The 57,491-nt window shown below is 70.1% G+C and carries 51 protein-coding genes (1 of these 51 running past the window's edge); 28 read left to right on the forward strand and 23 right to left on the reverse strand.

What is annotated here, in order from left to right; genetic code table 11:
• Positions 1–1,103: RNA-guided endonuclease IscB (iscB, locus tag AB0L53_RS13810; protein WP_363993211.1), on the reverse strand; the 1,103-nt coding region annotated here is incomplete at its 3' end.
• 333 nt (positions 1,104–1,436) lie between these two features.
• Positions 1,437–2,411, reverse strand: a complete 975-nt coding sequence (locus AB0L53_RS13815) for an ATP-binding cassette domain-containing protein (protein WP_363993212.1) — start codon at positions 2,409–2,411, stop codon at positions 1,437–1,439.
• A 127-nt stretch (positions 2,412–2,538) separates the two neighbouring features.
• Here AB0L53_RS13815 and AB0L53_RS13820 point away from each other — a divergent pair, with 127 nt between their 5' ends.
• Both AB0L53_RS13820 and AB0L53_RS13825 read left to right on the forward strand, forming a co-directional pair.
• On the forward strand, positions 2,539–3,060 hold the full coding sequence (locus AB0L53_RS13820; protein WP_363993213.1) for a PH domain-containing protein: 522 nt from the start codon (positions 2,539–2,541) through the stop codon (positions 3,058–3,060).
• Between the two features lie 200 nt (positions 3,061–3,260).
• A complete protein-coding gene (locus AB0L53_RS13825) occupies positions 3,261–4,781 on the forward strand; it encodes a PH domain-containing protein (protein ID WP_363993648.1) in 1,521 nt (506 codons plus the stop codon).
• 276 nt (positions 4,782–5,057) lie between these two features.
• On the opposite strand, the gene sepH is transcribed toward AB0L53_RS13825, so the two are convergent.
• Complete coding sequence (gene sepH / locus AB0L53_RS13830; RefSeq protein ID WP_363993214.1) at positions 5,058–7,967, reverse strand: septation protein SepH; 2,910 nt, start codon at positions 7,965–7,967, stop codon at positions 5,058–5,060.
• 164 nt (positions 7,968–8,131) lie between these two features.
• Positions 8,132–9,196 carry a S8 family serine peptidase gene (locus AB0L53_RS13835; RefSeq protein WP_363993215.1) on the reverse strand — a complete coding sequence of 355 codons (1,065 nt, stop codon included), beginning with the start codon at positions 9,194–9,196 and terminating at the stop codon, positions 8,132–8,134.
• Positions 9,197–9,308: 112 nt separating this feature from the next.
• Between AB0L53_RS13835 and AB0L53_RS13840 the strand changes: the two genes are divergently transcribed.
• Positions 9,309–10,169: a hypothetical protein gene (locus AB0L53_RS13840; RefSeq protein ID WP_363993216.1), complete on the forward strand. Its 861-nt coding sequence runs from the start codon at positions 9,309–9,311 to the stop codon at positions 10,167–10,169.
• A gap of 14 nt (positions 10,170–10,183) precedes the next feature.
• Here AB0L53_RS13840 and AB0L53_RS13845 read toward each other — a convergent pair whose 3' ends face one another.
• The 3 genes from AB0L53_RS13845 to AB0L53_RS13855 are packed head-to-tail and all read right to left on the reverse strand — an operon-like array spanning position 10,184 to position 13,534.
• Entirely contained in the window at positions 10,184–11,461 is a 1,278-nt protein-coding gene (locus tag AB0L53_RS13845; RefSeq protein ID WP_363993217.1) for a D-arabinono-1,4-lactone oxidase, read from the reverse strand.
• Between the two features lie 49 nt (positions 11,462–11,510).
• Entirely contained in the window at positions 11,511–12,278 is a 768-nt protein-coding gene (locus tag AB0L53_RS13850; protein WP_363993218.1) for a polysaccharide deacetylase family protein, read from the reverse strand.
• A gap of 53 nt (positions 12,279–12,331) precedes the next feature.
• Positions 12,332–13,534, reverse strand: a complete 1,203-nt coding sequence (locus tag AB0L53_RS13855) for an MFS transporter (protein ID WP_363993219.1) — start codon at positions 13,532–13,534, stop codon at positions 12,332–12,334.
• A 93-nt stretch (positions 13,535–13,627) separates the two neighbouring features.
• Between AB0L53_RS13855 and AB0L53_RS13860 the strand changes: the two genes are divergently transcribed.
• On the forward strand, positions 13,628–14,824 hold the full coding sequence (locus AB0L53_RS13860; protein ID WP_363993220.1) for a lytic transglycosylase domain-containing protein: 1,197 nt from the start codon (positions 13,628–13,630) through the stop codon (positions 14,822–14,824).
• Between the two features lie 13 nt (positions 14,825–14,837).
• Here AB0L53_RS13860 and AB0L53_RS13865 read toward each other — a convergent pair whose 3' ends face one another.
• On the reverse strand, positions 14,838–15,785 hold the full coding sequence (locus AB0L53_RS13865; RefSeq protein ID WP_363993221.1) for a ferrochelatase: 948 nt from the start codon (positions 15,783–15,785) through the stop codon (positions 14,838–14,840).
• 92 nt (positions 15,786–15,877) lie between these two features.
• Between AB0L53_RS13865 and AB0L53_RS13870 the strand changes: the two genes are divergently transcribed.
• A complete protein-coding gene (locus AB0L53_RS13870) occupies positions 15,878–17,854 on the forward strand; it encodes a prolyl oligopeptidase family serine peptidase (RefSeq protein WP_363993222.1) in 1,977 nt (658 codons plus the stop codon).
• Positions 17,854–18,651, forward strand: coding sequence for an inositol monophosphatase family protein (locus AB0L53_RS13875; RefSeq protein WP_363993223.1), 798 nt, complete (start codon positions 17,854–17,856; stop codon positions 18,649–18,651). The genes AB0L53_RS13870 and AB0L53_RS13875 overlap by 1 nt, the downstream gene beginning before the upstream one ends.
• Positions 18,652–18,757: 106 nt before the next feature.
• Here AB0L53_RS13875 and AB0L53_RS13880 read toward each other — a convergent pair whose 3' ends face one another.
• Positions 18,758–18,922: a hypothetical protein gene (locus AB0L53_RS13880; protein ID WP_358549256.1), complete on the reverse strand. Its 165-nt coding sequence runs from the start codon at positions 18,920–18,922 to the stop codon at positions 18,758–18,760.
• A 227-nt stretch (positions 18,923–19,149) separates the two neighbouring features.
• Here AB0L53_RS13880 and AB0L53_RS13885 point away from each other — a divergent pair, with 227 nt between their 5' ends.
• The 4 genes from AB0L53_RS13885 to AB0L53_RS13900 all read left to right on the forward strand — a co-directional run bounded on the left by AB0L53_RS13885 (position 19,150) and on the right by AB0L53_RS13900 (position 22,512).
• Positions 19,150–19,803 carry a response regulator transcription factor gene (locus AB0L53_RS13885; protein WP_225289202.1) on the forward strand — a complete coding sequence of 218 codons (654 nt, stop codon included), beginning with the start codon at positions 19,150–19,152 and terminating at the stop codon, positions 19,801–19,803.
• 65 nt (positions 19,804–19,868) lie between these two features.
• Entirely contained in the window at positions 19,869–21,110 is a 1,242-nt protein-coding gene (locus tag AB0L53_RS13890) for a HAMP domain-containing sensor histidine kinase (protein ID WP_363993224.1), read from the forward strand.
• A gap of 286 nt (positions 21,111–21,396) precedes the next feature.
• The gene (locus tag AB0L53_RS13895) at positions 21,397–21,696 is read left to right on the forward strand and encodes a DUF4193 domain-containing protein (RefSeq protein WP_020542847.1); all 300 of its coding nucleotides are present in this window, start codon (positions 21,397–21,399) and stop codon (positions 21,694–21,696) included.
• 18 nt (positions 21,697–21,714) lie between these two features.
• Positions 21,715–22,512, forward strand: coding sequence for a hypothetical protein (locus tag AB0L53_RS13900; protein ID WP_363993225.1), 798 nt, complete (start codon positions 21,715–21,717; stop codon positions 22,510–22,512).
• 24 nt (positions 22,513–22,536) lie between these two features.
• Here AB0L53_RS13900 and paaK read toward each other — a convergent pair whose 3' ends face one another.
• Positions 22,537–23,844 carry a phenylacetate--CoA ligase PaaK gene (gene paaK / locus AB0L53_RS13905; RefSeq protein WP_363993226.1) on the reverse strand — a complete coding sequence of 436 codons (1,308 nt, stop codon included), beginning with the start codon at positions 23,842–23,844 and terminating at the stop codon, positions 22,537–22,539.
• Positions 23,841–24,209 (reverse strand): hydroxyphenylacetyl-CoA thioesterase PaaI, encoded by a 369-nt coding sequence (paaI, locus tag AB0L53_RS13910; protein WP_225289841.1) that lies wholly within the window; start codon positions 24,207–24,209, stop codon positions 23,841–23,843. The genes paaK and paaI overlap by 4 nt, the downstream gene beginning before the upstream one ends.
• A 549-nt stretch (positions 24,210–24,758) precedes the next feature.
• On the opposite strand from paaI, the gene AB0L53_RS13915 reads away from it, so the two are divergent.
• The gene (locus tag AB0L53_RS13915; RefSeq protein WP_363993227.1) at positions 24,759–26,192 is read left to right on the forward strand and encodes a trehalose-6-phosphate synthase; all 1,434 of its coding nucleotides are present in this window, start codon (positions 24,759–24,761) and stop codon (positions 26,190–26,192) included.
• Here the strand turns inward: AB0L53_RS13915 and AB0L53_RS13920 are convergent.
• Complete coding sequence (locus AB0L53_RS13920; protein ID WP_357940820.1) at positions 26,125–26,409, reverse strand: DUF4235 domain-containing protein; 285 nt, start codon at positions 26,407–26,409, stop codon at positions 26,125–26,127. The genes AB0L53_RS13915 and AB0L53_RS13920 overlap by 68 nt on opposite strands.
• Positions 26,410–26,488: 79 nt before the next feature.
• Here AB0L53_RS13920 and valS point away from each other — a divergent pair, with 79 nt between their 5' ends.
• Entirely contained in the window at positions 26,489–29,023 is a 2,535-nt protein-coding gene (valS, locus tag AB0L53_RS13925) for a valine--tRNA ligase (RefSeq protein ID WP_363993228.1), read from the forward strand.
• A 17-nt stretch (positions 29,024–29,040) separates the two neighbouring features.
• On the opposite strand, the gene AB0L53_RS13930 is transcribed toward valS, so the two are convergent.
• Positions 29,041–31,218: a DUF6351 family protein gene (locus AB0L53_RS13930; RefSeq protein ID WP_363993229.1), complete on the reverse strand. Its 2,178-nt coding sequence runs from the start codon at positions 31,216–31,218 to the stop codon at positions 29,041–29,043.
• A gap of 91 nt (positions 31,219–31,309) precedes the next feature.
• Between AB0L53_RS13930 and AB0L53_RS13935 the strand changes: the two genes are divergently transcribed.
• The 5 genes from AB0L53_RS13935 (at position 31,310) to AB0L53_RS13955 (ending at position 34,854) form a co-directional block, all read left to right on the forward strand.
• Positions 31,310–32,473, forward strand: a complete 1,164-nt coding sequence (locus AB0L53_RS13935; protein ID WP_363993230.1) for an AI-2E family transporter — start codon at positions 31,310–31,312, stop codon at positions 32,471–32,473.
• Positions 32,474–32,662: 189 nt separating this feature from the next.
• Positions 32,663–33,103: a dUTP diphosphatase gene (gene dut, locus AB0L53_RS13940; protein ID WP_357940828.1), complete on the forward strand. Its 441-nt coding sequence runs from the start codon at positions 32,663–32,665 to the stop codon at positions 33,101–33,103.
• Between the two features lie 9 nt (positions 33,104–33,112).
• On the forward strand, positions 33,113–33,763 hold the full coding sequence (locus AB0L53_RS13945) for a DUF3710 domain-containing protein (RefSeq protein WP_363993231.1): 651 nt from the start codon (positions 33,113–33,115) through the stop codon (positions 33,761–33,763).
• Positions 33,764–33,791: 28 nt separating this feature from the next.
• Positions 33,792–34,178: an OB-fold nucleic acid binding domain-containing protein gene (locus AB0L53_RS13950; protein WP_214635894.1), complete on the forward strand. Its 387-nt coding sequence runs from the start codon at positions 33,792–33,794 to the stop codon at positions 34,176–34,178.
• A gap of 4 nt (positions 34,179–34,182) precedes the next feature.
• Positions 34,183–34,854, forward strand: coding sequence for a DUF3159 domain-containing protein (locus AB0L53_RS13955; RefSeq protein ID WP_363993232.1), 672 nt, complete (start codon positions 34,183–34,185; stop codon positions 34,852–34,854).
• A gap of 4 nt (positions 34,855–34,858) precedes the next feature.
• On the opposite strand, the gene AB0L53_RS13960 is transcribed toward AB0L53_RS13955, so the two are convergent.
• Positions 34,859–35,518: a TrkA family potassium uptake protein gene (locus tag AB0L53_RS13960; RefSeq protein ID WP_357642476.1), complete on the reverse strand. Its 660-nt coding sequence runs from the start codon at positions 35,516–35,518 to the stop codon at positions 34,859–34,861.
• A complete protein-coding gene (locus AB0L53_RS13965) occupies positions 35,518–36,183 on the reverse strand; it encodes a TrkA family potassium uptake protein (protein ID WP_363993233.1) in 666 nt (221 codons plus the stop codon). The genes AB0L53_RS13960 and AB0L53_RS13965 overlap by 1 nt, the downstream gene beginning before the upstream one ends.
• Before the next feature lie 103 nt (positions 36,184–36,286).
• Between AB0L53_RS13965 and AB0L53_RS13970 the strand changes: the two genes are divergently transcribed.
• From AB0L53_RS13970 to AB0L53_RS13980, 3 genes are read left to right on the forward strand one after another with little or no spacing between them, the layout of a single operon-like run.
• Positions 36,287–38,338 carry an APC family permease gene (locus tag AB0L53_RS13970; RefSeq protein ID WP_363993234.1) on the forward strand — a complete coding sequence of 684 codons (2,052 nt, stop codon included), beginning with the start codon at positions 36,287–36,289 and terminating at the stop codon, positions 38,336–38,338.
• A 50-nt stretch (positions 38,339–38,388) separates the two neighbouring features.
• Positions 38,389–39,639, forward strand: a complete 1,251-nt coding sequence (locus tag AB0L53_RS13975) for a class I SAM-dependent RNA methyltransferase (RefSeq protein ID WP_363993235.1) — start codon at positions 38,389–38,391, stop codon at positions 39,637–39,639.
• Positions 39,640–39,646: 7 nt separating this feature from the next.
• Positions 39,647–40,528, forward strand: coding sequence for an aminoglycoside phosphotransferase family protein (locus AB0L53_RS13980; RefSeq protein WP_363993236.1), 882 nt, complete (start codon positions 39,647–39,649; stop codon positions 40,526–40,528).
• A 102-nt stretch (positions 40,529–40,630) separates the two neighbouring features.
• On the opposite strand, the gene AB0L53_RS13985 is transcribed toward AB0L53_RS13980, so the two are convergent.
• Positions 40,631–41,152: a hypothetical protein gene (locus AB0L53_RS13985; protein WP_363993237.1), complete on the reverse strand. Its 522-nt coding sequence runs from the start codon at positions 41,150–41,152 to the stop codon at positions 40,631–40,633.
• Positions 41,153–41,222: 70 nt separating this feature from the next.
• Entirely contained in the window at positions 41,223–41,999 is a 777-nt protein-coding gene (locus AB0L53_RS13990) for a GntR family transcriptional regulator (RefSeq protein ID WP_363993238.1), read from the reverse strand.
• Between the two features lie 39 nt (positions 42,000–42,038).
• Between AB0L53_RS13990 and AB0L53_RS13995 the strand changes: the two genes are divergently transcribed.
• The gene (locus tag AB0L53_RS13995; protein WP_363993239.1) at positions 42,039–42,170 is read left to right on the forward strand and encodes a hypothetical protein; all 132 of its coding nucleotides are present in this window, start codon (positions 42,039–42,041) and stop codon (positions 42,168–42,170) included.
• Here the strand turns inward: AB0L53_RS13995 and AB0L53_RS14000 are convergent.
• Together AB0L53_RS14000 and AB0L53_RS14005 are read right to left on the reverse strand one after the other, a co-directional pair.
• A complete protein-coding gene (locus AB0L53_RS14000; protein ID WP_363993650.1) occupies positions 42,167–43,303 on the reverse strand; it encodes an aminotransferase class I/II-fold pyridoxal phosphate-dependent enzyme in 1,137 nt (378 codons plus the stop codon). The genes AB0L53_RS13995 and AB0L53_RS14000 overlap by 4 nt on opposite strands.
• A 5-nt stretch (positions 43,304–43,308) precedes the next feature.
• Positions 43,309–44,820 (reverse strand): APC family permease, encoded by a 1,512-nt coding sequence (locus tag AB0L53_RS14005; protein WP_363993240.1) that lies wholly within the window; start codon positions 44,818–44,820, stop codon positions 43,309–43,311.
• 140 nt (positions 44,821–44,960) lie between these two features.
• On the opposite strand from AB0L53_RS14005, the gene AB0L53_RS14010 reads away from it, so the two are divergent.
• Complete coding sequence (locus AB0L53_RS14010) at positions 44,961–45,881, forward strand: LysR family transcriptional regulator (protein WP_363993241.1); 921 nt, start codon at positions 44,961–44,963, stop codon at positions 45,879–45,881.
• A gap of 108 nt (positions 45,882–45,989) precedes the next feature.
• Here AB0L53_RS14010 and AB0L53_RS14015 read toward each other — a convergent pair whose 3' ends face one another.
• The 4 genes from AB0L53_RS14015 to AB0L53_RS14030 all read right to left on the reverse strand — a co-directional run bounded on the left by AB0L53_RS14015 (position 45,990) and on the right by AB0L53_RS14030 (position 49,750).
• Entirely contained in the window at positions 45,990–46,703 is a 714-nt protein-coding gene (locus AB0L53_RS14015) for a hypothetical protein (protein ID WP_363993242.1), read from the reverse strand.
• A 148-nt stretch (positions 46,704–46,851) separates the two neighbouring features.
• Entirely contained in the window at positions 46,852–47,451 is a 600-nt protein-coding gene (locus AB0L53_RS14020; protein ID WP_358549200.1) for a response regulator transcription factor, read from the reverse strand.
• Positions 47,448–48,626 carry a histidine kinase gene (locus AB0L53_RS14025; protein WP_363993243.1) on the reverse strand — a complete coding sequence of 393 codons (1,179 nt, stop codon included), beginning with the start codon at positions 48,624–48,626 and terminating at the stop codon, positions 47,448–47,450. Before AB0L53_RS14025 ends, AB0L53_RS14020 begins: the two co-directional genes overlap by 4 nt.
• Complete coding sequence (locus AB0L53_RS14030) at positions 48,623–49,750, reverse strand: histidine kinase (RefSeq protein ID WP_363993244.1); 1,128 nt, start codon at positions 49,748–49,750, stop codon at positions 48,623–48,625. Before AB0L53_RS14030 ends, AB0L53_RS14025 begins: the two co-directional genes overlap by 4 nt.
• 135 nt (positions 49,751–49,885) lie before the next feature.
• Between AB0L53_RS14030 and AB0L53_RS14035 the strand changes: the two genes are divergently transcribed.
• The 6 genes from AB0L53_RS14035 to AB0L53_RS14060 all read left to right on the forward strand — a co-directional run.
• Positions 49,886–50,800: a TIGR03560 family F420-dependent LLM class oxidoreductase gene (locus AB0L53_RS14035; RefSeq protein ID WP_363993245.1), complete on the forward strand. Its 915-nt coding sequence runs from the start codon at positions 49,886–49,888 to the stop codon at positions 50,798–50,800.
• A gap of 45 nt (positions 50,801–50,845) precedes the next feature.
• Positions 50,846–52,297, forward strand: a complete 1,452-nt coding sequence (locus tag AB0L53_RS14040) for a 3' terminal RNA ribose 2'-O-methyltransferase Hen1 (RefSeq protein ID WP_363993246.1) — start codon at positions 50,846–50,848, stop codon at positions 52,295–52,297.
• Positions 52,294–54,789, forward strand: a complete 2,496-nt coding sequence (locus AB0L53_RS14045) for a polynucleotide kinase-phosphatase (protein WP_363993247.1) — start codon at positions 52,294–52,296, stop codon at positions 54,787–54,789. The genes AB0L53_RS14040 and AB0L53_RS14045 overlap by 4 nt, the downstream gene beginning before the upstream one ends.
• A 68-nt stretch (positions 54,790–54,857) precedes the next feature.
• Positions 54,858–56,246, forward strand: coding sequence for a sugar porter family MFS transporter (locus AB0L53_RS14050; RefSeq protein WP_358549185.1), 1,389 nt, complete (start codon positions 54,858–54,860; stop codon positions 56,244–56,246).
• Between the two features lie 10 nt (positions 56,247–56,256).
• Positions 56,257–56,772, forward strand: coding sequence for a G/U mismatch-specific DNA glycosylase (gene mug, locus AB0L53_RS14055; protein ID WP_363993248.1), 516 nt, complete (start codon positions 56,257–56,259; stop codon positions 56,770–56,772).
• Positions 56,773–56,898: 126 nt separating this feature from the next.
• Positions 56,899–57,491 carry the beginning of an NAD(P)/FAD-dependent oxidoreductase gene (locus AB0L53_RS14060; RefSeq protein ID WP_363993249.1) on the forward strand. It continues 658 nt past the right edge of the window, so 593 of the gene's 1,251 nt are visible here — the first part of the coding sequence; its start codon is at positions 56,899–56,901; its stop codon lies off the right edge, out of view.

Genomic DNA, 57,491 nt, shown 5'->3' on the forward strand with positions numbered 1-57,491 from the left:
TCGCCGGTGGCGAACCCGTGGACGTGCTTGATTCGGGGAAGTCGCAGGCGGGGGAACCCGTACCGATCGGTGCGGGTTCGGCTGTAGCGGCCGCGTCCGGTGGCCTTGACGACCAGGATGCGGTCTGGCCATCCGGTCACCTGCTCGAGTTCGCCGACGTGCAGGGCGTCCAGGGTGTGGGACTTCGGCGCGTTTGTGCGGGAGCGGTTCCACTTGGTACGTCCACCCGATCCGGTGGCCACGGGCAGAGTTGTCGCGGTGAGTGCCCGCCACAGTGCCCAGCGGGTGGCGTTGACCGCCGCGGCGTCTCGGAGCGGGGCCTTGGCCTGCTTGAGGACGCGCGCCAGCAGTGCGGGCTTGCTGCGCAGGAACTCTTCGACGGGCGTGGTGTTCTTCGCCTGGTTGCAGGGCCCACACGCCAAGGTCAGGTTGGCGATTCGGTCGGAGCCGCCGCGCGCTTTGGGGTGGATGTGCTCGACCTGCAACGGCGTACCCGCCTTGCCGCAGTAGGCGCAGGTCCGGCCCCATTTCTCCAGCAGGTACTGGCGGATTTCGTATCCGGCCAGGGTGCCCTGCTGATATTCGATGCCTTCCAGCGGCTTACCCGCCGAGATGGCGTGGGTGTCGAAGGCGACGCGTTCGAGGTGGATGGCGCGCACGGGTGCCCACCGCCTCAGCCGGGCCACCCACGACATGGTGGTGTCCACGCGGTGCCGCAGGGACGGCGCGAGCCAGCCCTTGGGTTCGGTGCGGTTGCGGAATCGAGGAGCGCGATAGCGCAGCTTGCGCGACCTCCTGCCGCGCCGGTAGGCCGAGCGGGCGGTGAGCTTGTCACGGATCGCCGCGCCCCGGTGGTCGAGTTGAACGCTGTACGTCCCGGCACGGCTGCCGCCACGTTCGGTGAAGACGGCGATGCCGGTGTGCCTGGAGCCGGGGTCGAGGCCGACCTCGACGCCGGCGACCGTGGAGTCGGCCGCTGTGCGGTCGGTCAGGCGGATGACGAACGGGGTGTGCCGGACCACCACCGCCCGGCCCGCTTGGAGGAAGTGCCGGGCCCGGCCGGGCCGGCAGGGCTGCAACGGTTTCCCGTGGCGATCGAGCACGAAAACGTGTGGGTCTGTAAGAACCCGTCCGCCCTTCCCGGACTGTTCCGGGTCGGGGTGACGCCCGCCGTCGGGTGCGGTACGGCGGGTCTCCCCTCGCCCAACTTCCACGCCGGGTGCGCGGCCTGCCGCGCGTCCGTGAGCCGTTTCGTGCCCACCCTCGGGCGTGTCTGCTCCCACGGATTCCAGAGCAGCGAACTGAGGAAGCATTCGCTGGTGGGTCTGCGGTCCTGCGTGAAAGGTAGCCATCTGGATTTGCACCTCCAACGGCGATGACTAGGGCTGGTCAACGCGGGGCTTCAAAGCACCTGACGGCACCTCAAGCCCCCTCCATCAGGAGGGGGTCGTTGACGCGAGGGCTTCCTCCGTCTGCTCGTCCTCCGCGCGGTGCCCGGTCAGGGCCAGGAACACCTCGTCGAGGCTGGACTTGCGCAGTGCCAGCTCGGAGGCGACGATGCCGAGGTCGTCGAGGCGGCGGACGATGGCGGGCACCACGGCCGGGTCGCGCACGGCGGCCGTGACCATCGCGCCGGACAGGTCGGGCGCCACGTCGAGGACGTCGGTGACCACCTTGGCGACCAGGTCGAGCTGGTCCTCCCTGAGCGGCCGCACCTCCAGCACCTGTGCGCCGGTGGTGGCCTTGAGCTCGTCGGACGTGCCCGACGCGATGACCTTGCCGTGGTCGAACACCACGATGTCGTCGGCCAACTGGTCGGCTTCCTCCAGGTATTGGGTGGTCAGCAGCACGGTCACGCCATCGGCCATCAGACCGCGCACGACGCCCCACAGCTCGGTGCGGCTACGCGGGTCGAGACCGGTCGTCGGCTCGTCCAGGAACAGCACCTGCGGCCTGCCCACCAGGCTCGCCGCCAGGTCGAGCCGCCTGCGCATCCCACCCGAATAGGTCTTCGTAGCCCGGCCCCCCGCATCGGCCAGGTCGAACCGGCCGAGCAACGCCTTCGCCCGATCCCTCGCCTCACCTCGCGACAAGCCCAGCAGACGGCCGATCATCATCAGGTTTTCGACACCGGTCAGCATCTCGTCGACCGCGGCGTACTGTCCGGTCAGCCCGATCAGCGACCGCACCTGATGCGCCTGCCGGCGCACGTCGAACCCCAGCACCGTGGCCGTGCCCGAGTCAGGGGTGAGCAGCGTCGCCAGAATGCGCACGGCGGTCGTCTTGCCCGCGCCGTTGGGTCCCAGCACGCCGAGCAGCCTGCCGGTCGGCACGGCGAGGTCCACACCGTCGAGTGCCTTGGTCTCGCCATAGTGCTTCACCAGGCCGTCTGCCTGAATCGCGTACTGCATGACCCGCCCCTCCTCCTCGGTGCCTCCACTTTGGACTACGGCACCGACAGTTTCCGGCCGGCGTTCCGGCCGGCATCCGGCGCCTCTGGCCGATCACCGACGCGGGCGGGAGCCATAAGCTGGCCTCGTGACGTCTTCTGGCCCGTTGCGTGACCCCCAACACCGTGTCTCGCCCAAGGCCATCCGGCTCTGGCTCGCTGAGGCGTTGTTCGGGTTCGTGCTGCTCGTGGGGTGCTCGATCCTGGTCGCGCAGTGGGTCGGGGGGAGCGGGTGGTCGTGGGTGCCCGGCTGGTTCGCGGACGACCCGTGGCTGCTGCCGGTGGGGGTGGGCGTGCTGACCACGCCGTTCCTGGCGGCCGAGCCGTTCGTACGCTATGCCGTACATCGTTGGGAGCTGTCGGGTGATGTGGTCTACACCCGGTCGGGATTCCTGACCCGGGAGTGGGTCTTCGTGCCGGTCAGCCGGATCCAGACGGTCGACAAGGCGCAGGGGTGGGTCGAACGGCTGCTCGGGCTGGCGACCCTGGAGATCCGTACGGCCTCTCACGCGGGCTCGTCGACGATCAAGGGCCTTGACTACACGGTGGCGGCCGGGCTGGCGGAGGAACTGGCGCACCGCGCGGAGCAGCTCAGGGACGATGCCACGTGACCGAACCCCGCCCCGGCCCTCCCGCGCACCCGTCGGCGCCCGAACCTCGCCCTGGGCCCTCCTCGCACCCGTCCACCCCCGAAGCTGATCCCGGGCCTCCCATGCACCAGTCGGCGCCCGAACCAGCTGATCCTGCTCGTGAGGGCTCGTTCCCGCCGGTGACCGTTCCCGCTGGGCCTGTGGAGCCCGCTGGGGTGCCGATGCGGCTGAGCCCCAAGGTGCTGCTCATCCACCCGGTACGGATGATCCCGTCGCTGATCGTCCCCCTCGTCGGGCTGCTGTTCGTGGGTGGGTTCTCCGGCATGTCGTACACCTGGGCGGCGGTCGGGGTCGGCGTCACGCTGGTCTTCGCCGTCGTCCGGTGGGCGATATTCAGCTACGAGATCGTGGGCGATCGTCTGGAGATCAAGCGTTCACTGATCAGCCGGTCGGTCCGTACCATCCCCTTGGAGCGGATCCGCGGCGTGGACGTCTCCACCCCGCCTATGCACCGGCTGCTCGGTCTGGCCGTACTCAAGATCGACACTGGGGCGAGCGGCGGCGAGGAGGAGGGCAAGCTCGACGGCGTCACCCGCGAGGAGGCCGAACGCCTGAAGTCGGTCCTGCTCCGACGCACCCGCGCCACCCGCCCCGCCCGAGCCGCGACGCCCGATGAGACCTTCGCTGCCGTCTCCGCCACGGATCCCGCCGCGGTCACGGTGTCCGCTGCGGTTCGTGGGGAGACGGTGGAGGCCGAGCAGGAGATCATCCGCGTGCCGTGGACCTGGCTGCTGTACGGCCCGCTGTCCGGCGCGTACCTGCTGACGCCGTTCGCCCTGGCGGGCGGCGCCGTGGGACTGGCGTTCCAGTGGGGCGACGATCTCGGCTACGGCCGGGACGCCGCGCTCACCGTCGGGGAGTGGCTCTGGGAGCATCCCTACCTGCTGCTCGCCGTGGTGCTGCTGCTCGTGGTGGCGATGCCGTTCGTGGGCGGTGTGATGTACGCGGTGTTCAACTGGAACTTCCGCCTCATCAGCCGCGATGGCTACCTGGTGGCCGAACGCGGGCTGATCAACCGGCGCAGCGTGTCCCTGGAGGCGGAGCGCGTACGGGGCTACGAGATCATCGAGGGACTCGCCGAGCGCTGGGCGAGCGTCGCCCGGGTCTGGGCCATCGTGACGGGCCTCGGCGACTCCCAGACCCGCGGGCAACTCCTGCCGGACGTCCCGCGCGCGGTCGCCTTCCGGGTCACCGGGGAGGCCATCGGCACCTACCAGGCCGAACTACGTCCCCACCCGCCCATCGCCCGCAACCGCCGCCTCTTCCGCGCCGTCGCCCCGTGGCTCGCGCTGGCCCTCGCCACCGCGCTGACGGCCCTGCTGACCGCCCAGCCGATCTGGTGGATCGGGACCGTGGTCGCCCTCCTCCTGGCGGGCTTGGGGATCCCCCTCGGCCTCGACCGGTACAGGTCTCTGGGACACGGATACGACGGCGTACGCCTGGCGGTCCGCTCAGGCTCCCTCCGCCGCTCGCAAGCGATGGTGGAACGCCGCGCGGTGGTGGGCTGGCACCTCAGGCAGACGTGGTTCCAGCGGCGAGCCGGGGTGTACACGCTCACCGCCGGGGTGGGAGCGGGCAAGGGCGGCTACTCGGCGATCGACGTCTCACAGGCCCAGGCGATCGGCTTCCCGGCCGAAGTGACACCGGAGTGGCTGGCTCCGTTCTTGTCCAAGGAGCAGTAGGCAGGCACCTTCCGCTGCTCGCCAAGGGGATACCTCCGGACGCGCTGTTCTACGGTGTCGGTGAGGTCAGCCGACGCCCTTCCGCCTGAGCCCTCGCCCCCGCTCCCGTCCTCGCGCCTTCAACCTGGGCCCCAGGGCGCTCAGGGTCCCTGAGGCCCGGGAGGTCCTGCGGGGAGATCACCGACGAACCGCCGGGCAGTGCGCGGGCGGTGTGCGGGTGGCGCTCAGACGGCAGTGTGTGGACGGCGCTTGAGCGGTGTGCGGGCGGTGCTCGGCTCAGTCCTGGCGGCGGGCGCCGAACATGATCTCGTCCCAGGTCGGTACCGAGGCGCGACGCCCCCTGGAGCCCTTGCGCGGCTGACGGGCCGCAGGGGCGGGCGGGGGAGAGGGCACGGGGACCGGGGGCTCCTCCTTGGCCGCCGGCTGCTCGGGCTTCGCGGTGTCGTCCTTGCTCGACCTCGCGGCTGGTACGGCAGGCTCAGGCGCTGTCGGCTCAGCCTTGGCCGCCGCCGGCTCAGCCTTGGGCTCAGTGGCGGGCTCGGTTTTGGGCTCGGCCACTGCGGGCTCGGCCACGGCGGGCTCAGTCTTGGGCGCGGGTGCCGTGGTCGGCGCGGGCGCCGAGGACTCGGCCTTGGGCTGGGGCTTCGAGGGCTGCGGCTTGGGCTTGGGTACGGGCGCGGTCGGTACCGGCTCGGCGGCAGTCGCCTCTGTGTCCGCCTTCGCGGTCGACTCGGTCCTCGGGGCTGCGTCGGCCTCGGGGGCTGCGTCGGCCGTCGGGGTGGTGTCAGACGTCGGGGTGGTGCCGGTTTCAGGTACGCCTGCGGCGGCCTGGGGCTCGGGAGCCGTGGGGCTGGGCTTGGGGGCCGCTGTCGTGGGCTCGGGCTCGGCGGTCAGGTCGGCAGTCGGCTCGGCTGTCTCGGGCGCGGTCTTGGAGGCGTCCTGGTCGGCTGCCGTTGCGGGAGCAGTGGCGTCCTTTGCCGCAGGCGCGGCCTCGGTGACGGGCGGTGTGGTGATGGGGTCCGTAGTGGCGGGCGTGCCGACTACTGCGGTGGCCTCCTGGCCAGTACCTTCCTGGCCAGGCGCTTCCTGAGCAGAAGCCTCCTCAGCAGCGGCTTCCTGGCCAGCGGCTTTCTGCGCCGGGCCGTCGGTCTGGGCTTCCGTGGCGGGGGACGTCTGCGGCGCGGTGGTGCTCCCCACAGTGGCGTCCCCCAGAGTGGCGTCCCCCACAGCGGTGGTGCTCTCCACAGCGGTGCTCTCTGCCGCGGTGCTCGCCGTTGCGGCGCCAGCGGGCTGCTCGACGACGATGTCACCGGGCTGCGGCTCAGTGACAGTCCCAGCGGACTGCGGTTCGGTGAGAGTGCTGTCGGGCTCCGCCTCGGAGGCGGAGCTGGCGGCTGCCTGCGGTTCGGCCGCCACGTCTGTGGTGGGCTTCGACTCGGCTTGGGGTGGTGTGGTCGGTCCTGAGGCTGTGGTGGGCTTCGGGGTCCCAGCGGGTTGTACGGACTCCGCAGCCGGGGCGTCGGTGCCTGCCACGGCAGACGGCGAATCCGCAGACGAAAGCGAATCCTTGGTGGGCACCGACTCCGCGGAGGTCTGCGCAGTGGGCGCGTCGGCGGCCGAGCTCTGAATGCCGGGCGCGTTGACGGCCGGACCCTGAGTGGCGGGCGCACTGGTCGCTGGGTGGTCTGTGACGGGCACGTTGGCCACCGGGCCCTCTGCGGTGGGCGCGTTGACGGTCGGACCCTCTGCGGTGGGCACGCCGACGGCCTGGCCCTCCGTTGCGGGCGCGGTGGCGGCCGGGCCGTCTACAGCGGGTGAACCGTAGGTCGGCACCTCTGCGGCGTGTGTGCCGGGGGTCGCGTCCGATGCCGGCGGCAGCGTGACAGCGTCTTCGAGCGCGGACGCGGTGGTACGGGTGCCCGGAGGCGTGCTCTCGCGGCTCGCGGAGGCGTAGATGGCCTCGCCGTCCCGGCCGGTCGGGCGGTCGGTCTGGCGGTCAGGCGGGCGGGGAGCGCCGTGGTCGGGCAGCCAGGACGAAGGGTCACCATGACGTGCCGAAGGGTCGCCGTGACGTGCCGAAGGGTCGCTGGGGCGGGTGTAGTCGGTGTCCTGCGCCGACGACGACGAAGAAGAGGCCGTAGGTGCTGACGACGCCGAAGGATGGGTACGGTGGCCAGGCTCCTGGGCGCGATAGCCCGTCTCCGGTGCCGACGGCTCGGTCAGGTAGCCGGTCTCCTGCGCGGGAGCACGGTAGCCGGGCACGGGGGCGGGTGGCTCCGAGCGGTAGTCCCTCGCGGGCGGGTCCGAGCGGTAGCCGGGCTCCGCCGTGCGGCCGGAGGGGTCGGCTGCAGGGGCGCGGTCGAAAGGGGCCTCTCGCGCTGGGGTGAAGGGCGTCTCACGGGACGGGACATCACGGGACGGCGGGCGGCCGTAGGGCGACTCCGTGCCTCTCGGCTGGTAGCCGACCGCCGGCTCCTGTGGCTCCGGTTCGTGGCGGATCACCGACGGGAACGGCAGCGGGTCCGACGCCAGCGGCGGCACCGGCTGCAGCTTGGCCACTCGCGGCGTGAACGGCGTGACCGTGGTGTCCTCCACCACGGGGCTGGGGTCGAAGTCGGCGGCCGAGAGCCGCATCGACTCGTCGTCGTGCGGCGTGACGTGCCGTCTGCGCGGGTCGAAGAGCCACTCGGCGTGCCTGGTGTGACCGTTCCAAACGTAGCCGAGCTTGACGCGCCAGAGGCCGTCGTCGCGCTTGGCGGAGTCCCAGTCGATCTCGTCGGTGGGCACGCCGCGCCTGGTGAGCCGCTCGGCGACGAGATCGCCGAGCGTCGGGCCGGCTGAGGACTCTCCGGGCATGCGTACGGACACGCGCTGCGCCTGCTGGGCCACGTACTCGCGCTCCTGGAGCACGGGGCCCTCGAACCAGCGGACGCGTTCGACCGGGATGCCCGCTGTGGCGGCGATCTCCTCGGCTGTCTCTCCGGCACGAATGCGGGCCTGGATCTCCTTGGGGCGCAACGGACTCTCCACTTCGATCTCGTACTGGCCGAGACGGGAGAAGTTGCCGCGGACGGCAGCACGGAGCCGGTCGTCCACGGGAAGCGTGAACCGTGTACCCCGCCCTGCTGTCGCCAGCACGAGATAGGTACCGTCCTCACTTACCGCGACGAGTCGGAGCTCCTGCATGCGAGTCCCTTCGTCAGCGTGCTGCTCATTCTTCCCCCGGACCCTTGAGTCTCTCGCGTGTGCCGGTTGCCTGCCAGCACCGTACCCGGCATGTCCGAACATCGCCTTCCTGGGATAGCCCAGGGGCGATGTGACGCCGGTCACATTTGTTGATTCCATCATCTTCAAGGCCTGCCCGTGCGCAAAGCCCTCGACGGATTCTGGCGAATAGTGTCACGCGTCGCCGAGCACTTCAGCCAAGAGGCCAGAACGGATGGGTTGGCGCCCGGATGGAGCTCCAGGTAGCGGGCGGCGGCGCCGGCCAGGCGGGGGGCTCTGGCGGAGTACGTCTCGCCGGTGGGGGAGAGCCGGCATCGGCCGGTGTCGGTGGCGGCGACGACGAAGACGCCGGACCGCGCCAGGCGGGCCATGGCGGTCCGCAGGGCCGGGGAGTCGGCGCCGTCGAGGGAGAGATTGGCCACGGCGGGACCCCGGGCGTGCCTGCGTACCCAGTCGAGGCCGGCCAGGGCGTCCGACAGGCTGCCGGAGCCGCCGCAGCCCAGCACCCGTACCGACGCGACGCTCGCCTGGGGCGACACGCCGTGCGACCGGCCGGCTACGGCGCGCGCCACCCGGGTGCCGTGGCCGTCGCAGTCTTCGCCGGTACGCCCGGTGGCGTCGAAGGCCCACCAGAGCCGATCCCCCAATCCATCCGACACACGGAGAGTCTCCGTGCGTCCCGACATATGGGGATTCCCCGAGCGGAATGCGCCGGGTCGGCCGTGGGTGACGCCGCTGTCCACGATGTAGACCGTGACGCCCTTCCCGGTGGCACGAGCGGCACGGATGGCACGGCGGGTGCGGGGGGCATTGGCGGCAAGGGGGGCGCGGCGGGCGTGGCGTCGGGCGGACGTGGTGAGCGGCATGGGGTGGATCTCGCGGTCGGGCTCGACCGCCACCACCCTGGGATCCGCGCTGAGCTCCGCCAACTCGCTCGCGTTCAGCAGCGTGGCGAAGCCGGGCAGTGCGGCGGTGTAGAAGCGGCGTACCCGCCATCGCATCTCGCCGACCAGGTCGCGGGCCCCGGCCCGGTCACGCACGGTAACGATGTACGGGCGCGTAGGCTCGGTTATCGGCGGCCGGGAGGCGAGGCCGGAGGCGGGCGCCATGGCGATGGGGATCGCGGTGGTCACGGCCGTCGCCGCGGCCGCGGCGAGGTAGAGAGAGGGCAGGCCGATTCGTCGGGGCACGAGCGACGAGGGTGTCTGTCACACACGTCACAGGAACAACAGGACACGCCCTCGCGTCTATTCACGAGAAAGCTCTTTACCGAACGCGGGCGAGAAAGGACTGATCCGGGGGATGAGCGGCGAGCAGCGGAAGTTCGAGCTGAGCATGCCGCAGATCGCGGGAAGCGCCCTGGCGGCGGTCACGGCGGCGGTCGGAGCCTCCTACCTCGGCGTGGGGGGAACGGTGATCGGCGCGGCGCTGATGAGCGTGGCGAGCACGGTGGCCACCGCGGTCTACACGCACTACCTCAAACGTACGGGCGAGAAGGTCAAGCAGCACACGGTGATCGCCTGGCGTGAGTCCGGCGCGGCGGATCCTCCGCCCGAGCGTGACGAGGGCCAGGGCGAGCTGGCGACGGCCGCGCACGCTACGGTGCGTAACCTCAGTGAGGCCCAGGGGCCGGGTGAGCCCTCGCGGCCCGGCGAGACCACGCTGGTCATGGCGCCGATCGAGGTGCCGGCGCGAAGGCGTGTGCCGTGGGCGAAGACGGGGATGGCCGCGGCGCTGGTGTTCGGGGTGAGCATGGGCGGCATCCTGACGTACCAGACCATCGCTCAGACGACCGTGCACGACCAGCTCACCGGCGGCAAGCCGGTGACCGAGCGCGGCAAGGCGCCCGTCAAGGAGAAGGAAGAGCCCACGGTCGAGCCCCGGACGACGTTGTACAGCGACCCGGCGACGCCCAGCAGTAAACCGACGACCTCCCCGACCGCCTCGCCGACTCGTTCGTCCCAGAGCCCGACGCCGACCCCCACTGGCACGGACAAGGACGCGAGCAAGGACCCCGACAAGAACACCGTGGAGCCGTCGACCCCGTCCGCGACCACTTCGGCCCAGGACCCCGGCGGCATGACCGAAGCGCCGTCCGCCCCGACCGAGCCGCCGCAGCAGTCACAACCGGCGCAGCAGGACGAACCCGCCGAGGCGCAGTAAAGAACGCAGGCCGCCTACCCCAGCACCGTCTCCAGGTAGGTGTTGCCGAACAGCCGTCCCGGATCCAGCCGATCCCGTAGCGCCACGAAGTCCGCGAACCGCGGGTAGACCGTCCCCAGATACGCCGCGTCCCGAGTGTGCAGCTTGCCCCAGTGCGGCCGCCCGCCCAGCCTCGTCATGATTTCTTCCACCCCGGCGAAGTACGCGGGGTTGGGCGTGGGCCGATAGATGTGGCAGGCGATGTACGCCGACTGACGGCCGTACGCCGTCGACAGCCACGCCGAGCTGGCCGGCGTCACCCGCACCTCCACCGGGAACGTGATCCGCCACCCCATCCGCTCCACCAGCGCCCGCGTCTCTCGCAGTGCCGGGCCGAGGTGCTCGCGCGGCACCGCGTACTCCATCTCCAGGAAGCGCACGTCCCGGCGTGAGGTGAAGATCTTGTACGACGCGTCCACGGCCTCGGAGTCTCCGAGCGCGGCGGCGCTGACACCGTTGATCCGCGGGATCAGCCCGGGGGATCGGGCCCCCAGGGCGCAGGCGGCGCCGAACAGCGTGTTCTCCAGGAAGACGTTGTCCAGCCAATACCTGACCGCGCCGGGCGGCCGGGCCGGGCCGGGATCACGGTTGTTGGTCTTGACCAGGCACGCGTCGGTGTGCGGCAGCCAGAAGAAGTCGAGATGCTCGTTGTCCGCGGTCAGGGAGTCGAGCGAGTCGAGGATGCCGCTGAGCGTCATCCGGCGCCGCCGGTTGCGCAGCAGGAAGGCGGGTTCCACCCGGAACGTCGCCGAGGTCAGCACCCCGAGCGCGCCCAGCCCCACCCGCGCGGCGTCGAACAGGTCATCCCCGGGGGAGGCCGTCACCACCGAGCCGTCCGCGAGCACCAGCTCCAGCGCCTCGACCTGGTCGGCCAGGCCGCCGCTGTCGCGCCCGGTGCCGTGCGTGCCGGTCTGGATGGCTCCCGCGACCGTCTGGTCGGTGATGTCGCCCATGTTGGCCAGCGCCAGCCCGCGCGCGGCGAGCAGGGAGTTCAGCTCCCGCACCGGCGTGCCGGCGCGTACGGTGACGCGGTCGTCGGCGACGGAGGTGACGCCGGTCAGCGCGGTGGGGCGGAGCATGACGCCGTCGGTGAGGGCCACTCCGGTGAAGGAGTGGCCCGTACCGATCATGCGCAGACGGCGGCCGGCGGCGGCGGCGTCCTTCACGGCGCGTACCACGTCCTCGGTCGACGCCGGGGTACGCACCTCGGCGGGCGCGGCCGTCTGATTGCGGGCCCAGTTCGTGAAGACCATGGCCGCCCTCGCGCTAGAGCATCGTTCTCGGATTAAACGTGAACGATACTCAGTTCTCCCAGCCCTCGGGAAGCGGGAAGGCGTCGCCGGGCTGCAGGTTCTGCGACTTGATGATGTCGGAGACCTTCACCAGCGTGTAGCCGCGGCTCTGCAGCAGCTGCACGAGCGACGGCATCACGTCGACGGTCTGCTTCACCCAGTCGTGCATGAGGATGATGCCGTCGCGCTTGGCCACGGCCAGCGTCTGCTTCTTGATCTCCGCGGAGTTCTTGGTCGCCCAGTCGCGCGAACCGGCGGTCCACAGGATCATCGGCATGCCGAACCCGGCCGCGACCTCCGAGGTCTGGAGGTCCAGCATGCCGTACGGGGGCCGCAGCAGCTTGGGCTCGACGCCCGCGGCCTTCTTGACGGCGTCCTGCGTCTTCTGGATCTCGCTCTTGATGGCGCCCGGCTCGATGGTGGTGAAGTTCTTGTGCGTGTAGCTGTGGTTGCCGAGCTCGTGGCCCTCCTTGGCCATGCGCTTGACGAAGGCGGGGCGGCTCTTCACGTACTGGCCTTCGAGGAAGAACGTCGCCTTGGCGTTGTACTTCTTCAGCGTGTCGAGGAGCGTTCCCGCGTACTTGCCCGGCCCGTCGTCGAAGGTCAGGGCGAGGCATTTGACCTGCTCGTCGGCGCAGTCCACTGCCTTCGCCTTGGCCTGGGCGACGGCGGCCGACTTGGCCGGGGCGGGCTGACTGGGGGCGGCGGACGCGGTCGCCGGTGTCAGAGTGACAGCAACAGCCGCGATAGCCAGAAGTGAAGTGATTTGTCGGGACATGCGAAAGCTTTCGTTTGTGAAGGGTGTTGCGAGGGTTGTTCGACCGTAGCGGATCAGTTCCCGGCCGGTGAAGGTACCTCGGGAAGTCTCAGCAAACCCGAACCTCCGACGCCCACGACAACAGCGACCGCCGCCGCGCCGAGCGTGAAGCCGTACGCGTTGGACGCCCCGAACGCCTCCGTCAGCCGTCCCCCGGCCCACGCCCCGATCGCCACCCCGAACCCGATCGACGTGGAGATCCACGCCAGCCCCTCGGTGAGCACCGAGGGCGGCACGAGCCGCTCGGTGAGGGAGAAGCCGGTGATGAGCGTCGGCGAGATCGCGAGCCCGGCCAGGAAGAGGCCGAAAGCCATGATCCGCGCGTCGCCGATGAACATGATCGGCAGCAGCCCCACCACGAGCACCCCGAGCGCCCGTACGAACCGGTGGCGCAGCGAGACCCGCCAGTGCCGCGACCCGAACCAGAGCCCCGACACCATCGACCCGCTCGCGATGGCGGCCAGCAGGAACCCGGAGGCGCCCTTGACCCCGTGCTCCTCGGCGAAGGCCACCGTGATCAGGTCGATCGACCCGAACACCGCCCCCAGCGCCAGGTAGACGCAGGACAGCAGGGCGATCCCCGGAATCAGGATGGCCATCCCGGCGCCGGACTCGCCCGGCCGTACCGGCGGCTGGGTGCGCCGCTGCGCCGCGAGCGCGAGCGATCCGCCGAGCATGCAGACCAGCGCCACCAGCAGTCCCATGTACGGGTTGACCGCTGTGGCCAGCACGGTGACCAGCGCCGGTCCGGCGACGTAGATCATTTCGTCGGCGACGGACTCGAAAGCGAAGGCCGTGTGCAGCTTGGCAGAGCCGCCGTGCAGGTGCGACCAGCGCGCGCGGACCATCCCGCCCAGGGACAGGGAGGTCGCGCCGACCGCCAGCCCGGCGGCGTACAACGTCCACTCGGGCAGCTCGAAGCCCGCCGACAGCATGAGCGTGGCCAGCGAGAGCGCGTTCACGATCGAGAAGGGCACGATCACCCGGGCCTGCCCGAACCTGTCGACCAGCCGCGCGGTCAAGGGGGCGGCCACCGCGAAGGAGACGTTGGTGGTGGCGGCGACGGCGCCGGCGGTCGCGTACGACTCGGTGAGGCCGGAGATCAGCAGCACGACGCCGATGCCGAGCATGGACATCGGCATCCGGCCGACGAAGCCGGCCAGCACGAATCCCTTGATGCCGGGCCCGTTGAACAACCCCCGATAAGGCCCGACCACGTCTGTTCCTCTCCCTTGATGCGCCCCAACATTTACGCGTGCGCTGACCGGACAGCAAGTGATTTTTCCGGCAACTCGGCTAACGTGTGCCGGGTGTCCGGTCTTCCCTCGTTCCGCGCCGTCCTGATCGTGATCGCTTCGGTCATCGCCGTCTCGGTCGTGGCCGTGGGAGTGGCGCTGTCCACGCGGGACGACCTGTTCGCGAGTACGGCCGACCAGCAGCCGGTACGGAGATCGCAGAAACCGGTCCAGAAGACGCAGCCGCAGACCGCCGGCCTCGACAAGATCGTCCCCACGACCGAGCCGGTGAAGGACTTCGGCAAGGGCGGCCCCAGCGTCACCCCGACCCCGCCCCGCGTGCTGGCGATCGCCCGCGCCGAGGTGCCCAAGACCACCCGGTTCGAGCTGGCGAAGCTCAAGCACGTGCAGAAGGTCGCCATCGTCGACGCGGGCTCGGTACGGGTGTCGGGCACCGGCCTGAACCTGCTCGCCGTCGACCCGGCCGACTTCCGCTCCTGGACGCCCAAGGCCGTCGCCGACCAGCCGGCCGTGTGGAGCGCGCTGTCCAGGGGCGAACTGGTCGCCGAGACCTCGGCCGTACGCAGGCTCGGCATGATCCTGGGCGCCGAGTACCAGGTGGACGGCGGCCCCCGCCTGCGCGTCGCGGCCTCGGCCACCCTCGGCCTGTCGGGGATCGACGGCCTGGTGGGCGCCGACATGGGCAAGGCACTCGGCCTGGCGCCGGGCGTCGCGGTCCTGCTGCACGGCAAGCCCGGCATCAGCGAGCCGGGCGTACGCAAGCTGCTCGGCAAGGGCGCCCAGGTCGTGACGCTGGGCGCCCGCCCCAAGGCCCAGCCGACACAGCCGGCCCAGCAGACGGCCAAGCCGCAGCAGCAGGTCAACGTCGGGCGACCCAGCAGCTACCTGGACCTGTACAAAGCCTCGGCCACCCACTGCCCCGGCCTGTCATGGACCGTGCTGGCGGCGATCGGTCAGGTGGAGAGCGGGCACGGCCGCAACAACGGCCCGTCGAGCGCGGGCGCGCTCGGGCCGATGCAGTTCATGCCCGCCACCTGGAAGCACTACGGCGTGGACGGCGACGGCGACGGCAAGTCCGACATCTGGAGCCCCTACGACGCGGTGCCCGCGGCGGCCAAGTACCTCTGCGCGAACGGCGCCGGCCAGGGCGGCCAGAAGCTGCGCAAGTCGATCTGGTTCTACAACCACTCGTGGGACTACGTGAACAAGGTGATGGGCATCGCCGAGGCGTACGCCCGCGCCTACACCTGACGCCCGCGCGCGTTCACGCCTGACGTCTCCGGGGCGGTGGGCAGCAGGTGAGCCCGCAGGGCTGCGGCTCGGGCTCCTCCATCAGCTCGCGGATCATGCGGACGAAGGCCGGGTGGGTGCCCGCCGTAGCGGCCCGCTCCATGGGCAGGCCCAGCTCGGTGGCCACCTGCCTGGCCTCGGTGTCGAGGTCGTAGACGACCTCCATGTGGTCGGAGACGAACCCGATCGGCACCAGCACGACCGACCGGGCGTCGGTCTTGCGCAGATGGTCGCAGACGTCGGGCTCCAGCCACGGCACCTCGGGCGGCCCGCTGCGCGACTGCCACACCAGATCCCACGGCTGGGTGCGGCCCAGCGCCTCGTTGACCAGCTCGGCGCTCCTGCGCAGCTGCGCCTCGTAGAGGCCGCCGTAGGGCCCGGCGGTGCGCGCCATGGAGACCGGCACGCTGTGCGCGGTGAACACCAGCCGGGCGTCGTCGCGGCCGAGCCGGTCGAGCGCCTGCCTGACATGGTCGGCCATGGCGGCGACGAACCCCGGATGGTCCCCGAAGTGCCGCATCTTGACCAGCTCGGGACCGCCCTTGACGGAGATCCTGGCGATGTCCTCGTAGTACTGGCGGCAGCTGGAGTAGCCGGCGAACGCCGAGGTGGCGAACACCGCCGCCTTGCGGATCCCGTCCGCCTTCATCCGCAGGACGGTCTCCTCGCCGAACGGCTCCCAGTTGCGGTTGCCCCAGTAGACGGGCACATCGACCACCGGACGCAGCGCCTCGATGAGCGCGCGGTTCTGGCCGTTGATCGGGCTGACCCCGCCGAAACCCTGGTAGTGCTCGGCCACCTCCAGCAGCCGCTCCTGCGGCACGCCTCGGCCCCGCACCACGTTCTCCAGAAACGGCAACACGTCCTCAGGCCCCTCGGGCCCACCGAACGACAGCACCAGCAGAGCGTCGTAGTTCCCCACGTGCCCCACCTTATTCCCGCGAGGGACCGCCTCCGCCTGCAGCCCGCGGGTCTCTACGGAGCTAGGCAAATCAACAGGGTAGGTTCGGTTGAGTGAGCGCATTCAACGACATTCGTGACTATGTTGCCATCCCCCGGGTTCTCTCGCTGAAGCTCTCGCCCGACGGCTCCCGGCTGATCTCCGCGGTCCAGTCCCTCAACCCCGACGGCAAGTCGTACGGCACCGCGCTCTGGGCCATTCCGATCGACGGCGAGCCGTACCGGCTGACCCGCTCGGCCAAGGGCGAGAGCGCGGCGGAGTTCACCGACGCGGGCGACGTGCTGTTCACCTCGGCCCGTCCCGACCCGACCGTCAAGGACGCCACCGACGAGGTGCCCTCGCTGTGGCTGCTGCCCCGCTCGGGCGGCGAGGCCCGGCAGGTGGCCGCCCGTCCCGGCGGCGTCGGCGCCTTCCGTACGGCCGGTGACGTGGTGGTGTTCGCCGCCGACGTGCTCACCGGCGAGGAGGCGGCCGAGGAGGAGCGTCGCAAGGCGCGCAAGGACGCCGGCATCAGCGCGATCCTGCACGAGAGCTACCCGGTCCGCTACTGGGACCACGACCTCGGCCCCGGCCACACCCGGCTGTTCGCCGCGAAGCTCGGGGCGGACCGGCTGGAGGACGTACGCGACCTGACTCCCGATCCGGGCGAGGCGCTGCGCGACGTCACCTTCGCGCTCACGCCCGACGGCGCCACCGTGATCGCGACCTGGCGTACCATCCTCCCGGACGCCGAGCTGCGGGTGGACCTGGTCGCCATCGACGTGGCCACCGGTGAGCGGCGCACGCTGTTCACCGAGGAGGGCCATGACTTCTACGGCCCGATCGCGGTCTCGCCCGACGGCACCCGCGTAGCCTGCGCGCGCGAGCGCCTGGCCGAGCTCGACGTCTCCGTCCGCATCGACCTGTGGATCGGCGACCTGGCCACCGGCGCGGGCCGTACGTACGCGCCCGACCTGTTCCCGGCTGACGTCGAGTGGGCGCCCGACTCGTCGGCCGTCTACCTCGCGGCCGACCAGCGGGGCCGCCGCCCGATCTTCCGCGTGCCGCTGGACGGGGAGGTCGCCCGGCTGACCCAGGACGACGCCGCCTACCTCGGGCTCAACGCATCGGCTGACGGACGGTTCGTCTACGCGTTGCACAGCGGCGTCGACCGCACCCACGGGCCGGCCAGGATCGACACCGCCACCGGCGAGATCACCGACCTGCCCTCGCCCGCCACGCGTCCCGAACTGCCCGGCACGCTGACCGAGGTCTCCGCGACGGCCGACGACGGCACCACGATCCGCGGCTGGCTCACGCTGCCCGAAGGCGCCTCCGCCGACGACCCGGCGCCGATCCTGCTCTGGATCCACGGCGGTCCCGTCGCCTCGTGGAACGACTGGCAGTGGCGCTGGAACCCCTGGATCATGGTCCAGCACGGCTACGCCGTCCTGCTGCCCGACCCGTGCCTGTCCACCGGCTACGGTCAGGAGATGATCGACCGCGGGTGGGGCAACTGGGGCCCGCGTACGCTCGCCGATCTCGACGCGATCGTGGACGTGGTCGTGGACAGGGACGACATCGACGGCGAGCGGATCGCCGCGATGGGCGGCTCCTACGGCGGCTACATGGCCAACTGGATCGCCGGCCACAGCGACCGCTACAAGGCCATCGTCACCCACGCCGCCCTGTGGAACCTCGAGCAGTTCGGCGGCACCACCGACGCGGCCCAGTACTGGCAGCGCGAGATGGGCGAGCCCGGCTCCGAGCGGTACGCCAAGCTCTCCCCGCACCACGGGCTCGACAGCATCACCACCCCGATGCTCGTCATCCACGGCGACAAGGACTACCGGGTGCCGATCGGGGAGGCGCTGCGCCTGTGGTGGGACCTGCAGCGCCGCAACGTCGAGTCGAAGTTCCTGTACTTCCCCGACGAGAACCACTGGATACTCAAGCCCGGCAACGCCGTTGCCTGGTACGAGACCGTGCTGGCCTTCCTCGGCCAGCACGTGCTCGGCCAGGAGTGGAAGCGCCCGGACTCGGTGGCGTGATGACTGATCCGCAGAACCTGCTCGAACTGGCCGAGGACATCGCGCGCGAGGCGGGCGACATGCTGCTCGCCAAGCGGCCCACGATGTCGGAGGTCGTCGAGACCAAGTCCAGCCCCACCGACGTGGTCACCGCCCTGGACACGGCGTCGGAGCGGCTCATCCGCGCCCGCGTCCTGGAGGCCAGGCCCGGCGACAGCGTCCTGGGGGAGGAGGGCGGCGAGGCCGCCGGTGACTCCGGCGTGCGCTGGATCGTCGATCCCATCGACGGCACGGTCAACTTCCTGTACGGCCTGCCCGAGTGGGCGGTGTCGATCGCCGTCGAGGTGGGCGGCGAGATCGTCGCGGGTGTGGTGAACGTGGTGCCGCGCGGTGAGGTGTTCACCGCGGCGCGCGGCCGGGGCGCCTGGCTCGGCGGCGAGCGGCTGCGCTGCAACACCGGCGTGCCGCTGTCGCAGGCGCTGGTCGCGACCGGCTTCGGCTACCTGCGCGAACGCCGGGCCGTGCAGGCTCAGGTGCTGGCGTCGGTGCTGCCGCGGGTACGTGACATCAGGCGTGGCGGCTCGTGCGCCGTCGACCTCTGCTCGGTGGCCTCGGGCCGGGTGGACGCCTACTACGAGCGGGGCACCAACTACTGGGACTTCGCCGCGGCCGGGCTGGTCGCGACCGAGGCGGGGGCCAGGCTCGGCGGGCTGAACGGCAGGCCGCACAGCAACGACTTCGTGCTCTGCGCGGCGCCGGGGCTGTTCGACGAGCTGCACGACTTGCTCGTACCGCTGGATCCCGAACGCGACGCCTGACGGCGCGTGGATCCCCAGCGCGACGCCTGACGCTGTGACGTGACGGCGCGAAAACGGCCGGAGCCCTTGTCCGGGGCTCCGGCCGTTTCGTCACACGAGGCGCCGATCAATGAGGCAACGGGACGCCGTTGTCATCCGCTATGCGGCGCAGGTCCTCGATCTCGGCGGTGAGGGTGTCGGCGAGGTAGTCGTCGCCGGTGCACCGGGCCTCCCGAAGGCCCTTGTAAGCCTGGTCGAGGCGGCTTTCGATCGTGGTCGTGAACTCGCCCATCTCACCTACTCTCTTCAGGGGTTGCGGAGCGAAGAGCGCCCACCGCTCGTGGGGAAGCCAAAAGAGGCACACGGCGATGGGTGTCCAGCAGGCATACCCCGGCCCATCGCGTACCGAAACATGAATTTGGCTGTGCCTTGCGGCACACATGCTCTGACATGCCTTACCGTGCGCTTATCGCAGGTGTGGGCAGAATGAAGCAGCGGATCCGGAGAGAGGTGCCAGTCGTGCGAGTGCTGGTTGTAGAGGACGAGCGGGTGCTCGCCGATGCGATCGCGACCGGTCTGCGGCGCGAGGCCATGGCGGTGGACGTGGCCTATGACGGGGGCGGCGCGCTGGAGCGCACCTCCTACATCGACTACGACGTGATCGTCCTGGACCGCGACCTGCCGGTCGTGCACGGGGACGAGGTCTGCCGCCGCCTGGTGGAGCAGCGTACGTCCTCGCGCATCCTGATGCTGACCGCGTCCGGCGACGTCGACGACAAGGTGGAGGGGCTCGGCCTGGGGGCCGACGACTACCTGGCCAAGCCGTTCGTCTTCGTCGAACTGGTCGCCCGGGTGCGCGCGCTCGGCCGTCGGTCGGCGCCGGCACTGCCGCCCGTCCTGGAGCGGGGCGGGATCCGGCTGGACCCGGGCAAGCGGCTGGTCGAGCGTGAGGGCAAGGAGGTCATCCTCACCAAGAAGGAGTTCGCGGTCCTGGAAGAGCTGATGCGGGCGGAGGGCGCCGTCGTCAGCCAGGAGGACCTGCTGGACAAGGCGTGGGACGAGAACATCGATCCGTTCACCAACGTGGTGCGGGTGACGATGATGACCCTGCGCAAGAAGCTGGGGGATCCGCAGGTGATCGAGACGGTGCCCGGAGTGGGATACAAGTTGTGACTCAACGGCCGGAGCGCGAGGCGATGCCGACGCATCCGATGATCAGCCCGCACTCGGAACGGGCCGTGGCGCGGGCGGAGCAGGCGCCGCCGCCGAGCGGCCAGCCCGTCTGGGACGGCCCGCCGCCACCGTCCTACGCCCGGCCGCAGCGGACCACGATGGACGTGGTGAAGGCGCTGCCGGGCAAGGTGAGCATCCGATGGAGGCTCACCATCGCTTACGGCTCGCTGTTCTTCGTGGCCGCGGCGGTGCTCCTCATCTCTATGTACGTCATCGTCGGCACAGCGATCAACGTCGTGTGGCCGGAAATCAACACCGACAACATCGACGCCATCGACGCGGCCATCGTCCACGCGCGCTGGTACGCCGCAAAGGACCAGACCGTCGCCAGCGCCCGCGACGCGATGCTGCAGAGCTCCTTGATGGCGCTGGCGGGCGTCGGCATCCTCGCGGTGATCCTCGGTTACTTCGTCGCCGACCGGGCGATGCGGCCCGTGAGCCAGATGACGGCCACGGCCAAGAAGCTCTCCGAGAGCACCCTGGCCCATCAGCGCATCGATCTGGAGGGCCCGGACGACGAGCTGAAGGAGCTGGCCGACACCTTCGACGCCATGCTCACCCGGCTCAACATCGCCTTCGACACCCAGCGCAGATTCGTCGCCAACGCCTCGCACGAATTGCGAACTCCGCTCACGATCAATCGGACAGTCCTGGAGATCGCGCTGTCCGATCCCGAGGCCTCACAGGACCTCAAGGCGCTCGGCCGTACCCTGCTCGAAGTCAACGCGCGCAACGAGAAGCTCATCGAGGGATTGCTGCTGCTCGCCAGGAGCGAACGCGAGCTGGCGGTACGCAAGCCGCTGGACGTCAAGGACGTCGCCCAGACGGCCGTCGAGCAGGTGACTCCATTCGCCGAAGATAACGGCGTAACCATCACCACCGAACTGGTCAGCGCGCCTACCATAGGCGATCCGGTGCTCTTGGAGCGGTCCGTCAGCAACCTGCTCGAGAACGCCGTCAAGTACAACATTCCGGAAAACGGAAAAGTATGGATCCGAACGGGAATGGTAGACGGTGCACTGGTTGTTCAGGTGGCCAACACAGGGCAGCATGTCCCTGCGTACGAGGTGAACAGCCTGTTCGAGCCCTTCCGGAGGCTCCACGCGGATCGTGTGGATTCGGCGAAGGGATCTGGTCTTGGGCTGTCCATCGTTCGTGCTGTTGTGCAGGCGCACGGTGGAAATGTGACCGCCGTGCCGCGGGAGGGCGGAGGACTTGTGGTGACCATTCGGCTGCCGAGCCGCTGATCCGGCGTGTTGCACCACGGCGGGCGTCTCGTTCTCGCCGCACATGTGGTTGGATGTGCCGTCGAACACGGTGGGGCATGCCGCCAAGGCTGTGGGTTTCGCCATATTTGGCTAACCATTGCCGACGGCAGCGAGCCCTGACGTGTTGGGAGGTTCATGGTTCCTTCCTGCTGGGTACCGATGCAAAAATTCCCCCGGCAGAACGGGCACAAGATGAGGCTCCCGGGCGTTAGAAGACGCGCGATGAGCGCGAAGACGTATAGATGAGGGGGATGGAGCAAGCACGATGGCTACCGATTACGACAGCCCGCGCAAGACGGACGACGACCTGGGGGAAGACAGCCTCCAGGAGCTCCAGGCGCGGCGCACCGACAAGTCGTCGGGCAGTATCGACATCGATGAGACCGATCTGGCCGAGTCGCTCGAACTACCCGGTGCCGACCTGTCGAACGAAGAGCTCAGCCTGCGCGTGATTCCGCGCCAGGCGGACGAGTTCACCTGCTCGCGTTGCTTCCTCGTGCACCACCGCAGCCAGCTGGCCTCCGAGAAGAACGGCCAGCAGGTGTGCCGGGAGTGCGCCGCCTGACGAAGGAGGAGGCTCCGCGTGGCCGCACCTGAGAAGGACAGGCAACCAGGCGACGAGATCGCCGACCCCGATAAAGAGGTCGGCGAGCTCGTAGGTCGGCTCGCCGACTCCGGTGAGCTGGAGCCGGCCGAGCGGCGACGGCTGCTCGGCCGCCTAGCCCGCGCTCTGGCCTCCGGTGCGCGCAAGACGCGTGAGACCGGAGTCGGGCGTGGACGCTGGCTGGCGGATGTGTTCATGAACATCGCGCCCCGCATCCCCATCAGAGACCTGCACACGCTCTCCGAGCACCACCACGGCCTGACCGGCGAGCAGCTCGCCGACGACCTGGTGCGCACCGCCCAGAAGGCGACCATGACGGTCGGCGCCATCGGCGGAGCGCTCGCCGCGGCCGAGTTCGCGGCCCCACCCCTCCTCCTCTCCGCTCCGGCCCAGCTCGTCGCCGAGACCATCGTGGTGGCCGCCATCGAGGTCAAGCTGCTGGCCGAGCTCCACGAGGTCTATGGCGTACGCGTCTCGGGCACCGGCGCCCAGCGCGCGGCCGTCTTCGCGGCGGCCTGGGCCAAACAGCGTGGCGTCGACCCCCTCGCGCCCGCCTCCGTCACCCTCGCGCTCGGCGCGGCCACCAAGACCGCCCTGCGCAACCGCCTCATGCGTACCCTCGGGCGCCACCTGACCACGCTGGGCCCGTTCCTGACCGGCGCGGTCGCCGGTGGAGCGCTCAACCGGATGGCGACCAAGAAGGTGGGTGAGGCCATCCGCAACGACCTGCGCGGCAAGCTGCCGCCTGGCCGCCGCTCACCGGAGATCCGGCCCTAGGACGACGTACGGGGTCGTGCTGGGCTAATTGTCCCGCTCGTCGATGACGCGCCGGAGTTTGCCCACCGAGCGCTCCAGCGTCTCCGGGTCCACCACCTCGACCTCGACCTGCACGCCGATCGTGTCCTTGACGACCCTGCGCAGCGTCTGCCCTGCCTCTGCGCGGGCCTCTGTGCCCTCCTCCAGGCCCGGCCGCGCCTCGACCCTGACCGTCATCACGTCGAGCCGCTCCGGCCTGGTGAGCCGTACCTGGAAGTGCGGCGACAGCCCCGGCACGCGCAGCACGATCTCCTCGATCTGGGTGGGGAAGACGTTCACCCCGCGCAGGATGATCATGTCGTCGGTACGGCCCGTCACCTTCTCCATCCGCCGGAACGCCGGCCGCGCGGTGCCGGGCAGCAGCCTGGTCAGGTCGCGGGTCCGGTAGCGGATGATCGGTAGCGCCTCCTTGGTGAGGCTGGTGAAGACCAGCTCGCCCGACTCGGCGGGGGCCCCGGTGAACGGGTCGACGGTCTCGGGGTAGAAGTGGTCCTCCCAGACGTGCAGGCCGTCCTTCGACTCCACGCACTCGTTGGCCACGCCCGGCCCCATCACCTCGGACAGGCCGTAGATGTCGACGGCGTCCAGGTCGAAGCGGTCCTCGATCTCCGCGCGCATCTCCTCGGTCCACGGCTCGGCGCCGAAGACGCCGATGCGCAGCGAGCACGCGCGGGCGTCCAGGCCCTGCCGGTCGAACTCGTCGAGCAATGCCAGCATGTACGACGGCGTGACCATGATGACGTCCGGCCGGAAGTCGGTGATCAGCCGCACCTGGCGGGGCGTCATGCCGCCGGAGACCGGTATCACCGTGCAGCCCAGGCGCTCGGCGCCGTAGTGGGCGCCCAGGCCGCCGGTGAACAGGCCGTAGCCGTACGAGATGTGCACGATGTCGCCCGGCCGGCCGCCCGAGGCGCGGATCGAGCGGGCCATGACCTCGGCCCAGACGTCGAGGTCGTTCTTGGTGTAGCCGACCACCGTGGGCTGCCCGGTGGTGCCGCTGGAGGCGTGCACCCGCGCCACCCGCTCCCGTGGCACGGCGAACATGCCGAAGGGGTAGCAGTCGCGCAGGTCCTGCTTCGTGGTGAAGGGGAACTTCACCAGGTCGCCGAGTTCCTTGCAGTCGGCTGGGTGAACGCCATGCTCATCAAACTTTTGCCGATATTTCGGGACGTTTTGGTATGCGTGGTGGAGTGTCCGTTGGAGGCGCTCCAGCTGGAGCGCCATGAGCTCGTCGCGCGAAGCCCGCTCGATCGGGTCGAGGTCGCCGGGCTGAGGGGCGGCGCCGAGTCTCATCTCATCTCCTTGCTGCGGCCACGGAACTCCGCGACCACCTCACCGTCGGCCTTCTTCACCGTGATGTCGTAGATGCCACTGCGGCCGTAGCGGGTGCGTTCGGCCGCCTCGGCGGTCAGAACGTCGCCCATCCGGGCCGGCGCCACAAAGGTGATCTCCGCCCCCGCCGCGACCGTCACGGGGCCGTGGCTGTTGCACGCGCAGGCGAACGCGGTGTCGGCCAGCAGGAAGACGTAGCCGCCGTGGCACAGCGCGTGCCCGTTGATCATCCGCTCGGTGACCTCCATACGGCACACCGCCCGCCCGGCCCCCAGCTCCGTCAGCTCGATACCCAGGGCCGCGGAGGCGGTGTCGGCGTCCATCATGCGCCGCGCGCTCTCCAACGCAGGTCTCCCTCGCTCAACTGACCGACTGTTCGGTAAATACTCCACCGCCCAGCCTGATCTCTGTCAAGAGACGCCCGAATCCCCGCCACCCGACTTCCGCCGGGTATCCGTTCTTCCTCGCCCCCGGAGGGGCATCCCTCCCAAGGGCCCCCAGCCACTACGGACCGTCTCGTTTCCCTCCCCCGAAGGGGTTCCTCCAGCCACCACCGACCGTCACGCGGATCGAGATGGTCGTGTGACGAACCCACTCAGTGACCACCGCACTAGGTGATATGTGCGATTCGCGTTTGTTTGTGCAGGTCCTGGGCAAGGTCACTACGGCGCCGCTCGCCGTGCGTGAGTTCGCGGCATTGGACCGCTCCCAAGTCCTGGTAAAGACCCTGGGCGCGGAAGCGGGGCGAGGTCTGGATCGTCAGGCCGGCCGCCCATGTCGTCGCGATCATCTCCCAGGCGGAGCCCCGAGCGGGTGGCCGCCACCATGTACCGCGTCCCGCGGCACGTGGAGGGATGGACTCTAGGAGGACCTGGGTGAGTGGCCGTAACTCGTTTATGATCGTCGCCAACCGGTTGCCGGTGGATCGAACGGTCGAGCCGGACGGGACGGCCTCATGGCGCAGGAGCCCGGGCGGGCTCGTCACCGCCATCGCTCCCGTCATGCAGCGCCGGCATGGCGCGTGGCTGGGCTGGCACGGCGCCGCCGACGAGCGCCTGGAGCCCTTCGACCAGGACGGCATGAGCCTGATCCCGGTGCCGCTCTCGGCTCGCGAGGTGGAGCTCTACTACGAGGGCTTCTCCAACGCCACGCTCTGGCCGCTCTATCACGACGTGGTGGCACCGCCGGTGTTCGAGCGTGACATGTGGGACGCCTACACCACCGTCAACCAGCGCTTCGCCGAGGCCGCGGCCGAGGTGGCCGAGGAGGGGGCGGTCGTCTGGGTGCAGGACTACCAGCTCCAGCTGGTCCCGGCCATGCTGCGCAGGCTCCGGCCGGACCTGCGCATCGGCTTCTTCCTGCACATCCCGTTCCCGCCGGTCGAGCTGTTCTGGCGGCTGCCGTGGCGCAAGGAGCTGGTCGAAGGGCTGCTCGGGGCCGATCTGGTGGGCTTCCAGCTGCCCGGTGGCGCCGCCAACTTCCGGCGGCTGTGCCGCAGGCTGCTCGGCCTGCCGTACAAGGGGAACGAGATCTTCCTCGACGACCGGATCGTGACCACGCAGGCGTTCCCCATCTCGGTGGACTTCGCCGAGCTCGACACGATGGTGCGCCAAGAGCACATCATGACCCGCGCCAAGGAGATCAGGGCGGAGCTCGGCGATCCTGAGCACGTGCTGCTCGGGGTGGACCGGCTGGACTACACCAAGGGCATCGGGCTGCGGCTGGAGGCGTTCGGCGAGCTGCTCAAGGAGGGGCGGCTGCAGCCCAACGAGGCGGTCTTCGTGCAGATCGCCACGCCCAGCCGGGAGCGGGTCGACGAATACCGGCGGCTGCGCGACGACATCGAGCTGCAGGTCGGCCGGATCAACGGCGAGCACGCGATGCTCGGTCTCCAGCCGATCCAGTATTTCCACCAGTCGTACGGCCGCGAGGAACTGGCCGCGCTCTATCTGGCCAGCGACGTCATGGTGGTCACGCCGCTGCGTGACGGGATGAACCTGGTCGCCAAGGAGTACGTCTCCTGCCACCACGACCTACGGGGCGCGCTCGTCCTCAGTGAGTTCGCGGGGGCGGCCGACGAGCTGCGGCAGTCGTACCTGGTCAATCCGTACGACGTCGAGGACGTCAAGCGCCAGATGATGACGGCGATGCGGGCCACGCCGCACGAGCTGTCCCGGCGGATGCGTACGATGCGCCGCCGGGTAGCCACCTACGACGTGGACCGCTGGGCAGGAGAGTTCCTCAATGCCCTTGAGACACCTGCTTTACCGTCTTCCACGCCTCATACCGCTTCTTGGCGGTCCGGTTGACCACGATCTGCGCCACGGACATCCCGACGCCCATCACCACGGCGTAGCCGATGGCCTCGCCCATGCTGACCTCGGGTGAGTCGGTGTCGATCGGCGGCTCCTTGCCGGTGGTCTTCACCCAGACGAACCCGAGGATCTTGCGTGCCGCCCAAGCGGTGGCCAATCCGACCAGTCCCCCGATGACCCGCCAGGCGAGGTCAGGCTTGTCGTCTGCCATCCGAACGTCTCCTTCCGCTATGTAACGAACCCTAGTCTGTAACGCTTCCTGGGCCGGTGAAGCCGTACCATAAGGAGGCATGAATCAGCAGCGACTACGCCATGCAGCCATGCCGGAGAAACCGACTCTCGACGGCTTGGAGAAGGTATGGGTAGAGCGCTGGGAAGATGACGCCATCTACCGGTTCGACAGGTCCAAGCCGTGGGAGCAGATCTACTCGATCGACACCCCGCCTCCGACCGTCTCCGGTTCCCTTCACGTGGGTCACGTCTTCTCCTACACGCACACCGACACCATCGCCCGTTTCCAGCGGATGCGCGGCCGCGAGGTCTTCTACCCCATGGGTTGGGACGACAACGGCCTGCCCACCGAGCGGCGGGTGCAGAACCACTTCGGCGTCCGCTGTGACCCTTCGGTGCCCTATGACCCGGACTTCACACCTCCGGCCAAGCCCGATCCCAAGCGGCAGGTCTCCGTCTCGCGCGGCAACTTCATCGAGCTGTGCGAGCGGCTGACCCTCGAGGACGAGAAGGCGTTCGAGGAGCTGTGGCGGCGGCTGGGGCTGTCCGTCGACTGGTCGCTGACGTACGCGACCATCGACGGCGGCGCGCGGGCCGCCTCGCAGCGGGCCTTCCTGCGCACCCTGGCGCGCGGCGAGGCCTACATGGCCGAGGCACCGACGCTGTGGGATGTCTCCTTCCGCACCGCCGTCGCCCAGGCGGAGCTCGAGGACCGCGAGTGGCCGGGGGCCTTCCACCGGGTCTCCTTCTACGGCGAGAAGGGGCCGGTCTGGATCGAGACGACCCGGCCCGAGCTGCTGCCCGCCTGCGTCGCCCTGGTGGCGCACCCCGACGACGAGCGGTACAAGCCGCTGTTCGGCACCTCGGTGCTGACCCCGCTGTTCGGGGCCGAGGTGCCGGTGCTGGCCCACCACCTGGCCGAGCCCGACAAGGGTTCCGGCATCGCGATGGTCTGTACGTTCGGCGACCTCACCGACGTCACCTGGTGGCGGGAGCTGGCGCTGGAGACCAGGCCGATCATCGGCAAGGACGGCCGCCTGCTGCCCGAGCCGCCCGAGGGCGTGGAGCAGGAGCCGTACAAAGAGCTGGCCGGCAAGACCGTCCACAGCGCGCGCGAGCGCGTCGTGGAGCTGCTGCGCGAGTCCGGCGACCTGGACGGTGACCCGCGCGCCACGAAGCGGATGGTGAAGTTCTACGAGAAGGGCGAGCGCCCGCTGGAGATCGTCACCACCCGCCAGTGGTACATCCGCAACGGCGGGCGCGACCCCCAGCTGCGCGAGCAGCTCCTGGCCAGGGGCGCCGAGCTGCGCTGGCACCCGCCGCACATGAAGGTCCGCTACGACAACTGGGTTCGGGGGCTGGCCGGTGACTGGCTGATCTCCCGGCAGCGCTTCTTCGGCGTGCCGATCCCCGTCTGGTACCCGCTGGACGCCTCGGGCGAGCCCGACTACTCCCGCCCGCTGGTGCCGTCGGAGGACCTGCTGCCGATCGACCCCTCCTCGCAGGTGCCCGACGGCTACACCGAGGACCAGCGGGGCGTGCCGGGCGGCTTCATGGGCGATCCGGACATCATGGACACCTGGGCGACCTCTTCCCTCACGCCGGAGATCGCCGGCGGCTGGGAGCGGGATCCCGACCTGTTCGCCCGGGTCTTCCCGATGGACCTGCGGCCGCAGGCGCACGAGATCATCCGCACCTGGCTGTTCTCCACCGTGGTCAGGGCGCACCAGGAGTTCGGCACGCTGCCGTGGCGTGACGTGGTCATCGCGGGCTGGATCCTCGACCCCGACCGCAAGAAGATGTCCAAGTCCAAGGGCAACGTCACGACGCCGCTCGGGCTGCTGGAGGAGTACGGCTCCGACGCGGTCCGCTACTGGGCGGCCAGCGGGCGGCCGGGCACCGACACGGCGTTCGACACCGGGCAGATCAAGGTCGGCCGGCGGCTGGCCATCAAGATCCTCAATGCGTCGAAGTTCGTGCTCGGCTTCCCGGAGTCCGAGGCGGCGGTCACCGAGCCGCTCGACCTGTCGATGCTCGCCCAGCTCTCAGAGGTGGTCGAGGAGGCCACCCAGGCGTTCGAGGGCTACGACTACACCCGGGCGATGGAAGCCGCCGAGCGCTTCTTCTGGGCGTTCTGCGACGACTACCTGGAGCTGGTCAAGGCCAGGGCCTACGAGAGCGGCCCGGCGGCCGCCTCGGCGCACGCGGCGCTGCGCCAGGCGCTCGACGTGCTGCTGCGGCTCTTCGCGCCGTTCCTGCCGTTCGTCACGGAAGAGGTCTGGTCCTGGTGGCGGCCGGGCTCCGTCCACCGCGCGGCCTGGCCCTCGATCCCGGCGGGCACGAGCGACCCGGCGGGCGCGGGTGACCCGGCGGTGCTCGCCGTGGCCTCCGACGTGCTCGGGCGCATCCGCAAGGCCAAGTCGGCCGCCAAGCTGTCGATGCGCGCCGAGGTCTCCCGCCTCACCGTGTCGGGCCCCGAGATCGCCCTGGTACGGCTGGCGCAGGACGACCTGTGCGGCGCGGGCAACGTCGAGGAGTTCGTCCTCGACGACGGCCCCGAGTTCGCCGTCGAGGTGACGCTCGAAGAGCAGTAATCGCCAATCGTCAACCGCTAGTAGTCGCACACCCCCGAGGGGAAGATCGCCTCAAGGCGGGCCTGCTCCTCGGGGGACGGGCGCCACGAGCCGTACAGACCGCGCGCGACGGCCCTGGACACCGGCTGCAGACGGCACTTGTAGACGCCGCCCTCCAGCGGACCGCCCGCCACCACGCGAGAGGTGGAGTAGAGCGGGAAGCGCGCGGTGCAGGCACCGGCGGCGCGTTGGTCCAGGATGCCGTCCCATACGTGCGGACCCGCGGCGATCTGCGCCCCGGAGCTGGTGAAGCAGCGGTCCACGGCCGCCGGGGGCTTGTTGCCCGCCACCCCGCGCCACGGGCGGGAGCGGATGTTGGCCATCCACTGGTCCATCACCTGCAGCGCCTCGGGCGTCTGGTCGAAGGCCGGCCCGTCGGGGCGGGCGTCGGTGAACCAGATGACCTGGTTGCCGGCGTTGCCGTCGTAGTTCAGCATCCGCTGCCGCGAGACGAACGACTGGTGCGAGTCGTGCATGTCGAGCTGGTCCTCGAGATAGTGGCGCCAGTCGATGATCGGGAGGGCGATGTCGCCCCTGAACACCAGCCCGCTGCGCTCCACGTTCTTGATCGCGATCGGGTCGCCGGTACGCCGTGGGGCCGGGTCGCCGGTGCGCATGTTGCGCGAGCTCCACGGGTCGAACTGGGCGGGGTCCTGGCAGAGGGAGGGGGTGAACGGGCAGCCCTCGCGCACCATGTCCTTCGACTCCTTCCAGGAGCCGGCGCGCGCGTTGACGTCGAGGAACTCCGCGGGCGTGATCACGCCCTTCACCAGCGCGCCCAGGCCGTACTGGACGCCGACGTTGTCCCAGGTGGAGCGGGCGTAGCCGTCGGGGGCCACGCCGTAGATCTCGCGCAGGTCGTCCCAGTGCGTCCACTGGATCGTGTCCTTGACGCCGGGCGGGTCCATCTTGGCCCACTCCGGATCGTTGTTGGAGGTCCAGAGGGGGTTCATGGTCAGCGGGGTCAGCCCGCGCCAGCCCTTGACGCACTCGTCGGAGCCCGGCTTGCCGGTGTAGGGGTTGTCGACGGTGTCGCTGGCGTTCATCCCGATCAGCGCGGTCCGCGCGTCCCAGGAGGCCCAGCGCGGGTTGTGGTCCATGTAGCGTTCGAGCAGCTCGCAGTCGCCGACGTGGATGGTCTGGGTGACCATGTCGGGATAGGAATACTGCGGGATCGCCGCGTCGATCACCGCGGTGCCGTAGTTCTGGCCGTAGACGTACTGCTGGAGGGCGCCGCCCGAGGCGCCCACGCCGACGGTGTAGAGCGGCGCCCCGTACTTCTCGATGAACCGCTCCTTCACCATCAGCGCGGTCTCGCCGCCGAGGATGAGGTTGTAGTGCGTGGAGGTGCGGGTGCCCGAGGAGAACAGGATCGCGTAGCCCTTGCCCAGCCCGTACGCGTCCAGCGCGCTGCCGCCGATCGTGCCCTGGTCATGACCGATCCCCACACCTCCGTCGAAGCGGTAGATCGCCCGGCCGTTGTAGCCGTCCTCCAGCATCGCGATGGAGTAGAGGAAACGGTTGATCACGCCGCGCTCGCGGCGCACCACGAAGTCCACCGTCCGGCCGTCGAGCGTGGTGGTGGTCGACATGTCCGCGGGGCGCGCGGCGGGCATCGTCTTGAACGCGCCGTCCGTCGCTCGGTAGAGCCGCTCCGTCAGCACCGGCGCGAAGCAGTCCCTGCTCCAGCCGCCCGTGGTGCGCATGCCCTGGCCGTCCTGGTTGTCCGCGACGGGCGGGCCGAGCCCGCTCCGCTCCGTCTTGCACAGGAAGGGGTACTGGTGCGGCCCCGAGAAGATCGGTCCCGAGATCGGGTGGTTGCGTAATTTCAGGGTTTCTTTGAACGGCCCCGCCAGCGCTTTGATCGTGTTGTCGCCGTCGATCAACCCGGTCACCAGGCCGCTGAACGACTGGCCGCCGGGATCCGGTTTGAAGGACGCGGTGACGTCCTCGCCGTTGCGCAGCACCTTGAGCCGCACGCCCTGGCTCACCCGTACCCTGACCAACGCGTCCCCGCCACTCACCTGGTCGGCGCGGCTCGACAGCACGTCGAGCGCGGGTTCGCCGCGCGAGGCCAGGGCGGGCACCGGGGCCGCCACGAGACACGCGATCACCGCGGTGATCGCGCTCACCTTAACCAACGCGACGGTCCTCATGTGCATGACGGTGACATGTGATCATGCCGTTGCCCAGACCCGATCTTTTATCCACGCGCACATATGTCCTTGACGTGCCAGTCTTGAACACGTGCTGACCGACCGCCCAACCAAGCTCGTGCCACCCGTGCTGGCCAAGATGGCGGCATGGTGCCTGTGCCTGATCCTCGTCGGCGTGGTCGTCTACTTCTTCGTCCAGGGCATCGCGCGGCTCAGCTTCGTGGCCCTGCCGGTCGCCATCGCCCTGCTGCTGACCGCGCTGCTGTTCCCGCTCACCAGGAACCTGCGCGAGGCGGGCATGCGCCCCATCTACGCCACCTGGATCACCATGCTGGTGGCCCTCGCGGTGCTCGTCGGCACCGGCTGGCTGGTCGGCGCGCGGGCCACCGAGGAGTTCCCCAACCTGGTCCAGCAGGTCCAGTCCACCGCCCGCGACGTACAGAACTGGCTGATCACCGGCCCGCTGCACCTCAAAGAGGCGCAGATCACCAGCTACGTCGACGAGATCGCGACGATGGTCAACGCCCAGCGCACGGCCATCACCAGTACGGTCCTGACCGCCGGCGCCGTCGCCTTCGAGGTGCTCGCGTCGCTCGTGCTGCTGCTGTTCGTCTCGTTCTTCCTGCTCAAGGACGGCGACCGGATCTGGTCGTGGTTCCTGCGGGGGTTCGGCTCGATGGCGCCGCGCGTCGACCGGGCGGGGCGGGCCGCCTGGACCACGCTCTCCCACTACGTGCAGGGCACCGTCGCGGTCGCCGCCGTACATGGCGTGATCATGGGCATCGTGCTGGCCGGCATGGGAGTGCCCCTCTGGGCGCCGCTGGCGGTGCTGATCTTCTTCGCCAGCTTCATCCCGATCGTCGGCATCTTCTTCGCCGGTACGATCGCCACCCTGGTCACGCTGGGCGCCAAGGGGCCGCTCTACGCGTTGATCTTCGTCGGCATCCTGATCGTCGAGCAGCAGCTGGAGAACCACGTGCTCCAGCCGCTCATCGTCGGCCGGGCGCTCAACTTCCACCCGCTGGCCATCATCCTCGTGCTGTCCGTCGGCGGCATCCTGGCCGGCATCGCGGGCGCGGCGGTGGCCGTGCCCGTGGCGGCGGTGATCTACCGGGCGCTGCCCGAACTGTTCCACAAACCACCCGCCCTGCCACCCGGGCCCACTCCGGCACCCGCCCCGCCTCCGTCCTCGCCTGGGGGCTCCCCACCTCCGGGCTCGCCGGTCGAGGACGCCAGTCCGCCTGACAGCGAGTAACCTCGTCACCCGTGACCACCTCGCCACGGGATCTCGGAGATCGGCGGCCGTCTCCCCGCTCTCACGAGGGCTCCCGGCGGCACGACACTCCACCCGCGTGCCCGGTGCGACGGGATCGCGGGCGGAAGGGCGTACCTTGAGGCTGAGGGGGCGCATCGCCGCCGAGCACCATGACCATGAGGTGAACCCTTGACCGACGTGCAGGTCCTCATCCAGCGACTCGACGACGGGCTGCCGGTGCCGTCCTACGCCCATCCGGGCGACGCGGGCGCCGATCTCTACGCGGCCGCGGACGTCGAGCTGCTGCCCGGAGAGCGGGCCATGGTCGGGACGGGCGTCGCGATCGCGCTGCCCGACGGCTACGCCGCGTTCGTGCACCCTCGCTCGGGCCTGGCCGCCAGGCACGGCGTCACGCTGGTCAACGCGCCAGGCACGGTCGACGCCGGCTATCGCGGCGAGATCCGGGTGACGGTGATCAACACCGACGCCAAGGAGCCCTTCCGCCTGAGCCGCGGTGACCGGGTGGCCCAGCTGGTCGTCCAGCGCGTCGAGCGGGCGGCGTTCACCGAGGTGGAGCAGCTGCCCGGCTCGGCCCGCGGCACCGGCGGTTTCGGATCAACAGGACGTTAACCAGGGAGAGTGAGCACAGTGTTCCGACGACGCCGTCGTGAGCAGCCGGATCAGGCGGCAGAGCAGCAGGCATCCGCCGCCCCAACGCGCGAGTCCGGCCCGTGGGACGCCGACGAGCCCCACCCCGAGACCGACAGGATCGACCTCGGCGGGCTGCTCCTGCCGCACAACCCGGACTTCGACCTGCGGCTGGCCTCGGTGGGAGACCAGAACGTCGGGGTCGTCGCGCTCTACGAGGAGAGTTCGCTCCAGCTCCAGGCGCTGGCCGCGTCCAAGAGCATGGGGCTCTGGGACGAGGTCAGGGCCAAGATCCGGACCGGCGCCAAGGACCTCGTCGAGCAGGAGGGCCCCTACGGACCCGAGCTGATCGGCGAGATCGCCGGCGAGGGCAACACCACCCGCAAGGCCCGCTATATCGGCATCGACGGGCCGCGCTGGTTCGTCCTGGCGATGATCAGCGGCCGCGCCGCGCTCGACGAGAACGTGGCGAACGTCTTCCTCGACTTCATCAAGGACGTCGTGGTCGTGCGGGGCACCGAGCCGATGGCCCGGGAAGAACCGATCACGCTGCGCCGACCCAACGAGCAGGGCGCCGAAACGGTCGACAGCCAGGGGCTCAACCCGTTCAAACGAGGTCCCGAGATCAGCGAGATTCGCTGACCGCCCACATCACGTAGGCTGAGTCATCATGAGTACGGCAGAGCCCCCCAAACGCGGGGGATTGCGCGGGTTCTTCAGTCGGCTGGCCTCCACCCAGTCCGAAATCGAAGCCCAGGAACTACGGGAAGACGTCGACGAGGTCGGCGCGACCCCGATCGTCTCGTGTGGCGGCCGCCGCCGCTTCTGCGTGGCCGGTACGCTACGTACCGTGACACTGCGACCCAGGGGCGGCGCGCCCGCCCTTGAGGCCGAGCTCTACGACGGGTCCGACGTCATCGACCTGGTGTGGCTCGGCCGCCGCAAGATCGCGGGCATCGAGCCCGGGCGCACCGTCAAGGCCGAAGGCCTGGTCAGCATGCAGGACGGGCGCAAGGTGATGTTCAATCCTCGATACGAGCTGCGCCCAGGGAGTTGATCAGGTGAGTGCTGAGGCGGAAGAGGTCGCCCACGACACCGTGGAAGCGGCGGTGCGAGCCCAGCTCGCCAAGGCGTTCGGGGGAGTGCGCGGAATCATCGAGGCGGCGGTGCCGACCATCGCGTTCACGCTGTCATGGATCATCACCGAGGATCTGAAGACCTCGCTCATCGTCAGCATCTCGCTGGCGGTCCTGCTCCTGCTGGCCAGGCTCGCGCAGCGGTCGACGCCGCAGTTCGTGATCAACAGCCTGATCGGCATCGCCATCGGCGCGTTCTTCGCCAGCCGCACCGGCGACGCGAAGGACTATTTCCTGCCCGGCATCCTGTGGAACGCCGGCTATTCGGTGGCGATGCTGCTGTCGATCGTCACCCGGTGGCCCGTGGTCGGGTTCCTGATCGGCTCGGTCACCGGCGACCCCACGGCCTGGCACAAGGATCCGGGCATCGTGAAGCTCTGCGTCAAGCTCACCTGGCTGCTGATGCTCCCGTGCGTGGTCAGGGTGGCCGTGCAGCTGCCCGTGTGGCTGATGGGCGGCGGCGACGAGGCCGTGGCCGCCCTCGGCCTGGCGAAGATCGCGATGGGCTGGCCGCTCCAGGTGGCCGCGCTCGGCGCGATGCTGTGGCTGCTCGGCAAGGGGCGAACGCCGATCAAGCCGCCGGTCGCCCCCGCCTAGCCCTTTAGTGCTGTGAGAGCAGGTGCGCCAGCTCCTGCTCCACCTCCTGGTTGGCGACGAAGAGGAGTTCGTCGCCCGCCTCGAGCGGGTCGTCGTTGGTCGGCACCAGCACCCGGCCCTCGCGCAGGATCGCGACCAGCGCCGAGTCGTTGGGCCACGGCACCGAGCCGGCGCGCTGGCCCACCACGGGCGCGTCCTCGGCCAGGGTGAGCTCGACCAGGTTGGCCTGCCCCTGACGGAAGGTCATCAGGCGCACCAGGTCGCCGACGCTCACCGCCTCCTCGACCAGCGCGCTCAGCAGGCGCGGCGTCGAGACCGCCACGTCCACGCCCCACGACTCGTTGAACAGCCACTCGTTGTTGGGGTGGTTGATCCTGGCCACCACGCGCGGCACGCCGTACTCGGTCTTGGCCAGCAGCGACACCACGAGGTTGACCTTGTCGTCCCCGGAGGAGGCGACGACGACGTGGCAGTTGTTGAGCCCCGCCTCATCGAGCGAGGCGATCTCGCAGGCGTCGGCCAGCAGCCACTCCGCCCGCGGCACGCTGTCGATCTTGATGGCCCTGGGGTCGATGTCGATCAGCAGGACCTCGTGGCCGTTCTCCAGCAGCTCGGCCGCGATGGACCGGCCCACGGCCCCCGCTCCGGCGATGGCGACGCGCATCAGTGGTCCTCTTCCGGTGCCGCCGCGAGCACCTTGTTGATCCGGTCCATGTCGCTCTCCGCGGCGATGACGTGCAGCACGTCGCCGTCCTGGATCACGGTGTCGTCGGCGATGACCAGGGCCTCGCCCATGCGGTTGAGGTAGGCGACGCGGACCCTGCCCCGCTCCTCCAGCTCGACGGCGCGAGTGCCGATCCAGCCGGTGTGCGCGGCGACCTCGGCCAGGACCACGGTGCCGGTGGGGTCGCGCCAGAGGGGCTCGGCGCCCTCGGGCAGGATGCGGCGCAGAATCTGGTCGGCGGTCCACCGCACGGTCGCCACCGTCGGGATGCCGAGGCGCTGGTAGACCTCGGCCCGCCGCGGGTCGTAGATGCGGGCCACCACATTGTCGACGCCGAACGTCTCGCGCGCCGCCCGCGCCGAGATGATGTTGGAGTTGTCGCCGCTGGAGACCGCCACGTACGCGGAAGCGGACTCGATGCCCGCCTCGGTGAGCACGTCGCGGTCGAATCCGACACCGGTCACCCGGCGCCCCCGGAAACCGGCCCGCAGCCGGCGAAACGCCTGCGGATCCCGGTCGATGATCGCGACCGTATGGCCGTTGTCCTCGAGGATGTGAGCCAAGGTCGAACCGACCCGGCCACATCCCATGATCACTATATGCATACTCCCCCGCACTTCGCGGTCGGCCGGTTGCTCGACACCAGTATGGCGCGATAAGGGAGCGCAACGTCGGCGCCCCTACAACGGGGGGCTAGCATCTCGTAACGTGGCGAAGGTAACGGATCTTGTCAAACGCGTTCTGGTGGGCCGGGCGCTGCGCAGCGGCCAGCTCCACGAGCAGCTGCTGCCCAAACGCATTGCCCTGCCGGTCTTCGCCAGCGACGCCCTGTCCTCCGTGGCGTACGCGCCGCAGGAGATCCTGGTCATCCTGTCGCTGGCCGGAGTGTCGTTCTACGCCTACAGCCCATGGGTCGCGATCGCCGTCGTGGTCGTGATGCTCACGGTGGTGGCGTCGTACCGGCAGAACGTGCACGCCTACCCCAGCGGTGGCGGCGACTACGAGGTGGCCACCACCAACCTGGGCAAGAACGCCGGCCTGACCGTGGCCAGCGCGCTCATGGTCGACTACGTGCTGACCGTGGCGGTGTCGGTCGCCAACGGCGTCGACTACGTGGGCGCCACGATCCCCTTCGTCGGCGAGCACAAGCCGGCCGTCGCCATCGTCATCGTCGTCCTGCTCACCGTGGTCAATCTGCGCGGTCTGCGCGAGTCGGGGGCCGCCTTCGCCGTCCCGACGTACGCGTTCATGATCGCGGTCCTGGGGCTGATCGCCTGGGGCGGCTTCCGGCTGCTGGTGCTCGGCGACGAGCTGCGGGCGCCCAGCGCCGGGTTCACCATCGACGCCGAGCAGACCAACCTGACCACCTTCGCCGCCGCCTTCCTCATCCTGCGCGCCTTCTCCTCCGGCTGTGCGGCGCTGACGGGCGTCGAGGCCATCAGCAACGGCGTGCCCGCCTTCCGCAAGCCCAAGAGCAAGAACGCCGCCACCACGCTGCTCATGATGGGCCTGGTCGCCATCACCATGTTCGGCGGCATCATCGCGCTGGGCCTGGCCTCGGGCGTGAAGGTGGCCGAGCCGTCCGTGGTGGCCACGGACCTGCACGGGCCCGACGGGCAACCGGTCGGCCCCGGCTACTACCAGCAGCCGATCATCTCGCAGGTGGCCGACGCGGTCTTCGGCGGCGGCTCGCTGCCGTTCGTGATCATCTCGGCGGTCACCGCGCTCATCCTGTTCCTGGCCGCCAACACCGCCTTCAACGGCTTCCCGGTGCTCGGCTCGATCCTGGCCCAGGACCGCTACCTGCCGCGCCAGCTGCACACCCGCGGCGACCGGCTGGCCTTCTCCAACGGCATCGTCATCCTGGCGCTGGGCGCGTGCCTGCTGCTGTGGGGCTTCGACGCCGACGTCAGCCGCCTGCTGAACCTGTATATCGTCGGCGTCTTCGTCTCCTTCACGCTCAGCCAGATCGGCATGGTCATCCACTGGACCCGCCATCTCAAGACCGAGACCGACCCCAAGATCCGGCACCAGATGCACCGCTCGCGGGTGATCAACTTCTTCGGCGGCATCATGACCGGGCTGGTGCTGGTCGTCGTACTGCTGACCAAGTTCCTGGTCGGCGCCTGGATCGTGTGCTTCGCGATGCCGATCCTGTTCCTCATGATGAAGGCCATCAGGCGCCACTACGACAACGTGGCGGCCGAGCTGGAGATCACCGAGGAGTACGACGAGTCGACGCTGCCGGCGCGCAACCATGCGATCGTGCTCGTCTCCAAGATCCACAAGCCGACGCTGCGCGCGCTCGCCTACGCCCGCGCCACCCGGCCGTCCACGCTGGAGGCGATCACCGTCGGCGTCGAGGGCGCCGAGGCGCGGCAGCTCCAGGACGAGTGGGAGCGCCGGGGCATCCCGGTGCCGCTCAAGATGCTCGACTCGCCGTACCGGGAGATCACCCAGCCGATCCTCGACTACGTCAAGACGCTGCGCCGCCGCTCGCCGCGCGACGTGGTCACCGTGTTCATCCCCGAGTACGTGGTCGGGCACTGGTGGGAGCACCTGCTGCACAACCAGAGCGCGCTGCGGCTGAAGGCGCGGCTGCTGTTCAAGCCGGGCGTCATGGTGACGAGCGTGCCGTGGCAGCTCCACTCCTCCGACCGGCTCAAGGGCCGGCCCGAGCCGGCCGCCCCGGGCGCCTCGCGCCGGGCGGGACATCAGGTGGTCAAGAAGCAGGTCAAGGCCGGAGACCACTCCGCGTAACGGGCTAAGTCCGGAAAGTGGCAGTGCCGGTCAGGGCATAGGGTGTCCGTGTGGAACAGGCATCTCTCGAGCTGACGGTAGGTCCGGTCGCCCATGGCGGTTGGTGCGTGGCGCGCCATGACGGGCGCGTGGTGTTCGTCCGCCACGCGCTGCCCGGCGAGCGGGTCATCGCCGAGGTCACCGAGGAGACGACCCGCTTCCTCCGGGCCGACGCCGTGCAGGTGCTGGACCCGTCACCCGACCGCGTGGTCCCGCCCTGCCCCTACGCGGGCCCCGGCCGCTGTGGCGGCTGCGACTGGCAGCACGCCACCCAGGAGGCCCAGCGTGGCCTCAAGGCCGCCGTGGTGGCCGAGCAGCTGAGCAGGTTGGCCGGCATCGAGCGCGAGATCGTGGTCGAGGAGGTGCCGGGCGCCAAGGACGGGCTCGGCTGGCGCACCCGCGTACAGTTCGCCGCCCGGCCGAGCGGCGAGCTCGGCTTCCGCAGGCACCGCTCGCACGACATCGAGGTGGTCGACGCCTGCCTGATCGCGCACCCGGAGGTGGAGGCCGTCGGGGCCGAGCAGCGCGAGTGGCAGGGCGCGTCCGCCGTCGAGGTGATCGCCTCCTCGACCGGCGACCGGGCCGTGGTGGTCAGGCCGCGCCCCAGGCGCAGCGTGACCGTGCCCGACCTCGACGCGCCCGCCTCGATCCTGCTCGACCAGGGCAAGGGCCACACCGTCCCGCGCAAGGGCTCGGGCGTGCTGCGCGAGCAGGTGGGCGACCGCGAGTTCAGGGTGGCGGGCAGCGGCTTCTGGCAGGTGCACCCGGGCGCCGCCGAGACCCTGCTGGACGCCGTCCTGTCCTACGCCGCGCCGGAGCCGGGAGAGTGGGCGCTGGACCTCTACTGCGGGGTCGGCCTGTTCGCCGCCGGCCTGGCGGAGGGCGTGGGGGAGCAGGGCGCGGTGTTCGGCCTGGAGTCGGAGGCGTCGGCCGTCCGCGACGCCCGCGCCAACCTGCGCGACCTGCCGCAGGCCCGGGTAGAACGGGGACGGGTGGAGGAGGCGCTGGACCGGTTCCAGATCGAGCGGGCCGACATCGTCGTCGTCGATCCGCCCCGGTCGGGGCTGGGGCGCGACGTGGTCCACCGGATCACCGCACTGGAGTCCTCACGGATCGTCTACGTCTCGTGCGACCCGGCGACGCTGGCCCGCGACCTGGCCTGGTTCGGCGACGACGGCTACGGGCTGGTCGACCTGCGGGCCTTCGACGCCTTCCCGATGACCCACCATGTGGAGTGCGTGGCGCTGCTGGCCAGGGGCTGACGCGGTTTTGGGAAGCGCTTCGGACACCCGCCCGCTCATCGACGCCGCACTGGTCAGACGCCTGGTCGACGCCCAGTTCCCGCAGTGGGCCGAGCTGCCCCTGACGCTACTCGAACCGGCCGGCTCGGATCATGTGATCTACCGGCTCGGCGAGGAGCTGTCCGTCCGGCTGCCCCGCCATACCGGGGCCATCGGGCAGGCCAAGAAGGAGTACGAGTGGCTGCCCCGCCTCGCCCCGCACCTGCCGCTGGCCATCCCGGTGCCGGTGGGGGTGGGTGAGCCCGGCTGCGGCTATCCCTGGCCGTGGGCGGTGTCGCGCTGGCTGGACGGCGAGATGGCGACCGTCGAGACCCTGGCCTCCTCGTCAGAGGCCGCCGTCGAACTGGCGGAGTTCCTTACCGCCCTTCAGCGGTTCGCGCCGGTTGCGGGCACCCGAGAGGACCTCACCGGCCGGCCGCTGGCAGACCGGGACCGCGCCACACGGGCGGCCATCGCGCGGGTCGACGGAGTGTTCGACACGGCGGCCATGACCGAGCTGTGGGACGCGGCGCTGAGCGTACCCGGATGGGACCGCCCTCCGGTCTGGTTCCACGGCGACTTCCACACTGGCAACCTGCTGACCGCCGACGGCAGCCTCAGCGCGGTCATCGACTTCGGTGAGCTCGGCATCGGCGACCCGGCCTGCGACCTGACCATCGCCTTCACCCTGATGTCGGCCGAGAGCCGGGCCGCCTTCCGCGCGGCGCTCGGCGTGGACGACGACACCTGGACCCGCGGCCGCGGCTGGGCACTCGCCACCGGCCTGAACGCGTACTCCTCCTACGCCGCCACCAACCCCAGGGTCGCCGCGCAGACCACCCGCCAGATCACTGAGGCCCTCATCGGCTAGCGTCTCTCCGGCCCTGCCCCGGTGCTCACCACGCCGACGGGCGCCGCACGGCCGGCCAAGATCGAGCCCCGGCTGGCCTTCGACCTGATCGGGTAGGCGGGCTCACGCCTTCGGGGGCAGGTCGGCGAGCCAGTGTTTCGCCGCGCGTGCCGTACGCAAGCGGATCACCGTCACCTTCGGATGGCGGGTGACGAGGTCGGCGGTCTGCGTTCTGCGGCGCTGGTGGTGCGTCCACGCCCACCGGATCGGGTGGTCGGGTTCGAGCCAGGAGCTCCAGTCTTCCCGGTTGCCGTTCCACAGCTCGCGACGGGTGATCGCGCGGTCGAGTGAGCGGCGTACGACCCGCCACATCACGGTGCGGCGCGGCAGGTCCAGCCAGACGGCCGTGTCGGCGCGCTGCCAGAGGAGGTCGCCCAGGAAGCGGTGGTACTGGTCCTCGGTCACCCACCGCTGGCCCCGGCTGAACTCGTCCACGTCGGCCTCGAACTCCGGCCGCTTGACCCAGCCGGGACCGTGATGCAGGGCGTCGAGCTCGTGGCGGGGCAGGCCGAGCCGGGCGGCCAGTTTCCTGGCGAGCGTCGTCTTGCCAGACCCGGAGATGCCGCAGACGATGATCCTGTTCACCGTCCTAGTTTGACGGCACGCCCAAATGGGTGCTGGATGGGACGACCACGAACCCGCCAGGACCGCGAGCTCAAGGGTTGGGGCCGGGGCAGCCGAGCTTGATCTGGTAGTCGAGAATCGCCCGATCGGCAGGGATGACGATGGGATCGGCCACTTCGACAACGCGGCCCTGGGCCAGCATGCGGCGGGTGATGGCGAACACGGGCACCCCGGATCCGATGCTCAACGTGGCCGTCTCCTCCGGCGTGGGCATCCGCGCCGAGACGCTCTCTTGGACGTCGTCCACGACGATGCCGATGGAGCGCAACTGGGCGATGGTTCCGCCCGGCCACGGTTCGCGATCGGGGTCGGCGACCGGCGTGCCCTCGACATCGGAGGCGAGCAGGCACGGCCGGGACATCTGGGTCGGCTCTCCCTTGGAATGGAAGACGAAGCGCCGCTCCAGGACGCGCGTCCCGACCGCGACGCCGAACAGCTCGCCCAGGCGCTCGTCCGCCTCGATCCACTCATAGGTCCGGTCGAGCCGGTAGTCCTGCCAGGCGATGCCCTGCTCGGCCGTAAAGGACGTCTGTGGTGTGTCCTGCGGCTCCATGTCCGCGCGATACCGCTCAGACGCGATGCGCCGAATCGAGGGCCGACGCCTGGCGAAGACGCCGCGACCGCGCTGGCTGAACACCAGTCCTTCCGCCTTCAAGGCGGCGATGGCCTTGCCGACGGTGCTCTTGCTGGCGTGATATCGGGCGATGAGCTCCGGCTCGGACGGTAGGAGCTCACCGGGGCGGAGCCTGCCGGACTCGATGGCCTCGCGGTAGTCGTTCACGATCCGCTGGTAGAGCGGCTGAGCCATGGGCGGCCTTCCTGTGCCGGACCCGATCAGCTTAATGTCATGACCGTCCCGCCCGCTCATCGACTGGCAGACCGGAACCGCGCCAGGCGGGCCGGCGTCGCGCGGGCGCCCCCGGTCTGGTTCCGCGGCGACCTCCACACCGGCAACCTGCTGACCGAGGGCACCGATTAGCGGCCGACCAGACAGTTGATGACTCGATCAAGGGCATCGGTGAGTACGTCAGGCGGAGTCGCGAAGTTGAGCCGGATGAAGCCGTTCCCCGACGCTCCGTGATCGGCTCCCGAGGTGGTGGCGATGTTGGTCCGGTCCAGCAGGTGGGCCGCCGGGTCAGCGAGCCCGAACCGGCGCAGGTCGAGCCAGGCGAGGAAACCCGCGTCCGGCTCTATGTATCCGATGTCCAGGTCGGCGAGCACGTTGGTGACCAGCTTCCGGTTGCCGTCCAGGAACCGGACTGCCTCGCGCAGCCACGGCCTGCCGTCGCGGAGCGCGGCGACGGTTGCCGTCATGCCGAGCGGACTCATCCCGCCCACCGCCGCCCTCGGCAGGCTCTGCCAGAGCCGCGCGTCGTCTGGATTGCTGAAAGCGATCAGCCCGCACCGCAGGCCGGGGAAGTTCCACGCCTTGGTCGCGCTGATCAGAGTGATCGCGTTGTCGTCGAGCGAGCCGTACGGGGTGAAACCGAGGTGATAGCGCAGCGGCGCGTGGATCTCGTCGCTGATCACTCGCGCGCCGTGCCGCGCGGCGAGTTCGGCCAGGCCCTGCAACTCGTCGCGATCGAACACACGGCCCGTTGGGTTGCTGGGATGGCAGAGCAGGACGCTGCCCGCGCCCGCGCGCAGTGCCCGGTCGATCCCGTCGAGGTCGAGTTCGTAGCCTCGTTCTCCGATGCGCATCGGCACCTCGACGGCCTCGCGACCGGCGACCCGGATGGCGTCGAAGAACCGGCCGTAGGTCGGGGTCGGCACGACCACCGGCGAATCCGCCCTGGTCAGGTGCCTGATCGACATGGTCACGCCGCGCATCAACTCCGGCAGCAGTCGCACTCGGTCCGGGCCGACCGTGAGACCGTGCTCCTCGGTGAGCCATTGGCTGGCCGCCTGGGGAACCTCGCTGAGCTCGTCGGCGACCGGATAGCCGAACGCTTGCCGTTGCACGTCGTCCTGAACGGCGGCGAGGATGGGTCCGGCGACCGGCAGATCCATCTCGGCGACGGTGAGATCGATGATGTCCCGGTCGTACTGAGACCACCGCTTGTTCCGCCGGGCGCGGGATCGCTCGAGGTCCCAGTCGAGGTCGATCGCCATCTCGATCAAGCCATGCTCCTTACGTCTTGCGAGGTTGCGGCTGCTGCCAGTGATCGCTGGTGGCGCAGGCCGGATCGGTGCGCGAGCCACCAGATTCCCGCGCTGAACACACCGACGAGAATGGAGTCGTACGGCGCGGCGACGACGCCGGCCCCTTCGAACGAGCCGAGCGCGGACAGCACCGCGAGCATGAGCAGGAAGCCCACCAGCCAGCCGCCCGCCGCTCGCATCCTGGTTGTTCGGACGAGGTAGATCAGGAAGCCGATCAGCAGCAACGGCACGGCGACCCGGATCTTTTCCCAGGTCGACCAGTAGAGAATGAGGCCGGAAAGCACGAAGGACGCGAAGCCGACCGGAATCGCCCACCTTCGGAGCCAGCCCTGGTCTGGCGGAGTCGCCGCCGCGAGTACGGTTACCGCGACCGAGACGGCCGCATAGGAGAGTCCGTAGTAGAAGCTCAGCGAGCTGGCGATGGATTTCCAGTTCCCGAAGGTGAGCACGATGACCGAGCCGATGCCGACGTTGAGCAGCAGCGCGCGCCGGGGAATGCCGAACCGCGAGTCCACTTTTGTCAGTGCGGCGGGCAGCAGGCCATTCTGCGCCGCGCCGTAGGTGTAGCGGCCCTTGACACCGATGCCGATCAGCAGGCTGCCGGAAGGGGAGAAGATTGCGTCGGCGAGCAGCACGGTGGCGAACCAGGACAGGCCGAGCAGAGTGGCGAGCGAGGCGAGCGGCGAACTGAGGTTGATCCCGTGCCAGCCGCTGCCGAGCAGCCCGTTGGGCAGCGAGAAGATCATCACCGCTTGCAGGCCCATGTACAGCACGATCGTCCCGGCCAGCACGATCAGCGTGGCCCTCGGCACCGTGCGGCGCGGATCCTTCGCCTCGCCGGACATCACGGCCGCGGCGTTGATTCCGGTGAACGAGTACACCAGCCCGCCGCCCACCACCGCGGTGAGTGCCGCCGAGACGCCGTAGGGTGCGATCCCGCCGCCGGTCGCCACGTTGGTCGTGTCGAAGCCGCTGGCCAGCAAAAGGATCACGGTAAGCGCCGGGATCACCACCTTGATGGTGGCGACCACGTTGTTCACCTTGGCGAGCAGTTTGATCCCGAACAGGTTGAGCGTGCAGAAGAACACGAGCAGCCCGGCGGCGATCAGCCGTCCCGGCCAGCTCAACGACTCGCCGGACATCACCCAAGGCAGCCACTTGGCCGCGTATTGCACGACCGCCGTCGACTCGCTCGGCCCGGCGCTGACCGCCTGGAGAAACACCGCCCAGCCGACCACGCTGCCGACCAGCGGGCCTGACGCCAGTTGCGGCCAGCGGACGTTGCCGCCGGACATCGGATGACGGAAGGCGAGGTCGATGAAGGCGAGCGACACCAGGGCGGTGGCGACCGAGGCGATCGTCCAGGACAGGAAGGCGGCCGGTCCGGCCGCCTTGGCCACGGTGTACGGCGCGAGCAGCCAGCCCGAGCCGATGACGCTGGAGAAAGTGATCAGGGAAAGGGACATGGTACCGAGCCCGCGCCGCAGGCGCAGATCCTCGCCTGGCGAAACAGCCGACGGCGTCTGAGTCATGCCCAGAACTATCCATGATGTCCGAATCGCTGAGGTAGACCTGAAATGTCTGGGGCCAGGGTTAGGCTGTGCCTATGACTGTCCCCGGCTTCGGTGGCACCGGTCACAAGATCGAGACAATGGATCTGGTCGTGTTCACCACGGTGGTCCGCACGGGAAGCCTCGGCGCCGCGGCCACCGACCTACGGCTGTCGATGCCGTCGGTCAGCGCCAGGATCGCCGCCCTGGAGCGCAAGCTCGGCACCACGTTGTTCGTGCGGGGCCCGCGGGGCAGCATCACCACACCGGCCGGCGAGCGGTTGAACGACTACGCACAGCGATGTCTCGACCTTCTCGACGAGGCGGCCATCGGAGTGGCGAAGCATGAGACCCAACGGCTCGTTCTCGCCGCGCCCGCGAGCCTCGGCGACGTCGTCTTCCCTGCCGCGCTGCGAGCGGTCGCGGGCGAACCGATTGCCGTGCACTGCCGGGTCGCACACAGCGGCGAGGTCGTCGGCCGCCTCGTCGACGGTAGCGTCCACGCCGGATTCGTGATGCCCAAGGTGCCGTTGCGCGGGTTGCGGTCCGAGCCGATCGACCGCTCCGCGCTGGTGGCGGTGTGCCATCGGGACCATCCTCTCGCCGAACGCAGACGCCTCAGGATCGAACACCTCAGCGGAACGGGCGTCATCGTCTACCGGTGGGGTCGTGACGCCCAGGAACTCGCCGCTTCCCTCGAACATCCGGACCGAGGACTGAACGCCCCGATCCACACCACCGGCCTGCCGTCGACCGCGATCCGGCTGGCGGTCGACGCTGGCTTCGTCGCCATAGTCCCCCGTTTCGTCGCAGCACGATCGATCCGGGACGGCGACACTGTGCTCCTGCCGCTACGGTTCGGCGGCTGGCGGGTCGACGTGCAATTCGTCTACGCCTCGGCCACCGCCGACCGGCTCGGCGTGCGCACCCTGCTGGACAACCTCCCCGCACTCCGCGCCGCCTTCGAGGAGGGTTGATCGGCAGCAGTCCGCCTCCTTGGCCCGGTCTCCGCCGCGGCGAGGACACCGGTGATCGGGTCACCGGTGCGGCGCGGCAGGCCCGGCCAGACGACCGTGTCGGCGCGTTCAGGCGAATCTTTCGATGGTGACGGGAATCAGGCATTGCCCGCGGATCGCCTGTCGATGGTGGTGGAGCAGCGCCCCGATGGGGGTCTCCGGGCCGGTTCCCAGGCGTACGGTCACATCGAGACACCAGGCGATTCCCGGACCGATCCGCCGCAATTCCCAGGTGAAGTCGTGCCCCGCGGCGGTCGCCGTCGCCGTGCCGATCACGCGGGCCAGGGGATCCGCGGGGTCTTCGACCGGCTCCAGCCTCAGGGCAGAGCGAAGGCTCCCCAGGTCGCGCGGTTCCCCGGCGAACAGGACGCGGTAGCGGCGCGATCCGGTCGTGCCCAGGTCGAGCGGGGCGGCGGCCGGCAACGGCTGGCGTTCGCGGGACAAGGTGCGGATCTCCGCCTCCCGCGGCAGTTCGCCCCCGCCGCACGCCTGGTAAGCGTCGCTCGCGTCGTGACGGCTCACCGGGATCACCCGCGAACGCGGCAGTGCGTCGGTACGGATGTCGCGGCTCGTCGTGGCCGAACCGCGCCAGGCACCGGTCGCCGCCGACCACTCGACACTGTCGATACCGGCCGCGGTGTAGTCGGCGCAGAGGACGAACTCCTCGACCAGGATCCCCAGGGGTGGCGCTCCACGGTCCCTGTCCTCTGGCGTGGCGAAGATCAGGTAGTAGTCCATTGAGGCGTCGTCCGCGCCGCCGGCCCCCTGCGCACCATCTGACATCAGGTGATCCTCCGCCGGATCTCTGAGAGCTGTACGTGCCTGTCCAGGGGAGCCGTCACGACCGATCGCCTACTTGCCGACATGCACCCGAGGCCCCAGCGTCCAGTTCTGGTTCGTGCTGCCCGGATCGCGAGCGGGCGAACGAGCTTCAGAGCCACCCCATCCGCTGAGCCGTACGGATGGCTTCGAGCCGGTTCTGGGCGTTCAGCTTGGTCATCGCGCTGGACAGGTAGTTGCGTACGGTGCCCTCGGTGAGGTGCAGCTCGGCCGCGATCCGCGCGATCGTGGCCCCGTCGTCGGCCAGGCGCAGGGCGTCCCGTTCCCGTTCGGTGAGGGGGCTGTCGCCCGCGGCCATGGCCGCCGCCGCGAGTTCGGCGTCCAGGTAGCGGCCGCCCGACTGCACCTTGCGGATCGCCATGGCCAGCTCCTCGGCCGAGGCGTCCTTGCCGAGGAAGCCGCTCACCCCCGCCGCCATCGCCCTGCGCAGGTAGCCGGGCCGCCCCAGGCTGGTCAGGATGACGATCTTGCACATGGAGCTGATCTGCTCCGCCGCGCTCAGCCCGTCCATGCCGGGCATCTCGATGTCGAGTACGGCCACGTCGGGGCGGTGTTCGACGACGGCGGTCAGCACCTCGTCGCCCCGGCCGACCTGGGCGACCACCTCGATGCCCGCCTCCAGGTCGAGCAGGGCCGCCAGGGCGCCGCGCACCAGGTGCTCGTCGTCGGCCAGCAGTACGCGTGTCGTCATGCCGGGACCGCCGCCCTGAGCAGGTAGGCGCCGTCGTCCGTAGGCGCCGCCGACAGCGTGCCGCCCGCGGCGCTGAGCCGCTGCGACAGGCCGCCGAGCCCGTCCGGCGCGTGGTCGCTCACCGGCCCGTCGACCCCGTCGTTGGACATCTCCAGCACCCCGTCCTCGATCGTTATCGTGCAATGTCCGGCTTTGCTGTGCTTGAGGATGTTGGTCGCGCCTTCGCGGACCACGGTGGCCAGCAGTGTGCGAGTCTCGGCGGTCAGCGAGCCCGTGTCCGCCCGGACGACGCAGCGTACGTCCGCCGCCTCCAGCACCGCCCGTACGCTGGCCAGGACCTCGTCGAGGTCCACGGCCCGATAGCTCTGCACGGTGGACCGCACCTCGCGCAGCGTCTGCCTGGCCAGATCGCGTACCTCGAACATCTCGCCCGCCGCCGCCGAGGGATCCTCGCGCAGCGTCTGGGAGGCGGCCCCGGCCCTGGCCGAGATGTCGGCGAGGCTCTGGCCGAGCAGGTCGTTCAGGTCGCGGGCGAAGCGCAGGCGCTCCTCCGACACCGCGAGCCTGGCCCTGGCCTCCTGGCCCTCGTGGGCGTCCCTGGCCACGCGCCACAGCCACAGGTTCGCCAGGACGCCGCCGCTGACGATGGCGGTGAGGATGGTCTGGACGAGGAGGACCTCGATCAGGAACCCGACCGCGAGCGTGACGTACACGTTGACGACCACGATCGACCCGGCGGCCAGGATGAGGATGGTGCGCCTGCGGACGAACAGGGCGAGCATTCCCAGCCACACCGGGATCGCCCAGATCAGCGCCAAGACGGTCAGGAGCAGCGTGATGACCCCGGCGACCGCCAGGATCCCGGTCGGCCGCGGGCCGCCCCTGACGGCGATCCTGAATGGGCGGGTGGCCAGCCCGACCAGTACGAGGAGCAGGACGGCCGCCGCTATCGTGAGGGCGGCGGGAAAGCCCGCACTCCACCGGGCGTACAGCTCGAAGAGCCCGATCAGGGCGAGCAGGTTGGCGATGTCGGTGCTGTAGACGATCAGCCAGCGCACCTTGTCGAGCCGGCTCGCTCGCCGAAGCCGGCCGCCGCCCGCCTGGCTCGCCCGCCGAAGCCGGCCGCCGCCCGCCTGGCTCGCCCGCTGTAGCCGGCCGCCGCCCACTGCCCTCATGCGGGCACCGCCGCCCGCAGCAGGAACTCGCCCGCGGGCGTGGTGGCCGCCGTGAACGAGCCGCCCGCGGCCCCCATGCGCTCGGCCAGCCCGCGCAGCCCGCTCCCGGCCCCGGTCGCCCAGCTGGTCGCGGGCCCGGGCACGCCGTCGTTGCGCATCTCCAGCACGCCACCGTCGATGATGATCGCGCAGCGCGTGGCCGTACTGTGCTTGAGCACGTTGGTGGCCCCCTCGCGCACCGCCCAGGCGAGCAGCGTACGGGCGGCGGGGGACAGGTCGTCGGTCCTGGCCTCGATGACGCACCGCGCGCCCGCCGCCTCCAGCGCGGCGCGGACCCCGGCGAGCTCCTCGTCCAGGTCGAGCACCCGGTAGCCGTCCACGGCCACTTGCACCTCGGCGAGCGACTCGGCGGCCAGGCGGCGTACGTCGGCCATCTCGGCCGCCGCCTTGCCCGTGTCGATGGTGGCCAGCTTGGCGGCCAGCTCGCTCTTGAGCGTGAGGACGGACAGGCTGTGGCCGAGCAGGTCGTGCAGGTCGCGGGCGAAGCGCAGCCGCTCGTTCGACACGGCCAGGGTGGCCTTGGCCTCCCGGCTGTCGTAGGCCTCCCTGATCGTCCACCACAGCCAGCGCCAGAGCCTCATGGTGGCGGGCAGCAGCACGGCGGACACCGTGAGGGAGATCAGGAGGTACTGCCAAGGCTGGTCGCTGACCGCCGACACATAGAAGGTGGTCAGCGCGACCAGCGCGGCGCCCACGCAGGCCGTCGCCCGGAGCGGGAGGTAGAGGGCGAGGGCCGAGAGCCAGAGGCACCCGACCATCTCCCACGACCCGGTGGTGGTGATGGAGGGTGGCACGAGCGCCACCGCGCCGGCGGCGAACAGCCCGCCCGCGACCAGCTTCGCCGTGGGCCGCGGCCGGTCGTCGTAGGCGTCGCGCAGGACCAGGGGAAGGAACGCCAGCGCGGCCAGCACGCACACCTCTGCGGCCACCGCGTGCGGTACGAAGATGCGCCCCTCGCGGGCCGAGGCGAGGACCATCATCGAGAGCATGAAGCCCATCAGGGCGACCGTGGCGTCCATCCAGTAGAGGAGGATCTTCTTCGCCGTCTCGGGACGGGTCGCCATCTCACCCCTCTCTCGCCGACAAAAGCCACGCTGCTCACAAAATCCTATGGCCGTCGCGGGAGCGGCGGGATGCGGCGGGAGCATTCTCCGGGTGTCGTCCATTGTGTGGTGGTACGTAAGCGGATAATGAGGCTTATGAAGTTGCGGATCTTCACTGAGCCCCAGCAGGGTGCCACCTACGACGACCTGCTCACCGTCGCCCAGGCCACGGAACGGCTGGGTTTCGACGCGTTCTTCCGGTCTGACCATTACATGCGCATCGGAGAAGGAGAGCCGGGGCCCGGGTCGACCGACGCCTGGCTCACGCTGGCCGCGCTGGCCAGGGAGACCTCCACGATCAGGCTCGGCACGCTGGTGAGCCCGGCCACGTTCCGGCTGCCGGGGCCGCTGGCCATCAGCGTCGCGCAGGTGGACCAGATGAGCGGCGGCCGGGTCGAGCTGGGCTTCGGCACCGGCTGGTTCGAGGAGGAACACCGCTCGTACGGCATCCCGTTCCCGCCGGTGGGGGAGCGGTTCGGCCGGTTCGAAGAGCAGCTGGAGATCATCCTGGGGCTGTGGACGGCGGAGAAGACCTACTCCTTCGAGGGCAGCTACTACCGGCTCGTCGACTCCCCGGCGCTGCCCAAGCCGATCCAGCGCCCGCACCCGCCGGTCATCATCGGCGGCGTCGGCGCCAAGCGCACGCCCCGGCTGGTGGCCGCCTTCGCCGACGAGTACAACGCGCCGTTCAGGACGCTGTCCGACACGAGTGAGGCATATGCCCGGGTGCGGGAGGCGAGCGCGGAGACCGGCCGTACCGTGCTCCTGTCGGCGGCGCAGACCGTCTGTGTCGGCCGCGACCAGGCCGAGATCGAACGGCGCGCGGCCGCCATCGGGCAGGACCTGGCCGGGCTGCGCGCGGGCGGTCTCGCGGGGACTCCGGCCGAGGTGGTCGACAAGATCGGCCAGTTGGGCGAGCTCGGTGCCGAGCGGGTCTACCTCCAGGTCATGGACCTGTCCGACCTGGAGCACCTGGAGCTGATCGCGGCCGAGGTACTGCCACAGGTCTGACATAACCGTTAGCGCCCCTTTGTTGGACTGCGGCACACTTGGCCCGTGCTGCTGACCATTACGACCACCGCCACACCCGCCACCGACCTGGGCTTTCTCCTGCACAAGCATCCTGATCGGGTGCAGGAGTTCGACCGGTCGTTCGGCACGGCCACGGTCTTCTACCCGGAGTCGGGCGAGGGGCGCTGCACGGCGGCGCTGCTGCTGGAGGTCGACCCGATCGCGCTGGTCCGGTCACGCGGCAAGAACTCGCCCGACTTCAGCCTGTCGCAGTACGTCAACGACCGGCCCTACGCCGCCTCCTCGCTGCTGGCCGTGGCCCTGGGCGACGTCTTCCGCACCGCGCGGGCCGGGCGCTGCAAGGCCAGGCCGGACCTGCCGGGCCGGCCGATGCCGCTGGAGATCCGGCTGCCGGCGCTGCCCTGCCGCGGCGGGCCCGAGCTGGCGGTCCGGCTGTTCGAGCCGCTCGGCTGGGCCGTCGAGGCGAAGGCCGTACCCCTGGACGAGGGTTTTCCGGAGTGGGGCGACTCGCGCTACGTCCGGCTGACGCTCAGCGGGACCGTCCGGCTGGCCGACGCGCTCAACCACCTGTACGTGCTGCTGCCCGTGCTCGACGACGGCAAGCACTACTGGATCGCGCCCGACGAGGTCGACAAGCTGGTCAGGGCCGGTGAGGGCTGGCTGTACGGGCACCCGGAGCGCGGCCTGATCATGCGCCGCTACCTGGGCCGCCGCTGGGCGCTGGCCCGGACGGCGCTGGCCAGGCTGGCCGAGCTGGGCGACGAGACCGAGGAACAGCTGGAGCCCGCGGTCGACGAGGACGCGGCGGCGGGGGAGACCGCGGCCGACGAGGCGGCGGCCGCCGAGGCCGCGGCCCAGGGCGAGGCGCCGGAGGTCAAGCCGAAGGCGCTGAACGTCAGGCGGCGTGAGGCCGTACTGGAGACCCTGGAGGAGCTCGGCGCGACCAGCGTGCTCGACCTCGGCTGCGGGCAGGGCGAGCTGGTCGGCGCGCTGCTGGCCCGGCCCAGGTTCGCCAGGGTCGCCGGGATGGACGTCTCGGCCATGGCGCTCACCATCGCCGCGCGCAAGCTCAAGCTGGACCGGATGCCCGACGGCAAGCGGGCCAGGCTGACGCTGTTCCAGGGCGCGCTCACCTACACCGACAAGCGGCTGGCCGGCTATGACGCCGCCGTGCTCATGGAGGTGGTCGAGCACGTCGACCCGCCGCGCCTGGCGGCGCTCGAACGCGTCGTGTTCGGCCACGCCCGGCCCCAGCACGTGCTCGTCACCACCCCGAACATCGAGTACAACCCCCGCTACGAGTTCCTGACCGGGCTGCGCCACCGCGACCACCGTTTCGAGTGGACCCGCGCCGAGTTCGCCGCGTGGGCCGAGCGGGTGGCCGAGCAGTACGGATACCAGGTCACCTACAAGCCTGTCGGCGACGACGACCCCGAGGTCGGGCCGCCCACCCAGATGGGAGTGTTCACCCGATGAGCCCGATCAGCGTTCCCGAGCTGTCCCTCGTGGTGCTCGTCGGCGTGTCGGGCAGCGGAAAGTCGACGTTCGCCGCCAAGCACTTCAAGCCGACGCAGGTGATCTCGTCCGACTTCTGCCGCGGCCTGGTCGCCGACGACGAGAACGACCAGTCGGCCACCCCCGCCGCGTTCGACCTGCTGCACCACATCGTCGGCGTACGCCTGGCCAGGGGGCTGTTCACCGTGGTCGACGCCACGAACGTCCAGTACGCCGCCCGTCGCAGCCTCATCGAGCTGGCCAAGAAGCACGACGTGCTGGCCGAGGCGATCGTGCTGGACACCCCCGAGGAGGTGGCGATCGAGCGCAACGTCGGCCGCCCCGACCGCGACTTCGGGCCCGGCGTGGTGATCCGCCAGCGCAAGGACCTGCGCCGCTCGCTGGGCAAGATCTCCCGCGACGGCTTCAGGAAGGTGCACGTGCTGCGCGGCCTCGAGGCCATCGAGAACGCGGAGCTGTCGTACGAGAAGGCGTGGACCGACAAGCGCGAGCTGACCGGCCCGTTCGACGTCATCGGCGACATCCACGGCTGCCGTTCGGAGCTGGAGACGCTGCTGGAAAGCCTGGGCTGGCAGATCGAGCGCGCCGAGGGCAGGGCGGTGACCGCCCAGCACCCGGCCGGTCGTACGGCGGTGTTCGTCGGCGACCTGGTCGACCGCGGTCCCGACACGCCGGGTGTGCTCCGCCTGGTCATGGGCATGGTCGCGGCCGGCACCGCGATCTGCGTCGCGGGCAACCACGAGGCGAAGCTGGTGCGCGCGCTGAACGGCCGCAAGGTCAAGGTCGCGCACGGCCTCCAGGAGTCGCTCGACCAGCTCGCCGCCGAGCCGCCGGAGTTCGTCGAGCGGGCCCGTACCTTCATGGAGGGCCTGATCAGCCACTACCGGCTCGACGGCGGCCGGCTCGTCGTCGCGCACGCCGGGCTCAAAGAGGCCTACCACGGCCGCGCGTCGGGCCGCGTCCGCTCCTTCGCCCTATATGGCGACACGACGGGCGAGACCGACGAGTACGGCCTGCCGGTCCGCTACCCCTGGGCCGAGGAGTACCGCGGCCGGGCCATGGTCGTCTACGGCCACACGCCCACGATCAAGGCCGAGTGGGTCAACAACACGATCTGCCTCGACACCGGCTGCGTCTTCGGCGGCACGATGACCGCGCTGCGCTACCCGGAACGCGAGCTGGTCTCCGTCCCCGCCGAGAAGGTCTGGTACGAATCGGTCAAGCCGCTCGGCGGCGGGCCCGCCCGCGACCCGGGCATGCTCGACATCGGCGACGTCCAGGGCACCAGGCACATCGAGACCCGGTTCGGCACCCGCGTGAAGGTGATGGAGGAGAACGCGGCCGCCGCCCTGGAGATCATGAGCAGGTTCGCCGTGGACCCGCGCTGGCTGGTCTACCTCCCGCCGACCATGGCCCCGCCCGAGACCTCCGCGCTCGACGGCTACCTGGAGCACCCGCACGAGGCGTTCGAGGAGTTCGCCGCCGCCGGGGTGAGCGAGGTCGTGTGCGAGGAGAAGCACATGGGCTCGCGGGCCGTCGCCGTGCTCGCCAGAACTCCCGAGGTGGCCGCCGCCCGCTTCGGCGTGACCGACGGCTCCGCGGGCGCCGTCTACACGCGTACCGGGCGCCCGTTCTTCGACGACATGGCGCCGCTGGTGGACCGGCTGCGCGCGGCGTGCGAGCCGCTCTGGGCCGAACTCGGCTCCGACTGGGTGGCGCTCGACTGCGAGCTGCTGCCCTGGTCGGCCAAGGCGGGCGAGCTGATCAGGAGCCAGTACGCCTCCGTCGGCGCGGCGGCGCGGGCGGCGCTGCCCGAGGCCATGTCGGCTCTGGAGGCGGCCGCCGGGCGCGGGCTGGATGTGGGCGGGCTGCTCGCCCGCACTCGACGCCGCACCGACAACGCTGCCCTGTTCCGCGACGCCTATGCGCGTTACTGCTGGCCGGTCGACGGCCTGGAGGGGGTACGGGTGGCGCCGTTCCAGATCCTGGCCTGCGAAGGCCGGGCCACGGCGCTGCAGCCGCACGCCTGGCACCTGGCGAAGCTCGCCCTGCTGAACTCGCCGCTGATCACCCCTACCAGGCACCTGTTCGTCTCCCTCGACTCGCCGCAGGCGCGGGCCGAGGCGGTCGAGTGGTGGTCGTCGCTCACGGCGGCGGGCGGCGAGGGCATGGTGGTCAAACCCGCTGAGTACGTGGCGGGACGGGTCCAGCCCGGGGTCAAGGTACGCGGCCGCGAATACCTGCGGATCATCTACGGCCCCGACTACACCGAGTCGCTCGACGTGCTGCGCAGGCGTTTCCTCGGCAAGAAGCGGTCCATGGCGCTGCGCGAGTACGCGCTCGGCCTGGAGGCCCTCTCCCGCCTGGCCGAAGGCGACGCGGGCTGGCGGGTCCACGAGCCGGTTTTCGGGGTACTCGCCCTGGAATCCGAGCCGGTGGACCCTCGGCTCTAGTTTTTGAGTAATCATGGCCGTACGTGGAGTGACTACGGGTAAATCCCCATTTCGGGGAGGAGGCCCGCATGGCTACTCAGTCCGGCCACCAGGAGAACCTCGGCCACGTCGTCTTCATCACGGCGGCGGCGGCCATCGGCGGGTTCCTGTTCGGCTACGACAGCGCCGTGATCAACGGCGCTGTCGTCGGCATCCAGAAGTACTTCCACGTCGGCCCGGTGGAGATCGGGATCGTGGTGGCCATCGCGCTGCTCGGCTCCGCCATCGGCGCCTGGATCGCGGGCCGGCTGGCCGACTGGTGGGGACGTACCAGGACCATGCAGGTGGCGGCCATCCTCTTCTCCGCCAGCTCGATCGGGCAGATGCTGCCGTTCGCCCTGTGGGACCTGGCCTTCTGGCGGATCCTGGCGGGCATCGCGATCGGGATGGCCTCGGTGCTCGGCCCGGCCTACATCGCCGAGGTGTCGCCGCCCGCCTACCGGGGCCGGCTCGGCTCGTTCCAGCAGCTCGCGATCGTGCTGGGCATCGCGTTCTCGCAGCTGGTCAACTACGCCTTCGTCCGGCTGGCCAGGGGCGACGTCAACAACCCGCTGTGGGGACTGCAGGCCTGGCAGTGGATGCTGGGCGCGTGCGTCGTGCCGGCCCTGCTCTACCTGCTGTTCGCCTCGACCATCCCCGAGTCGCCCCGGTACCTGATCGCGGTCGGCCGGATCAGGCAGGCCCGCACGGTGCTGACCGAGGTCGAGGGCGAGCACGTAGATCTGGACGCCCGGGTCGCGGAGATCAATCAAGTCCTCAGGACCGAGGAAAGGACCACGATCAAGGAGCTGCGCGGGCCCGCCCTCGGGCTGCTGCCGATCGTCTGGATCGGCATCGCCCTGTCGGTCTTCCAGCAGTTCGTCGGCATCAACGTGATCTTCTACTACTCGTCGGTGCTCTGGCAGTCGGTGGGCATCACCCAGGCCAACTCGCTGCTGATCAGCTTCTCCAGCTCGGTCATCAACATCATCGGCACGTTCATCGCGATCTCGCTGGTCGACAAGATCGGGCGCAAGCCGTTGCTGCTCATCGGCTCGGCGGGTATGGCCATCGCGCTGGGCACGGCCGCGTGGGCGTTCTCCTACGCCCGCGGGCTCAGCCTGCCGGCCCCGCAGGGACCCATCGCGCTGGTCGCGGCCAACGTGTTCGTGCTGTTCTTCGCGCTTTCGTGGGGTGTCGTGGTGTGGGTGCTGCTGGGGGAGATGTTCCCCAACCGCATCCGGGCCGCCGCCCTGGGCGTGGCCGCCTCGGCGCAGTGGATCGCGAACTGGGCGATCACGGTGACCTTCCCGGCCCTGTCGAAGTGGAACCTGCCTCTGACGTACGCCATGTACTCCTTCTTCGCCGTGCTGTCGTTCCTGTTCGTCGCCAAGTTCGTCAGGGAGACCAAGGGGCGCAAGCTGGAGGAGATGGGTTAGCCTCCGGTGCGTGATTGACGACGTGCTCGGTCCCTCGGTCGAGGTGTTGTTCTGCGGGATCAATCCCGGGCTGATGTCGGAGGCCACCGGTCATCACTTCGCCCGCCCCGGCAACCGGTTCTGGCCCGCGCTGCATCTGTCCGGGTTCACGCCCCGGCTGCTCGCTCCCGCCGAGCAGCACCTCCTGCCGTCGTACGGGCTGGGCATCACGAACGTGGTCGCCCGGCCGAGTGCCAAGGCGTCGGAGCTGACCCGTGAGGAGCTGATCGAGGGCGGGGCCCGGCTGGCCGGGCTGGTGGCGTCGGTGCGGCCCCGGGCGCTGGCCGTGCTGGGGATCTCGGCGTACCGGACGGCTTTCGCCCGGCCGAAGGCGCGGATCGGTCTCCAGCCCGAGCCGGTGGGCGGCGTGCCGGTGTGGGCGCTGCCGAACCCGAGCGGCCTCAACGCCCACTGGAACCTGGCCGGCATCGCCGCGGAATTGCGGCTGCTGCGCGAGCACATCGGGCGGCCTTCGCGCAACTCTTGACGATCTCAGAGCTCGCTCCCTACTATCGGGTAACTCTTTAATGATCAACGCAATCCCCGTTTACGGTTCAACCACTTCCAGGTAGGCGGGAGTGGGCTTCGCCGTAGCCTCGTAGGGAAATCTCGCATGACAGATGACTATGACGTCGTCATAGTCGGCGCAAGCATTTCCGGATGCGCCGGCGCAATACTGTTCGCGAATCTGGGAGCTCGCGTCGCGCTCTTGGAAAAGCATTCCGGCATGGACGCGTACAAGGTGTTGTGCACCCATACGCTGCAACCGAGTTGCCTGCCGGTCATCAAGACGCTGGGCCTGCTGCCGCTGCTCGAAGAGGCCGGGGCGCACCGGCACGTCACCCACCTGTGGACGCCCTGGGGCTGGATCGAGCCGCGCCCCGCGCCCGGCGCGGAGCCGCTTCCGCACGGACTCAACATCCGGCGCCAGACCCTGGACCCCTTGCTCAGGCGGCTCGCCGCCGAGACCCCGGGAGTCGACCTCCGGCTCGGCCAGAACGTCAACGGGCTCCTGGAGGAGGACGGCCGCTTCGCCGGAGTCCGCGTCACCGCGGGCGGCGTGGAGACCCGGCTGACGGCGCGGCTGGTCGTGGGCGCGGACGGGCGCAACTCGACCGTGGGCGCCCTCAGCGGGCTGCCCGTCAGGCTGAGCGCCAACAACCGGCTGGGCTTCTTCGCCCAGTACCGTGGCCTGCCGGAAGACGC

The sequence above is a fragment of the Nonomuraea sp. NPDC052129 genome, from assembly GCF_040680095.1.
GTDB lineage: Bacteria > Actinomycetota > Actinomycetes > Streptosporangiales > Streptosporangiaceae > Nonomuraea.

Coding starts and splice junctions, on each gene's coding strand:
- paaI (WP_225289841.1), bottom strand. CDS start 24,209: ATGATGGACGCCGACACCGCCTCCGCGGCCCTGGGTATCGAGCTGACG.
- AB0L53_RS14005 (WP_363993240.1), bottom strand. CDS start 44,820: ATGTCCCTTTCCCTGATCACTTTCTCCAGCGTCATCGGCTCGGGCTGG.
- AB0L53_RS14050 (WP_358549185.1), top strand. CDS start 54,858: ATGGCTACTCAGTCCGGCCACCAGGAGAACCTCGGCCACGTCGTCTTC.
- paaK (WP_363993226.1), bottom strand. CDS start 23,844: ATGAGACTCGGCGCCGCCCCTCAGCCCGGCGACCTCGACCCGATCGAG.
- AB0L53_RS14000 (WP_363993650.1), bottom strand. CDS start 43,303: ATGGCGATCGACCTCGACTGGGACCTCGAGCGATCCCGCGCCCGGCGG.
- AB0L53_RS14035 (WP_363993245.1), top strand. CDS start 49,886: ATGAAGTTGCGGATCTTCACTGAGCCCCAGCAGGGTGCCACCTACGAC.
- AB0L53_RS13990 (WP_363993238.1), bottom strand. CDS start 41,999: ATGGCTCAGCCGCTCTACCAGCGGATCGTGAACGACTACCGCGAGGCC.
- AB0L53_RS14015 (WP_363993242.1), bottom strand. CDS start 46,703: ATGTCAGATGGTGCGCAGGGGGCCGGCGGCGCGGACGACGCCTCAATG.
- AB0L53_RS13930 (WP_363993229.1), bottom strand. CDS start 31,218: ATGAGGACCGTCGCGTTGGTTAAGGTGAGCGCGATCACCGCGGTGATC.
- AB0L53_RS13825 (WP_363993648.1), top strand. CDS start 3,261: ATGCGGCTGAGCCCCAAGGTGCTGCTCATCCACCCGGTACGGATGATC.
- AB0L53_RS13880 (WP_358549256.1), bottom strand. CDS start 18,922: ATGGGCGAGTTCACGACCACGATCGAAAGCCGCCTCGACCAGGCTTAC.
- AB0L53_RS13875 (WP_363993223.1), top strand. CDS start 17,854: ATGACTGATCCGCAGAACCTGCTCGAACTGGCCGAGGACATCGCGCGC.
- AB0L53_RS13845 (WP_363993217.1), bottom strand. CDS start 11,461: ATGGTCTTCACGAACTGGGCCCGCAATCAGACGGCCGCGCCCGCCGAG.
- AB0L53_RS13815 (WP_363993212.1), bottom strand. CDS start 2,411: ATGCAGTACGCGATTCAGGCAGACGGCCTGGTGAAGCACTATGGCGAG.
- AB0L53_RS13965 (WP_363993233.1), bottom strand. CDS start 36,183: ATGCATATAGTGATCATGGGATGTGGCCGGGTCGGTTCGACCTTGGCT.
- AB0L53_RS13995 (WP_363993239.1), top strand. CDS start 42,039: ATGACCGTCCCGCCCGCTCATCGACTGGCAGACCGGAACCGCGCCAGG.
- AB0L53_RS13950 (WP_214635894.1), top strand. CDS start 33,792: ATGAGTACGGCAGAGCCCCCCAAACGCGGGGGATTGCGCGGGTTCTTC.
- AB0L53_RS14020 (WP_358549200.1), bottom strand. CDS start 47,451: ATGACGACACGCGTACTGCTGGCCGACGACGAGCACCTGGTGCGCGGC.
- AB0L53_RS13895 (WP_020542847.1), top strand. CDS start 21,397: ATGGCTACCGATTACGACAGCCCGCGCAAGACGGACGACGACCTGGGG.
- AB0L53_RS13850 (WP_363993218.1), bottom strand. CDS start 12,278: ATGTCCCGACAAATCACTTCACTTCTGGCTATCGCGGCTGTTGCTGTC.
- sepH (WP_363993214.1), bottom strand. CDS start 7,967: ATGCAGGAGCTCCGACTCGTCGCGGTAAGTGAGGACGGTACCTATCTC.
- AB0L53_RS13840 (WP_363993216.1), top strand. CDS start 9,309: ATGAGCGGCGAGCAGCGGAAGTTCGAGCTGAGCATGCCGCAGATCGCG.
- AB0L53_RS14030 (WP_363993244.1), bottom strand. CDS start 49,750: ATGGCGACCCGTCCCGAGACGGCGAAGAAGATCCTCCTCTACTGGATG.
- AB0L53_RS13960 (WP_357642476.1), bottom strand. CDS start 35,518: ATGCGCGTCGCCATCGCCGGAGCGGGGGCCGTGGGCCGGTCCATCGCG.
- AB0L53_RS14045 (WP_363993247.1), top strand. CDS start 52,294: ATGAGCCCGATCAGCGTTCCCGAGCTGTCCCTCGTGGTGCTCGTCGGC.
- AB0L53_RS14025 (WP_363993243.1), bottom strand. CDS start 48,626: ATGAGGGCAGTGGGCGGCGGCCGGCTACAGCGGGCGAGCCAGGCGGGC.
- AB0L53_RS14010 (WP_363993241.1), top strand. CDS start 44,961: ATGACTGTCCCCGGCTTCGGTGGCACCGGTCACAAGATCGAGACAATG.
- AB0L53_RS13920 (WP_357940820.1), bottom strand. CDS start 26,409: ATGGCAGACGACAAGCCTGACCTCGCCTGGCGGGTCATCGGGGGACTG.
- valS (WP_363993228.1), top strand. CDS start 26,489: ATGAATCAGCAGCGACTACGCCATGCAGCCATGCCGGAGAAACCGACT.